The sequence below is a fragment of the Streptomyces daghestanicus genome, from assembly GCF_020521275.1.
GTDB classification, from domain to species: Bacteria; Actinomycetota; Actinomycetes; order Streptomycetales; family Streptomycetaceae; genus Streptomyces; species Streptomyces griseoviridis.
Genome location: NZ_BNDX01000016.1, coordinates 115344 through 173014 on the forward strand (window position 1 = coordinate 115344; position 57671 = coordinate 173014).

The 57671-nt window shown below is 72.1% G+C and carries 48 protein-coding genes and 2 rRNA genes (2 of these 50 cut by a window edge); 28 read left to right on the top strand and 22 right to left on the bottom strand.

The features are described 5' to 3' along the window. On the top strand, positions 1–686 hold the 3' portion of the coding sequence (locus tag Sdagh_RS27375) for a sensor histidine kinase (protein WP_189414753.1). The gene continues 589 nt to the left of window position 1, outside the view; only the last 686 of its 1275 coding nucleotides appear in the window; its start codon lies off the left edge, out of view; it ends in the stop codon at positions 684–686. A 22-nt stretch (positions 687–708) separates the two neighbouring features. Here Sdagh_RS27375 and Sdagh_RS27380 read toward each other — a convergent pair whose 3' ends face one another. After that, positions 709–1257, bottom strand: a complete 549-nt coding sequence (locus tag Sdagh_RS27380; protein ID WP_189414754.1) for a GtrA family protein — start codon at positions 1255–1257, stop codon at positions 709–711. A 166-nt stretch (positions 1258–1423) separates the two neighbouring features. Here Sdagh_RS27380 and Sdagh_RS27385 point away from each other — a divergent pair, with 166 nt between their 5' ends. The 4 genes from Sdagh_RS27385 (at position 1424) to Sdagh_RS27400 (ending at position 5518) form a co-directional block, all read left to right on the top strand. Beyond that, positions 1424–2563: a 5-(carboxyamino)imidazole ribonucleotide synthase gene (locus tag Sdagh_RS27385; RefSeq protein WP_189414755.1), complete on the top strand. Its 1140-nt coding sequence runs from the start codon at positions 1424–1426 to the stop codon at positions 2561–2563. Then, a complete protein-coding gene (gene purE, locus Sdagh_RS27390) occupies positions 2560–3081 on the top strand; it encodes a 5-(carboxyamino)imidazole ribonucleotide mutase (protein WP_190076578.1) in 522 nt (173 codons plus the stop codon). The genes Sdagh_RS27385 and purE overlap by 4 nt, the downstream gene beginning before the upstream one ends. 6 nt (positions 3082–3087) lie before the next feature. Continuing rightward, positions 3088–4266 carry a dipeptidase gene (locus tag Sdagh_RS27395; protein WP_189414757.1) on the top strand — a complete coding sequence of 393 codons (1179 nt, stop codon included), beginning with the start codon at positions 3088–3090 and terminating at the stop codon, positions 4264–4266. Between the two features lie 121 nt (positions 4267–4387). After that, complete coding sequence (locus Sdagh_RS27400; RefSeq protein WP_190076577.1) at positions 4388–5518, top strand: dipeptidase; 1131 nt, start codon at positions 4388–4390, stop codon at positions 5516–5518. A gap of 21 nt (positions 5519–5539) precedes the next feature. Here the strand turns inward: Sdagh_RS27400 and Sdagh_RS27405 are convergent, their stop codons facing one another. Together Sdagh_RS27405 and Sdagh_RS27410 are read right to left on the bottom strand one after the other, a co-directional pair. Then, entirely contained in the window at positions 5540–5932 is a 393-nt protein-coding gene (locus Sdagh_RS27405) for a VOC family protein (protein ID WP_189414759.1), read from the bottom strand. 17 nt (positions 5933–5949) lie between these two features. Beyond that, a complete protein-coding gene (locus Sdagh_RS27410) occupies positions 5950–6309 on the bottom strand; it encodes a VOC family protein (protein WP_189414760.1) in 360 nt (119 codons plus the stop codon). 92 nt (positions 6310–6401) lie between these two features. Here Sdagh_RS27410 and Sdagh_RS27415 point away from each other — a divergent pair, with 92 nt between their 5' ends. Beyond that, positions 6402–6908, top strand: a complete 507-nt coding sequence (locus tag Sdagh_RS27415; protein ID WP_189414761.1) for a CGNR zinc finger domain-containing protein — start codon at positions 6402–6404, stop codon at positions 6906–6908. A gap of 103 nt (positions 6909–7011) precedes the next feature. Here the strand turns inward: Sdagh_RS27415 and Sdagh_RS27420 are convergent, their stop codons facing one another. After that, positions 7012–8355: a UDP-glucose dehydrogenase family protein gene (locus Sdagh_RS27420; RefSeq protein ID WP_189414762.1), complete on the bottom strand. Its 1344-nt coding sequence runs from the start codon at positions 8353–8355 to the stop codon at positions 7012–7014. 188 nt (positions 8356–8543) lie between these two features. Here Sdagh_RS27420 and Sdagh_RS27425 point away from each other — a divergent pair, with 188 nt between their 5' ends. Both Sdagh_RS27425 and Sdagh_RS27430 read left to right on the top strand, forming a co-directional pair. After that, complete coding sequence (locus Sdagh_RS27425; protein WP_189414763.1) at positions 8544–9716, top strand: acyl-CoA dehydrogenase family protein; 1173 nt, start codon at positions 8544–8546, stop codon at positions 9714–9716. 434 nt (positions 9717–10150) lie between these two features. Continuing rightward, the gene (locus Sdagh_RS27430) at positions 10151–10492 is read left to right on the top strand and encodes a hypothetical protein (RefSeq protein ID WP_226535882.1); all 342 of its coding nucleotides are present in this window, start codon (positions 10151–10153) and stop codon (positions 10490–10492) included. A gap of 51 nt (positions 10493–10543) precedes the next feature. On the opposite strand, the gene Sdagh_RS27435 is transcribed toward Sdagh_RS27430, so the two are convergent. From Sdagh_RS27435 to Sdagh_RS27455, 5 genes are all read right to left on the bottom strand, one after another. Continuing rightward, positions 10544–11014: a hypothetical protein gene (locus tag Sdagh_RS27435; RefSeq protein WP_189414764.1), complete on the bottom strand. Its 471-nt coding sequence runs from the start codon at positions 11012–11014 to the stop codon at positions 10544–10546. A 91-nt stretch (positions 11015–11105) separates the two neighbouring features. Next, complete coding sequence (locus Sdagh_RS27440; RefSeq protein WP_190076576.1) at positions 11106–11330, bottom strand: DUF397 domain-containing protein; 225 nt, start codon at positions 11328–11330, stop codon at positions 11106–11108. Positions 11331–11853: 523 nt separating this feature from the next. After that, positions 11854–12684: a helix-turn-helix domain-containing protein gene (locus tag Sdagh_RS27445; RefSeq protein ID WP_189414766.1), complete on the bottom strand. Its 831-nt coding sequence runs from the start codon at positions 12682–12684 to the stop codon at positions 11854–11856. Then, entirely contained in the window at positions 12681–13205 is a 525-nt protein-coding gene (locus Sdagh_RS27450) for a DUF6879 family protein (RefSeq protein WP_189414767.1), read from the bottom strand. Before Sdagh_RS27450 ends, Sdagh_RS27445 begins: the two co-directional genes overlap by 4 nt. Next, entirely contained in the window at positions 13189–13380 is a 192-nt protein-coding gene (locus tag Sdagh_RS27455; protein WP_189414768.1) for a hypothetical protein, read from the bottom strand. The genes Sdagh_RS27450 and Sdagh_RS27455 overlap by 17 nt, the downstream gene beginning before the upstream one ends. A 364-nt stretch (positions 13381–13744) precedes the next feature. Here Sdagh_RS27455 and Sdagh_RS27460 point away from each other — a divergent pair, with 364 nt between their 5' ends. Then, positions 13745–14662 carry an SMI1/KNR4 family protein gene (locus Sdagh_RS27460; RefSeq protein ID WP_190076575.1) on the top strand — a complete coding sequence of 306 codons (918 nt, stop codon included), beginning with the start codon at positions 13745–13747 and terminating at the stop codon, positions 14660–14662. 31 nt (positions 14663–14693) lie between these two features. Here Sdagh_RS27460 and Sdagh_RS27465 read toward each other — a convergent pair whose 3' ends face one another. Then, positions 14694–15260: an acyl-CoA thioesterase gene (locus tag Sdagh_RS27465; protein WP_190009221.1), complete on the bottom strand. Its 567-nt coding sequence runs from the start codon at positions 15258–15260 to the stop codon at positions 14694–14696. Positions 15261–15379: 119 nt separating this feature from the next. On the opposite strand from Sdagh_RS27465, the gene Sdagh_RS27470 reads away from it, so the two are divergent. Then, complete coding sequence (locus tag Sdagh_RS27470) at positions 15380–16663, top strand: LCP family protein (RefSeq protein ID WP_189414771.1); 1284 nt, start codon at positions 15380–15382, stop codon at positions 16661–16663. A gap of 4 nt (positions 16664–16667) precedes the next feature. Here the strand turns inward: Sdagh_RS27470 and Sdagh_RS27475 are convergent, their stop codons facing one another. Then, positions 16668–18134 carry an LCP family protein gene (locus tag Sdagh_RS27475; RefSeq protein ID WP_435844043.1) on the bottom strand — a complete coding sequence of 489 codons (1467 nt, stop codon included), beginning with the start codon at positions 18132–18134 and terminating at the stop codon, positions 16668–16670. Between the two features lie 162 nt (positions 18135–18296). Between Sdagh_RS27475 and Sdagh_RS27480 the strand changes: the two genes are divergently transcribed. After that, positions 18297–19349: a glycosyltransferase family 2 protein gene (locus Sdagh_RS27480; protein ID WP_189414772.1), complete on the top strand. Its 1053-nt coding sequence runs from the start codon at positions 18297–18299 to the stop codon at positions 19347–19349. Between the two features lie 6 nt (positions 19350–19355). On the opposite strand, the gene Sdagh_RS27485 is transcribed toward Sdagh_RS27480, so the two are convergent. From Sdagh_RS27485 to Sdagh_RS27505, 5 genes are all read right to left on the bottom strand, one after another. Then, positions 19356–20933 (bottom strand): LCP family protein, encoded by a 1578-nt coding sequence (locus tag Sdagh_RS27485; protein WP_190076574.1) that lies wholly within the window; start codon positions 20931–20933, stop codon positions 19356–19358. 31 nt (positions 20934–20964) lie between these two features. Then, on the bottom strand, positions 20965–22725 hold the full coding sequence (locus tag Sdagh_RS27490; protein ID WP_226535885.1) for an LCP family protein: 1761 nt from the start codon (positions 22723–22725) through the stop codon (positions 20965–20967). A 423-nt stretch (positions 22726–23148) separates the two neighbouring features. Continuing rightward, complete coding sequence (locus Sdagh_RS27495) at positions 23149–24912, bottom strand: LCP family protein (protein ID WP_226535887.1); 1764 nt, start codon at positions 24910–24912, stop codon at positions 23149–23151. A 250-nt stretch (positions 24913–25162) separates the two neighbouring features. Next, a complete protein-coding gene (locus tag Sdagh_RS27500) occupies positions 25163–26437 on the bottom strand; it encodes an LCP family protein (protein ID WP_189414776.1) in 1275 nt (424 codons plus the stop codon). A 152-nt stretch (positions 26438–26589) separates the two neighbouring features. Continuing rightward, positions 26590–27345, bottom strand: a complete 756-nt coding sequence (locus Sdagh_RS27505) for a TIGR03089 family protein (RefSeq protein ID WP_190009235.1) — start codon at positions 27343–27345, stop codon at positions 26590–26592. A gap of 138 nt (positions 27346–27483) precedes the next feature. On the opposite strand from Sdagh_RS27505, the gene Sdagh_RS27510 reads away from it, so the two are divergent. Beyond that, entirely contained in the window at positions 27484–28716 is a 1233-nt protein-coding gene (locus tag Sdagh_RS27510) for a peptidoglycan recognition protein family protein (RefSeq protein WP_190078572.1), read from the top strand. 75 nt (positions 28717–28791) lie between these two features. Next, complete coding sequence (gene manB / locus Sdagh_RS27515; RefSeq protein ID WP_189414779.1) at positions 28792–29874, top strand: mannose-1-phosphate guanylyltransferase; 1083 nt, start codon at positions 28792–28794, stop codon at positions 29872–29874. Between the two features lie 748 nt (positions 29875–30622). Here manB and Sdagh_RS27520 read toward each other — a convergent pair. From Sdagh_RS27520 to Sdagh_RS27535, 4 genes are all read right to left on the bottom strand, one after another. After that, positions 30623–31621: a DNA-3-methyladenine glycosylase family protein gene (locus Sdagh_RS27520; protein WP_189414780.1), complete on the bottom strand. Its 999-nt coding sequence runs from the start codon at positions 31619–31621 to the stop codon at positions 30623–30625. Between the two features lie 77 nt (positions 31622–31698). Next, a complete protein-coding gene (locus Sdagh_RS27525; RefSeq protein ID WP_189414781.1) occupies positions 31699–33000 on the bottom strand; it encodes a coenzyme F420-0:L-glutamate ligase in 1302 nt (433 codons plus the stop codon). Continuing rightward, entirely contained in the window at positions 32997–33956 is a 960-nt protein-coding gene (gene cofD / locus Sdagh_RS27530) for a 2-phospho-L-lactate transferase (RefSeq protein ID WP_189414782.1), read from the bottom strand. Before cofD ends, Sdagh_RS27525 begins: the two co-directional genes overlap by 4 nt. A 33-nt stretch (positions 33957–33989) precedes the next feature. Then, the gene (locus Sdagh_RS27535) at positions 33990–34481 is read right to left on the bottom strand and encodes a cysteine dioxygenase (protein ID WP_189414783.1); all 492 of its coding nucleotides are present in this window, start codon (positions 34479–34481) and stop codon (positions 33990–33992) included. 700 nt (positions 34482–35181) lie between these two features. Between Sdagh_RS27535 and Sdagh_RS27540 the strand changes: the two genes are divergently transcribed. The 3 genes from Sdagh_RS27540 (at position 35182) to Sdagh_RS27550 (ending at position 40905) form a co-directional block, all read left to right on the top strand. Then, complete coding sequence (locus Sdagh_RS27540; RefSeq protein ID WP_003975777.1) at positions 35182–35445, top strand: WhiB family transcriptional regulator; 264 nt, start codon at positions 35182–35184, stop codon at positions 35443–35445. A gap of 196 nt (positions 35446–35641) precedes the next feature. Then, entirely contained in the window at positions 35642–39445 is a 3804-nt protein-coding gene (locus Sdagh_RS27545) for a glycosyltransferase (RefSeq protein ID WP_190078565.1), read from the top strand. Beyond that, complete coding sequence (locus Sdagh_RS27550) at positions 39442–40905, top strand: DUF5719 family protein (RefSeq protein ID WP_190078566.1); 1464 nt, start codon at positions 39442–39444, stop codon at positions 40903–40905. The genes Sdagh_RS27545 and Sdagh_RS27550 overlap by 4 nt, the downstream gene beginning before the upstream one ends. Positions 40906–40929: 24 nt before the next feature. On the opposite strand, the gene Sdagh_RS27555 is transcribed toward Sdagh_RS27550, so the two are convergent. Further along, on the bottom strand, positions 40930–41379 hold the full coding sequence (locus Sdagh_RS27555; RefSeq protein ID WP_189414825.1) for a metallopeptidase family protein: 450 nt from the start codon (positions 41377–41379) through the stop codon (positions 40930–40932). 281 nt (positions 41380–41660) lie between these two features. Here Sdagh_RS27555 and Sdagh_RS27560 point away from each other — a divergent pair, with 281 nt between their 5' ends. The 9 genes from Sdagh_RS27560 to Sdagh_RS27600 all read left to right on the top strand — a co-directional run bounded on the left by Sdagh_RS27560 (position 41661) and on the right by Sdagh_RS27600 (position 52651). Then, entirely contained in the window at positions 41661–42080 is a 420-nt protein-coding gene (locus Sdagh_RS27560) for a DUF3499 domain-containing protein (RefSeq protein ID WP_189414786.1), read from the top strand. A 137-nt stretch (positions 42081–42217) separates the two neighbouring features. Further along, entirely contained in the window at positions 42218–43834 is a 1617-nt protein-coding gene (locus Sdagh_RS27565) for an L-lactate permease (protein ID WP_190078567.1), read from the top strand. 161 nt (positions 43835–43995) lie between these two features. Next, positions 43996–45348, top strand: coding sequence for a phosphomannomutase/phosphoglucomutase (locus tag Sdagh_RS27570; protein WP_190009291.1), 1353 nt, complete (start codon positions 43996–43998; stop codon positions 45346–45348). A 945-nt stretch (positions 45349–46293) separates the two neighbouring features. After that, complete coding sequence (locus tag Sdagh_RS27575; protein ID WP_190078568.1) at positions 46294–46464, top strand: Trm112 family protein; 171 nt, start codon at positions 46294–46296, stop codon at positions 46462–46464. Positions 46465–46651: 187 nt separating this feature from the next. Then, complete coding sequence (locus Sdagh_RS27580) at positions 46652–47779, top strand: SIS domain-containing protein (protein WP_190078569.1); 1128 nt, start codon at positions 46652–46654, stop codon at positions 47777–47779. A 76-nt stretch (positions 47780–47855) separates the two neighbouring features. Beyond that, positions 47856–49007: a mannose-6-phosphate isomerase, class I gene (gene manA, locus Sdagh_RS27585; RefSeq protein WP_189414790.1), complete on the top strand. Its 1152-nt coding sequence runs from the start codon at positions 47856–47858 to the stop codon at positions 49005–49007. A 161-nt stretch (positions 49008–49168) separates the two neighbouring features. Next, complete coding sequence (locus Sdagh_RS27590) at positions 49169–50149, top strand: cation diffusion facilitator family transporter (RefSeq protein ID WP_190078570.1); 981 nt, start codon at positions 49169–49171, stop codon at positions 50147–50149. A gap of 284 nt (positions 50150–50433) precedes the next feature. Next, complete coding sequence (gene ahcY, locus Sdagh_RS27595) at positions 50434–51891, top strand: adenosylhomocysteinase (protein ID WP_189414792.1); 1458 nt, start codon at positions 50434–50436, stop codon at positions 51889–51891. Positions 51892–52036: 145 nt separating this feature from the next. Further along, positions 52037–52651 (top strand): hypothetical protein, encoded by a 615-nt coding sequence (locus Sdagh_RS27600; protein WP_190009249.1) that lies wholly within the window; start codon positions 52037–52039, stop codon positions 52649–52651. A gap of 29 nt (positions 52652–52680) precedes the next feature. Here Sdagh_RS27600 and Sdagh_RS27605 read toward each other — a convergent pair whose 3' ends face one another. Then, positions 52681–53655 (bottom strand): RDD family protein, encoded by a 975-nt coding sequence (locus Sdagh_RS27605; RefSeq protein WP_189414794.1) that lies wholly within the window; start codon positions 53653–53655, stop codon positions 52681–52683. A gap of 128 nt (positions 53656–53783) precedes the next feature. Between Sdagh_RS27605 and Sdagh_RS27610 the strand changes: the two genes are divergently transcribed. From Sdagh_RS27610 to Sdagh_RS27620, 3 genes are all read left to right on the top strand, one after another. Next, on the top strand, positions 53784–54791 hold the full coding sequence (locus Sdagh_RS27610) for a stage II sporulation protein M (RefSeq protein WP_190078571.1): 1008 nt from the start codon (positions 53784–53786) through the stop codon (positions 54789–54791). A 554-nt stretch (positions 54792–55345) separates the two neighbouring features. Further along, a 16S ribosomal RNA gene (locus Sdagh_RS27615) occupies positions 55346–56870 on the top strand. Positions 56871–57151: 281 nt separating this feature from the next. Beyond that, positions 57152–57671 (top strand): 23S ribosomal RNA (locus Sdagh_RS27620); it runs 2601 nt beyond the window's last position. Together the 16S and 23S rRNA genes form the textbook arrangement of a ribosomal RNA operon.

Genomic DNA, 57671 nt, shown 5'->3' on the forward strand with positions numbered 1-57671 from the left:
CCCGGATGCTCACCGCCGAACGCCGCCTCGCCGCCGACGCCTCCCACCAGCTCCGCACGCCGCTGACCGCGTTGTCGATGCGGCTGGAGGAGATCACCCTCACCGACGAGCCGGAGACGGTGAAGGAGGAGGCGACCATCGCGCTGGCCCAGGTCGAGCGGCTCACCGACGTGGTCGAGCGGCTGCTGACCAACTCGCGCGACCCGCGCAGCGGCTCCGCCGTCACCTTCGAGCTGGACGACGTCATCCAGCAGCAGATCGCCGAGTGGCGCCCCGCCTACCGCAGCGCCGGCCGGGCGATCGTCTCCTCCGGCAAGCGGCACCTGACGGCGGTCGGCACGCCCGGCGCGGTCGCCCAGGTGCTGGCCGCGCTGATCGAGAACTCCCTGATGCACGGCGGCGGCACGGTCGCCCTGCGCACCCGCGTCACCGGCAACCAGGCCGTGGTCGAGGTCACCGACGAGGGGCCGGGCGTCCCCGCCGACCTCGGCGCGCGGATCTTCGAGCGCACCATCAGCGGGCGGAACTCCACCGGCATCGGACTGGCCGTCGCCCGGGACCTGGCCGAGGCGGACGGCGGACGGCTGGAGCTGCTCCAGTCCAACCCGCCGGTCTTCGGGCTGTTCCTCTCCCGCACCCAGCCGCCGGAACCGGACGAGTCCGAGGCGGACCGCACCGTCAGGTGACGTACGGCCCGGCGCGGAAGGGTCAGCGGGAGCGGCCCGGCGCGGGCGCCGCCGTCGGGCTCTCGTGCTCCAGGAAGGACTCGGCGCGGGCCACGGCGTCCCGGGCGGGCAGCGCGCGGAACACCCAGGAGCGGTAGGACCAGAACCGGAACAGCGTGCCGAGGCCGATGCCGAGGAACTTGAAGATGTTGCTCTGCAGCGGGCTGTCCCAGCCGAAGCCGTACGTCGCCGTGAACAGCACGCCGTTCTCGATCACCAGGCCGACCGCGCTGAACAGCAGGAAGAGCGACATCTCCTTGGTACGGCGGCTCTTGTCGCGGTCCCGGTAGGTGAAGTAGCGAAAGCCCAGGTAGTTGAAGACGATCGCGACGACCGTGGCGACGATGCTGGCCCGCACCACCTGGAGGTCGGTGGAGTGCCGGACCAGGTTGAAGACGAGGAGGTTGACCAGGACGCCCGCGCCGCCCACCGCGCCGAACTTCACCACCTCGCGGACGAGCCCGGCCACGCGCTGCCGGAAGGCGCCCGGGGGCGCGGGAGGCGCCGGTGGCACCGAGGAACCATGTCCCATGCTCGTGCAGGCCCCCGTCCGTCGTCGGCGTCAACCCAGCCATGCTAACCACCCGCCCGCGCGAATTTCCTGTGGACGACCGGCCGGGAGCCGGGCGAGCGGGGGCCCGGACCGGCGAAAACGGCCGGGAAGCGGCCTCCCTCCGGGCTGCCGATACGCTAGGGGCGTGACGTTTCCGGTAGTCGGCATGGTCGGCGGGGGCCAGCTCGCGCGTATGACGCACGAAGCGGGCATCCCGTTGGGCATCAGGTTCAAGCTCCTCAGTGACACTCCTCAGGACTCCGCGGCCCAGGTGGTGAGCGATGTCGTCGTCGGCGACTACCGCGACCTGGACACGCTCCGCGAGTTCGCGCGCGGCTGTGACGTGATCACCTTCGATCACGAGCACGTGCCCACCGAGCACCTCCGCGCCCTGGAGGCGGACGGCATCCCCGTCCGCCCCGGCCCGGACGCGCTGGTGCACGCCCAGGACAAGGGCGTGATGCGGGCGAAGCTCATGGAGATCGGGGTGCCGTGCCCGCGGCACCGGATCGTCCGCGATCCGGCCGACGTGGCCGCGTTCGCGGCGGAGGGCGACGGTTTTCCGGTCGTTCTCAAGACGGTCCGCGGCGGGTACGACGGCAAGGGCGTGTGGGTCGTGGACTCCGCCGAGGAGGCCGCCGAGCCGTTCCGCGCGGGCGTTCCCGTCCTCGCCGAGGAGAAGGTCGACTTCGTCCGCGAGCTGGCCGCCAACGTCGTCCGCTCCCCGCACGGCCAGGCCGTCGCCTACCCGGTGGTGGAGTCCCGGCAGGTGAACGGCGTGTGCGACACGGTCATCGCCCCCGCCCCCGGACTGGACGAGGAGCTGGCGCTCAGGGCCGAGGAGATGGCCCTCGGCATCGCCAAGGAACTCGGCGTGGTCGGCCACCTCGCCGTCGAGCTGTTCCAGACCCGCGACGGCCGCGTCCTCGTCAACGAACTGGCGATGCGCCCGCACAACTCCGGCCACTGGTCCATGGACGGCGCGATCACCTCGCAGTTCGCCAACCACGTCCGCGCCGTCCTCGACCTCCCGCTGGGCGACCCGCGCCCCCGCGCGCCCTGGACGGTCATGGTCAACGTCCTCGGCGGCGACTACCCGGACATGTACTCCGCGTACCTGCACTGCATGGCCCGCGACCCCCAGCTGAAGATCCACATGTACGGCAAGGACGTGAAGCCCGGCCGCAAGGTCGGCCACGTCAACACCTACGGCGCCGACCTGGACGACGTACTGGAACGCGCCCGGCACGCGGCCGGCTACCTGAGAGGCACGATCACCGAATGAGCCCTGTTGTCGGCATCGTCATGGGGTCGGACTCCGACTGGCCCGTCATGGAGGCCGCCGCGAAGGCCCTCGACGAGTTCGAGATCGCCTACGAGGTCGACGTCGTCTCCGCCCACCGGATGCCGCGGGAGATGGTCGCGTACGGCGAGCACGCCGCGGACCGGGGGCTGAAGGCGATCATCGCGGGCGCGGGCGGTGCCGCTCACCTGCCCGGCATGCTCGCCTCCGTCACCCCGCTTCCGGTCATCGGCGTGCCCGTGCCGCTGAAGTACCTCGACGGCATGGACTCCCTGCTGTCGATCGTGCAGATGCCGGCCGGGGTGCCCGTCGCGACCGTCTCGGTCGGCGGCGCCCGCAACGCCGGGCTGCTCGCCGCCCGCATCCTCGCCGCGCACGACGAGGAGCTGCTCGGCCGGATGCGCGAGTTCCAGCAGGAGCTGAACGACCAGGCCACCGAGAAGGGCAGGCGGCTGCGGACCAAGGTGGAGGGATCGGCCTCCTTCGGTTTCGGGAAGTAGGTCCCCATGACCTCACTGGAGAAGGCCCGGGAGCTCCTGCGCGAGTTCCCCGTCGTCGACGGCCACAACGACCTGCCCTGGGCGCTGCGCGAGCAGGTCCGTTACGACCTCGACGCCCGTGACATCGCCGCCGACCAGTCCGCGCACCTGCACACCGACCTCGCCCGGCTGCGGGCGGGCGGCGTCGGCGCGCAGTACTGGTCGGTGTACGTCCGCTCCGACCAGCCCGGCGCGCTCGCCGCGACGCTGGAGCAGATCGACTGCGTGACGCAGCTCATCGACCGCCACCCCGGCGAGCTGCGGGCCGCCCTGACCGCCGCCGACATGGAGGCCGCGCGGGCCGAGGGCCGGATCGCGTCGCTGATGGGCGCGGAGGGCGGCCACTCCATCGAGAACTCCCTCGCGGCGCTGCGCGGGCTGTACGCGCTCGGCGTGCGGTACATGACGCTCACCCACAACGACAACGTGGCGTGGGCGGACTCCGCGACCGACGCGCCCGGCGTCGGCGGCCTGTCGGCGTTCGGCCGCGAGGTCGTCCGGGAGATGAACCGGCTGGGCATGCTGGTGGACCTCTCGCACGTCGCCGCGTCGACCATGCGGGACGCGCTGGACACCTCCACCGCGCCGGTGATCTTCTCGCACTCCTCCGCGCGGGCCGTGTGCGACCACCCCCGCAACATCCCCGACGACGTGCTGGAGCGGCTGCCCGCCAACGGCGGCGTGGCGATGGTGACGTTCGTGCCGAAGTTCGTCCTCCAGGCGGCCGTGGACTGGACGGCCGCCGCCGACGAGAACATGCGGGCGCACGGCTTCCACCCGCTGGACTCCGGGCCGGACGCGATGAAGGTGCACCGCGCCTTCGAGGAGAGCCGGCCGCGTCCGGTGGCCACCGTCGCCACGGTCGCCGACCACCTCGACCACATGCGCGAGGTCGCCGGCGTCGACCACCTCGGCATCGGCGGCGACTACGACGGCACGCCGTTCACCCCGGCCGGCCTCGACGACGTCTCCGGGTACCCGAACCTCATCGCGGAGCTGCTCGACCGCGGCTGGTCCAAGGCCGACCTGGCCAAGCTGACCTGGAAGAACGCGGTACGGGTGCTGGGCGCCGCGGAGGACGTGGCCCGTTCGCTGCGGGCCACCCGCGGCCCGTCCAACGCCACGCCGGACGCGCTCGACGGCTGAGCCGGCCGGGACACCGGGGGGTACGCCGGGCGGCGTACCCCCTAACGCCTTACCCACCAGGAAGCGCCCCGTGCCCCGTGCGACGGTGTCGGTATCGCACGACGACCGTACGGAGCCCGCCATGGCAGACCTCCAGGACGACCTGCACCCGAGCACCGAGGCCGGCGAGCTCGACGACCTGCCCGCGTCCTTCCCCGCCGAAGTGCTCGCCCCGGAGCCCTACACACCCGTCTCCGATCCGGACGACACTCCCCTTCGGCGGGCGCAGGCCGTCCTGGCCGCCCATCCGGTCGCCGACGGCTACAGCGGACTGCCCTGGGCGCTCAAGCACCTGCCCTGGTACGACCTGGAGATCGGTGAGAGCGCCGTCGACACCGACATCCCCCGGCTCCGCGAGGGACACGTCGGCGCGCTGTTCGCCTCCCTGCACCTGCCCGACGCCGTCACCGGCGACCGGGCCGTCGGCGCCACCATGGAGCAGCTCGACCTGGTCAAGACGGTCGTCCGGGAGCACCCCGAGGGGCTGCGCCTCGCCCATGACGCGGGGGAGGCCATCGACGCCCGCAACTGCGGCCGGGTCGCCGTGCTGCCGGGACCCGCCGGCGCCGCCGCCCTCGGCGACTCCCTCGGCATCCTGCGCTCGCTGCACCTGCTCGGCCTGCGCGTGCTCACCCTGACCGGCGCGAGCTGGGCGGGCGGGCCCGGACTGACCCGGTTCGGCGAGGAGGTCGTCCGGGAGATGAACCGGCTCGGCGTGATCATCGACCTCTCCGGGGCGTCGCCGGGGACCTTCCGCCGTACCTTCGCCGTCTCCAAGGCGCCCGCGCTGTGCACCCGCTCGGCGGCCCGCGCGCTGCGTCCGCACCCCGCGAACCTCCCCGACGACCTGCTGGCCGAGCTGGGCGCGGCCGGCGGGCTGTGCATGGTGCCGCTGACCGCCGAGCAGACCGGCCCGACCGTCCGCGACGTCGCCGACCACCTCGACCACGTCCGCGAGGTCGCCGGGGCGGGGGGCGTCGGCCTGTCCGGCACGTACGACACCGGCATCGCGCACCCGCAGGAGCTGGGCGACGCCTCCTGCTACCCCCGGCTCGTCGCGGAGCTGCTGCGGCGCGGCTGGGAGGAGGCCGATGTCGCCCTGCTGACCTGGGGGAACGTCCAGCGGGTGCTGCGCGGCGCGGCGTTCACCGCCCGCGCGTTCCAGACCCGGCGGCAGCCGTCGACCGCGTCGATCGCGGACCTGGACGGCTGACGCCGGCGACCGGCCGCCCGGTCAGGGGCGCTCGATCCGGCAGAGGCAGAAGGGGTGTCCCGCCGGGTCGGCGTAGACGACGAAGTCCCTCTTCTCCTTGTCCTCCTTGTCCAGCACCCGCGCGCCGAGGGCGAGGACCTTCTCCTCGGCGGCGTCCATCTCCTCCCAGGTCGCGCCGCCGTCGAGGTCCAGATGGAACTGCTGGGCGTTGCGGTCGGAGCGCGGCCATTCCGGCGGGGTCAGGCCGGGGGCCCGCTGGAAGGAGAGCCGGGGGCCGCCCGGGACCTCCAGGACCACCCAGTCCGGGTCCTCCTCCTCGGGCGTGCCGCCCACCACCTGGGCGTAGAAACGGGCCAGTTCGAGGGGCTCGGGGCAGTCGAGCACGACGGAACGGAAACGTACGGCGGATGCCATGGACGGGACCTCCCGGGTCAGCCGGCGCAGAGACAGAACGGGTGCCCGGCGGGGTCCGCGTAAACGCGGAAGGACCGGGTGCGGTCCTCCGTCTCCAGCGGCGTCGCGCCGAGCGCGAGGACGGCCCGCTCGGCCGCGTCCAGGTCGGGCACGTCCAGGTCGAGGTGGAACTGCTGGGAGTGCTCGGGTGAGGGCCACTTCGGCGGGACGAACCCGGGGGCGGCCTGGAAGGCCAGCGTCTGTCCGCCCGCAAGCGTCAGATCCACCCACTCGCCCTGGTCCCGCACCGTCCCGCCGAGCACCTCGGCGTAGAACGCGGCCAGGGCGTGGGGATCGGGGCAGTCCAGGACGACGGCGCCCAGTTCGGCGACAGCCATGACTTCCTCCTCGGAGCCTCGTGGTTACCGGCAGGCCCCGGTAACCGGTAACGGTTACCCCATGGTCCCGTAAAAGCGGTAACGTCGCAAGCATGAGTGAGAGGTCGCCCGCGCCGGGAGGGCTGGCGCTGGTCCAGGCCCTGGTGAACACGCTGGACGTCGAGACGGGCGCCGACTCGCTGGACACGCCCGGGGGGCGCGCGCCGTTCGGCCTCACCGCGGACGAGGTGCCCGCCGCCGTGGAGCTGCGCGAGTCGCTGCGGGCGGCGCTGCTCGCCCACGCCGGCCATCCGCCGCACCGTGCGGTGACCCCGCTGGCCGACCTGCTGGCCGGGGCCCCGCTGCGGGTGGCGGTCGATCCGGCCGACGGCACCGCCGTACTGCTCCCCGCCGGGCCCGACTCCCTGGCCGGACGGGTCGCCGCCGCCGTCGCCGAGGCGCTGGTCGCGGGCACCTGGACCCGGCTGAAGGCGTGCGAGGCGGCCGACTGCCTCTGGGCGTACTACGACCGCAGTCCGGCCGGCCGCGGCCGCTGGTGCTCGATGCGGGTGTGCGGGGCCCGCGCGAAGATGCGCCGATACCGGGCCAAGGGGGCGTGACGCGCCGTCCGTCCCCGTGCGGCAGAATGCGCCCGGACGCCGGTCCGGCCGACTGAGCCCCGGCCGGACCGGCGTGCCCGCCGCGTCCACCAGGGCTGTGCCGTCAGGCGGTCGGGCGGCCCATCGCGCGGTACGTCCAGCCGGCCCGGCGCCAGACCTCGGGGTCCAGGGCGTTGCGCCCGTCCAGGATCACCCGGGCGCCCGCGACCTCGCCGAGCGCCGCCGCGTCCAGCTCGCGGAACTCCCGCCACTCCGTCAGGTGCAGCACCACGTCGGCGCCGCGCACCGCGTCCGTCGCGGTCTCGGCGTACCCGAGGGTCGGGAAGAGCCGCCGCGCGTTCGCCATGCCCTTGGGGTCGTACACCGTGACCTGGCCGCCCTGGAGGTGGATCTGCCCGGCGACGTTTAGCGCGGGCGAGTCCCGTACGTCGTCGGAGTCGGGCTTGAAGGTGGCGCCGAGGACCGCGACCCGCTTGCCGAGGAACGGGCCGCCGCCCAGCGCCTCCCGGGTCAGCTCGACCATCCGGCCGCGCTGGCGCATGTTGATGGAGTCGATCTCGCGCAGGAAGGTCAGCGCCTGGTCGGCGCCCAGCTCCCCGGCGCGCGCCATGAACGCCCGGATGTCCTTGGGCAGGCACCCGCCGCCGAAGCCGATCCCGGCCCGCAGGAACTTCTTGCCGATCCGGTCGTCGTACCCGATCGCCTCCGCCAGCTTGGCGACGTCGCCGTCGGCGGCCTCGCACACCTCCGCCATGGCGTTGATGAAGGAGATCTTGGTGGCGAGGAAGGAGTTCGCGGAGGTCTTCACCAGCTCGGCGGTCGGGAAGTCGGTCACCACGAACGGCGAGCCCTCCCCGACCGGCGTCGCGTACACCTCGCGCAGCAGCTTCTCCGCCCGGTCGCTGCGCACGCCGACCACGATCCGGTCCGGGTGCAGGGTGTCCTGGACGGCGAAGCCCTCGCGGAGGAACTCCGGGTTCCAGGCCAGCTCGGCGTCGCCGCCCGCCGGGGCGTGCTCGGCGAGGTAGGCGGCCAGCCGGTCGGCCGACCCGACCGGCACCGTCGACTTGCCGACGACCAGCGCGGAGCCGCGCAGGTGCGGGGCGAGGGAGGCCAGCGCCGACTCCACGTAGCTCATGTCGCAGGCGTACTCGCCGTGCTTCTGCGGGGTGTTGACGCACAGGAAGTGCACGTCACCGAAGGCGGCGACCTCCGCGAAGTCGGTGGTGAAGCGCAGCCGCCCGCTGGAGCCCTCGATCCCGGCGACGTGCCGGCGCAGCAGCTCCTCCAGGCCCGGCTCGTACATCGGGACCTCGCCGCGCCGCAGCATCTCGATCTTCTCCGGCACCACGTCCAGGCCCATGACCTCGAAGCCCAGCTCCGCCATGGCCGCCGCGTGGGTCGCGCCGAGGTAGCCGGTGCCGATCACGGTGATCTTGAGGGCCATGGGTGCTCCAGGGATGTACGGCGGGCGTGCGGGAGCGAGCATAACCGGGGGCGTGGCGCCGGCCTCGGACGGGCAGCCTGCCGCTGTCGGCAAGCTCACCTACCCACGACCGGCGACCCCGCCCTAAAATCGGGGTTACTTAACAGTAGTTAGCGTCATGACCGCATCGTTCTGGAGCGTGAGAGACCTTGGCCGGATCGGCTGACTTCGACCTGTACCGCCCGTCCGAGGAGCACGACATGCTCCGCGACGCCGTCCGCTCGCTGGCCGAGGCGAAGATCGCGCCGTACGCCGCAGCGGTGGACGAGGAGGCCCGCTTCCCGCGCGAGGCGCTGGACGCCCTGACCGCGAACGACCTGCACGCCGTGCACGTCCCCGAGTCCTACGGCGGCGCGGGCGCCGACGCGCTGGCCACCGTGATCGTCATCGAGGAGGTGGCCCGCGTCTGCGCGTCCTCCTCCCTCATCCCGGCGGTGAACAAGCTCGGCTCCCTCCCGGTGATCCTCTCCGGCTCCGAGGAGCTGAAGAAGAAGTACCTGGGCCCGCTCGCCAAGGGCGACGCGATGTTCTCGTACTGCCTCTCCGAGCCGGACGCGGGCTCGGACGCGGCCGGCATGAAGACGAAGGCGGTCCGCGACGGCGACTTCTACGTCCTCAACGGCGTGAAGCGCTGGATCACCAACGCGGGCGAGTCCGAGTTCTACACGGTGATGGCCGTGACCGACCCGGAGAAGCGTTCCAAGGGCATCTCCGCCTTCGTCGTGGAGAAGTCCGACGAGGGCGTATCCTTCGGCGCCCCGGAGAAGAAGCTCGGCATCAAGGGCTCCCCGACCCGCGAGGTCTACCTCGACAACGTCCGCATCCCCGCCGACCGCATGATCGGCGCCGAGGGCACCGGCTTCGCGACGGCGATGAAGACCCTCGACCACACCCGCATCACCATCGCCGCCCAGGCCCTCGGCATCGCGCAGGGCGCGCTGGACTACGCCAAGGGCTACGTGAAGGAGCGCAAGCAGTTCGGCAAGCCGGTCGCGGACTTCCAGGGCATCCAGTTCATGCTCGCCGACATGGCCATGAAGATCGAGGCGGCCCGTCAGCTGACGTACGCGGCGGCGGCCAAGTCCGAGCGCGTCGCCGCCGGAGGCGGAGAAGGTGACCTCACCTTCCAGGGCGCGGCGGCCAAGTGCTTCGCCTCGGACGTGGCGATGGAGGTCACCACGGACGCGGTGCAGCTCCTCGGCGGGTACGGCTACACGCGGGACTACCCGGTGGAGCGGATGATGCGCGACGCGAAGATCACCCAGATTTATGAAGGGACGAACCAGGTTCAGCGGATCGTCATGGCCAGGAACCTTCCGTAGCAGGGTTTTTGCAGGTCAGAGGTGGTTCCGAGGCTCCGGAGGAGCGCTCTCGGCTTTCTGCCCGTTGCGGCCTGATCAGGGCCGTTCATGGGCGTCATGCTGGGGGAGTCCTGGGGAGCTGGCGACTCGAAAACGCCCGCTGACCAGCACGAACGAACACAGCCCCCGGTGAGTTGCCGGGGGCTGTTGTCGTGTGGGGATCAGGCGACCCGACATGGCGGCGGCCCTGATGCCTCTGGCACGGCCAACAGGCCGGGCAGTTCCTAAGTCGTTATGAGGCTCTGCGGACACCTCCCTGTGAGAGGGACAACGTAGAGAAGCACTTCCCTCCTTGCTTCCTACTTGCATCGTTCACAGTGGGGGCAAGGGGGGCAGTCCGGGTCCGGATCGAAATGCACGGCGGCCGGGCCACGTCCTCCCAGGTGCTCCCCTGCGTGGGAGCGACCGCGGCTGAGGTCAAGGCACTGCCCGGAATCGTCATCACCGTGGAACGGGCGGGGAAGACCGGCCGACCGGCCACCGTCTTCTCACTCCGTGACGACACTTCCCGTCACGCTGCGCCGCAGCCGGCCCGCACCTACAGCAACAAGAACCGGGACACTTCTCGTCACGCGGAGGCCCAGCCGGCCAGCGCGGAACGTGAGCAGAACCGTGCCCGGGTCGCCCGCCTGGACGCCTACCGTGTGGAACCCAAGCAGGCCGCCTCTGAGCCCGAGCAGCAACCAAAGGGGCCGGAACCACTCTCGGACTTCAACCCCTTCCGCGCCCTGCTGTGACCAACCACAGAAGCCCCGGCCACGTCGGCCGGGCTTCTTTCGTTGCCTCGACTACGCCAGTGGGCAGGGCAGCTCAGGCATCGAGCGGTTCGGAGAGCACGTCACCACCGCCAGGGACAGATACGAGGGGCGCTCCAGATAGAAGCCATAGGACACATCCGTACCCGAGTGCAGTTGCTCAGCAGCAGCGCTCACCAGTCGGGCCAGGCGGGTTGTGTCCCGGTCACGCTCAGAGGCGAACCGGGGCGCGAGCTCAGTCAGCCGTTCCCCGATCCATCCCGCTGCTTCCTTGGCCTCGTCCCAGGTGCCACGGACTAACGAACAGGGCTTGATGAGCCAGTACGCCGTCTCCAGCGGTGGCAGATCAGACGTGGGGAACTCCGCTGCCACCTCTCGGTAGCGCTGGATCAGTTCGGGCTTGCTTCCGGGCGGTGGCGGCTCGGGGTGCGGGGGCCGCCGTAGGGCTTCCTGGTCGAAGCGTTCTCTCGGGCCGACCCACAGATAGCCGTGATGGTGGTGCACCAGTCGATTACCGTTCGGTGGTGGGGGTTGCGCCACCAACCGGCCCGGCTTGTGTGGAGGGGAGGCCGGGCCGGTTGGCCAGGGAGGAGGGTCAGACGTTCAGACCGAATCGCGCCGGGTCGATCCCGGCCGCGTCCAGTTCCTCCGTGGTGAACCGCAGCGGCTGCGCGTCCGGCCGCTTGCTGTCGCCCAGAGCCCAGGCGTCGTCACCGATCCGGGCCAGGGTCACGCACCCTTCGGTGCAGGGGCCGCCGCACGCCTTCACGAACGAGGCCCCGTCGATGTCGAGCGCGTACAGGTCGGTTCCGTCCAGCATCACTGCACCTTCCTGCTAACTGATCGCGGCCAGGGCTGACCGCCGCCGCCCGTTCGGGCGGGAGTCAAAGGGGAGAGCCGCTCAGCGGTCGGAACGCTTGCCGGACTCGGCGCACCGCGCGCACTTGCACGGCGGCCACGCTGACGTCATCGAAGGTGCCAGATCCTCGCTCGCCGGCACTGCCCGCTCGGGCTCCCACGTTCGCCCGGAGTCACGGGAAACGCGCATCGTCATCAGCGGTCGATCAGTGAACAGCCGCTGCGCCGCTCCCCTGCGCGTCACTCGTGCGCCTCAGCTTGGTGGCGGCGGAGCCTCACGTTGCCGTCTGAAACCCCGCTGTGGTCCCCTGCGAATCGCGCGTTCTCGCGAGCGACCGAGAGTGAGAGGCAGGTACGGCAACCAGGCTTAGGAGATGGCTCACTTCGCCCCTCCATCAGGCTGATTGCCGATGCGGTCGACACTGGATCGGAAGTTCTCTCTTCGCTCCCCATGACGCCATGGTCGGCTGGCCGAGGGCGTTCCTCTAGGGTGTTTCCTGTTCTCGCAAAAAGTCGTTTCGGATGTCTTCGAGCAGGCCCCGCATTCGGTCACCTGACAGAGCTACGGCTGCGAACCCATCAAACTTACCTACGTACAGCCCAACGTCTCTGGGGTCCGTAACGACGATTTCAGCGTGCACGGTCTCTATCGTCACCATGTGGTCATCGCGAATGACGAATGCGTGATTGGCGATGTCCCGTTGTTGAACAGCCAGGGGTACGACTCGAATATCCACGTGAGACAGACGCGATATGGAGGCGATGCGGTCGAGTTGCGCCGCCATCATCTGTGGGGGGATGATTCTCCACCTCAACACGGGTTCTGTGATGACGAACTGAAGTGATTTCGTGCTGTCATAGAGAACCGCTTGCCGTTCAAGTCTTCCGTTGATCGTGCGCGTGACGGCGTCTTCACTCAGGTTGTGCCGTTTCAGAACGGCGCGGATGTACTCGGGGGTTTGAAGCAGGCCGGGGACCAGGGCCGGTTGAAAGAGCCGCAGCGTCGACATCTGGGTTTCCAGGGCCTTGGCGGCTTGCTGCCCTTTGTGGACGCCGATGCGCTTCAGTAGCCGCCACGCTGTCGCTTCCGTCGCCGATGCTCGGGCAGCCTCCGTGTACGCGGCCTTGACCTCATCTGAGACGCCGATGGCGGTCAGGATGCGTTCAACGTCCGTGGCGCTCGGTGCGAGCTTGGCATTCTCGATCTTGGACAGCTTGGACGGAGACATGAGGGCGCTGCGGGCCACTGCCTTGGCTTCCTTTCCGGATGCCATGCGCAGCGCCCGCAGCGCGGCCCCAATCTGTGCTCTGTTCACGCCCCGTACTTGGCCCACCATTCGGTGAATGGTTCCGCGTGCGCAAGTGCCGTGTCACGGTACCTGACGAACTCTGCTGCCCGGTCTGGCTCCAGTACCTGCGAACCCAGGTACTTTCCTGCCCCGTCGTAGTTCATCACGGCCACGGACTTCGAGTCGAAGCACCAGAAGTCCGGCACGCCGGGCAGGGGATTGGGTTTGTCGGTGATGTCGAGGATGAAGAACTCTTCGCCCCCGGTCATGTTTTTCCGGTAGCCCCACCCGAGTTCGAAGCAAAGATAGTCCGTGAGCGGGCGCGACAGAAGGTGCACCCTATAGACCCGCTTTCCCTTTTCGGTGTGCGAGCGCAGTTCCTCCACCCACCCGGCGTTGTAGTCATCCGGCTGCGGCTCTCCGGCCAGGTAGGCGTGGTACGCGTCCACATTCCCGGACTTGCTGTAGTCGTCCAGGGTCTCCAGGCGGAAAGCCTCATACTCGAACGAGTCGAAGAGGTCACCGAGGGTCTTAGATGAGGTTGTCACGGACGGCCTTCTGGAGCAGTTCCATCGGGATCTCGACCAGGGTTTCGTGAGCGGGAATCTGAAGCCCGTGGCCGGTCGGCGTCTCGCCTTGCACCAGGAAGGTGCCACGATCCGTCGCGTAGATCGTCGGGCAGTCCTTGATGTCGCACGTGCTGACCAGCTTGGTGACCTTCATGGTCCGGGTTCCCCTCTCCCACGCTGCTGCCAGTTCCCGGCATCTGGGTTGATGCTCCCGAGGCCGGGACGCGCGGGTCAAGCGATCACGGTTGACGGAACGGGAAACCGCGTAACCTCCCGCATGCCTGCTCGTCCACTGCCCATCCGGTTGTGCCTCTGCTGCGGCTGGTCCCACCTGGACAGACTCTTGACCATCATGGGGAAATGCTGGGGAGCCTCCCTCTGGGAGGGGTGCTCGCCCAGGTCACGGCCGTATGGTCTGTGAAGCACCCAGATTTATGAAGGCACGAATCAGGTTCAGCGGATCGTGATGGCGCGCAACCTGCCGTAGCGATCACCGGGACGGGGGCGGGTGGTCGGCCGTGGAGGTCGAGATCGAGCGGGTCCTGCGGGAGACGGCCGGGAACATCGCGCCCGGTGTGCCCTACGCCCTGAAGGCGACGGCGGCCCGGCTGGCCGGGGAACCGGACCTCGGGGTGCCGTCCGCCCTGCCCGGCATCCTCAGCCTGCGGGTCGACGGCGACCTGTTCGAGGACTGCCCCGACCTGGACATCGGGTACATCCGGGAGCCCGACCGGATCCGGATCCGGTTCGTACGGGCGCTGGACCCGGAGCCGGTCCCCGAGGCCGGCGCGGACGGCGGGAAGCCCGCGACCGCCGGGACCGGCGCGGACCGGCCGGCGCCCCGGCCCGGCCCCGCAGCCGAGGCGGTCGCCGTCCGGCAGGTCGCCGACGCCTGGGGCCGGGTCACCGGCTGGCTGCGGGACCACGCCCCCGGTTCCTACGCGGCCCTCCGCCCCGGCGCGGGACCCGCCGCCCTGGCCGCCCTCGAAGCCGGCCTCGGCCGGCCGGTCCCCGTGGAGCTGCGCGTCCTGTGGCTGCTGACCGCCGGGGACGACGGGGTCGACGGCGGGGGATGCCTGCCCGGCAACGAGGCGCTGATGCCGCTGGAGACCGTGGCCGACCAGTACCGGACGCGGCGCGCGATCCCCGGGTGGCGGGCGTCCTGGATTCCCGTCGTCGCGCGCGGCACGGCCGACACCACCTCGGGCCTGTACCTGGACGCCGAGACCGGCTGCCTGGGCCGCTGGTCCCGCTACGACGAGCCGCCCGCCGAGGAGCCGGACACGCTGGTCACCTATCTGGAGGAGACCGCCGACATGCTCCGGGCGCCGGCCCTGGCCACCCGGGACCGGCCCGGTCTGGCCGGCGGCGTCCTGAGGTGGGCCGGCGGACTCGCCCCCGGGCGGGAAGGGGACTGGCGCCCGCTGACCGGCTGACCGCCCGGTACCCCCGTACCGCCGGTTCCGCTCAGTCCTCGATGCCCTCCGCCGCCCGGCGCTCCCGCAGTTCCATGATCGCGCGGCGGCGGGCCAGGCGGTGGGTGCGGCGGATCTGCGCCTCCTGCCAGCGCCGCTCGTCCCGCTCGGTCTCCGGCAGCACCGGCGGCACCCGGCGCGGCCTGCCGTCGGCGTCCACCGCGGCGAAGACCAGGTAGGCCGAGCCGACCTGGGTGGGCGGCGCGGACTCGTTCCAGCGCTCGGCCAGCACCCGCACCCCGACCTCCATCGAGGTCCGCCCGGTCCAGTTGACCTGGGCCTTCACATGGACGAGGTCACCGACCCTGACCGGTTCGAGGAACGCCATCTCGTCCATCGACGCGGTGACGGCGGGTCCGCCCGAGTGGCGCCCGGCGACCGCGCCGGCCGCGTCGTCCACCAGTTTCATGATCACGCCGCCGTGCACCGTGCCCAGCAGGTTGGTGTCGCTGTGGGTCATGATGTGGCTCAGGGTGGTGCGGGAGGCCGAGGTCGGCTTGCCCGGGATCTCCGGCGCCGCCGGCCCGCCGGCCGAGGCCTGTTCTGCCTGGTCTGTCATGACCTCCACCTTATGCCGCGGCGACAACGGTGTGATTTGTGTCAGCTTCGCAACAGCACCGCCCTGATTTTCCGACGACCCTTGTATGGGGCACAGCCGGGACCTGCACACTGGTCCGCATGAGCGATTGGCCCCAGGGAAGGCCCGGCGACGACGGCGCCCGGTACGGACGCGGCAGCGCGAGCGCGCAGCCCGAGAGCGCCCGCGTGATGCGGCAGGTCCGGCGCGGCCAGACGCCGCCCGGCCAGGGCCCCGCGGCCCCGCCGTACGGCGCCGGGGTGCCGCAGCAGCCGTCGTACGTCGACGGCGGCGGTCACGGCGGCTACGACAGCGGCTACAACACCGGCCAGGTGTACGGCACCCCCGGCGGCCACGGCCCCTCGGGACCCGGCGCCGGGCCCGGTCGCGCCCCGCGCCCCGCGCCGGACTGGGGCCGCCGGATCAAGTGGACCGCGATCACCGTGGCCACCGCGCTCGTCGTCACCTTCGTCGGCACGTACTTCTGGGCCGACTCCAAGCTCAACCGCGAGGTCGACCTCTCCAAGGTCATCGACCGCCCGGACGCCGGCGAGGGCACGAACTACCTGATCGTCGGCTCCGACAGCCGCGCGGGCATGTCCGCCGAGGAGAAGAAGGAACTGCACACCGGCTCCGCCGAGGGCAAGCGGACCGACTCGATGATGATCCTGCACACCGGCGACAACGGCTCCACGCTGGTCTCCCTGCCCCGCGACTCCGACGTCGAGATCCCCACCTTCAAGGGCTCCGACTCCGGCAAGACCTACCAGGGCACCGGCCGCCACGTGAAGCTGAACGCCGCCTACGCGGAGGACGGCCCCGAGCTGCTCGTGCGCACCGTCGAGTACAACACCGGGCTGCGCATCGACCACTACGTCGAGATCGGCTTCGGCGGCTTCGCCAACATCGTCGACGCGGTCGGCGGCGTCACCCTCGACATCCCGCAGGACATCAAGGACACCAAGTCCGGCGCGAACCTCAAGAAGGGCGAACAGACCCTGAACGGCGAGGAGGCCCTCGCCTTCGTCCGCACCCGGTACGCGCTGGCCGGCTCCGACCTGGACCGCACCAAGAACCAGCAGAAGTTCCTCTCCGCCCTGGCGAGCCAGGTCGCCACCCCGTCGACGGTGCTCAACCCGTTCAAGCTCTACCCGACCATGGGCGCCGGCCTGGACTCGCTCGTCGTCGACAAGGACATGGGCCTGTTCGACCTGGCGAGCATGTTCTGGGCGATGAAGGGCGTCAGCGGCGGCGACGGCACCTCGCTGAACATGCCGATCGCGGGCAACGCCGGCAACGGCAACCTCCAGTGGGACAGCGCCAAGGTGAAGACGCTGGTGAACGAGTTGAAGAACGACGAGAAGGTCACCGTCTCCGGCAACTGACCCCTCAGCCGTCCTCCTTCCCGCACACCACCTCGTCCCCCCGGACCACGGTCCCCGTCCGCTCCGGGGGCTCCTCCGGCCGCACCGCGCGGACCTCCTTCCAGTCGGCGCCCGCGATCACCTTCAGCGTGGCGCCCTGGCCCTCGACCGGCCGCAGCTCGGCGCCGGGCAGCGCGGCCGCCAGCGACCTGGCCGAGTTGTCCCAGCGGGGGTCGTAGGCGACGACCGTGCGCCGCACGTCCGGCGCCGGGGCGTTGACCGGGGCGCCGGTGGTGCGGAAGCCGGTCGCCCGCAGCGCCCGGTCGACGCGCCGGCCCAGTCCGGTGGTGCGCGTGCCGTTGGCGACCTGGACGCGGATCCGCCGCGGGTCCACCGGGACCCGGACCGCCGCCGCCTCCTCCGGGGGCTTCGCCGCGGTCAGCGGCCGGTCCTCGCGCAGCGCCGCGAACAGCCGCCCGGCCGCCGCGTCGTCCCACTTCAGGGTCGAGCCGACGCCCTTCACGGCGTACCCCATCCGGCCGACGGGGACGGTGGTGAACTCCGACGAGGACGGCGAGAAGTCCCGCATCGCCCGCCCCAGCGCCAGCAGCTCGTCGGTGCCGAAGCCCTCGTCGGCGCGGACCGAGCCCAGCACCGCCCGGGTCACGTCCCGGAACTTCATCGGGTTGAGCAGGATGCCCGAGGAGGTCGCCCGGTCGATGGTGGCCGCCATGAACCGCTGCTGGCGCCGCATCCGGCTCAGGTCGGAGGCGCCGTCGAGATGGCGGGAGCGGACGTACTGGAGGGCCTGGCCGCCCTTCAGGGTGTGCGTGCCGGCCGGCAGGTCGAGGCCGGTGTACCTGTCCTTGAGCGGCTGGGCGGTGCAGATCCGCACCCCGCCCAGCACGTCGACCGTCTTCATGAAGCTGGTGAAGTCCACCTCCAGGTAGTGGTCGATCTTCACCTTGGTCATCGCCTCGACGGTCCGGACGGTCAGCTGCGGGCCGCCCTCGGCGTACGCCGCGTTCAGCTTCAGCGGGTGCCCCCGGTGCCGCTCACCGGTGGTGCGGTCGGTGTGCGGCGGGGTCTCGGCGTAGGAGTCGCGCGGCAGGCTGACCACGCTGGCTCGCTCCCGGTCCGCCGAGATGTGCACGATCATGACGGTGTCGGTGCAGTGGCAGGGCGCGCCGCCCAGCCGGTACGCGCGGCGCTCCTCCTCGGTGATCCGGTCCCGGCCGTCGGTGCCGACCAGCAGGACGTTCATGCCGTGCCCGCCCCGCGGGCGGTTCTTCATGTCCTTGAAGGCGTCGACCCGGTCGAGGTCGGAGTCCAGGCCGGTCAGCACCGAGTGCCCGATCCCCGCGGCGGCCAGCACCGCCACCGACAGCGCGGACGACATCCGCACGGCCCAGCGCGGTCCGCGCCTGCGGGGCGACCGCCGGGACGGACGCGGCGGGACCCGCCGGGCGGGGGAGCGGGGCGGCGTGGACAAGGGGACACCTCCGCGAGGACGGGCGCTGAGGACGGGAGCCGAGGTACGGGCGGCGGCCGGACGTGGAATCCTGAGCACCGTAGGCCCATACGATCTGCGGACCGGTGCAGCGGCCCCCGCGGCGCGCACCCGTGTCCCCCGTTCGCGGTAACGTGAGCGGCGATGAACGCCAAGTCCGACGTGCGGCTCCCCGCCGTTTCCGTGATCATGCCCGTCCTCGATGAGGAACGTCATCTGCGCGGCGCTGTCCAGGCCATCCTCGCCCAGGAGTATCCGGGCGAGATGGAGGTCGTGATCGCCCTCGGTCCGTCCGCGGACCGCACGGACGAGATCGCCGCCGCGCTGGTCCGCGAGGACCCGCGGGTCCGCACCGTGCCCAACCCCACCGGCCGTACGCCGGCCGCGCTGAACGCCGCGATCAAGGCGTCCCGGCACCCGGTCGTCGTCCGTGTCGACGGCCACGGCATGCTCTCGCCCGGGTACATCGCCACGGCCGTGCGGCTCCTGGAGGAGACCGGCGCGCAGAACGTCGGCGGCATCATGCACGCCGAGGGCGAGAACGACTGGGAGCGGGCCGTCGCCGCCGCCATGACCTCGAAGATCGGCGTCGGCAACGCCGCCTTCCACACCGGCGGCGAGGCCGCCCCGGCCGAGACCGTCTACCTCGGCGTCTTCCGCCGCGAGGCGCTGGAGCGGCAGGGCGGCTACAACGAGGAGTTCATCCGCGCCCAGGACTGGGAGCTGAACTTCCGCATCCGCGAGGCCGGCGGCCTGATCTGGTTCTCGCCCGAGCTGAAGGTCTCCTACCGGCCCCGGCCCAGCGTCAAGGCGCTCGCCAAGCAGTACAAGGACTACGGCCGCTGGCGGCACGTCGTCGCCCGTTACCACTCCGGCTCCATCAACCTGCGCTACCTCGCCCCGCCGGCCGCCGTGTGCGCGATCGCGGCCGGCGTGGTGATCGGCGCGGTGCTGACGCCGTGGGGCTTCGTGGTCCCCGGCGGCTATCTGGCGGCGATCGTCGCCGGGTCGCTGCCCGCCGGGAAGGGGCTGCCGCTCAAGGCCCGGCTCCAGATCCCGGTGGCGCTGGCGACCATGCACATGTCCTGGGGCTGGGGCTTCCTGACCAGCCCGAAGTCGCTGGCCCGCAAGGTCATCGCGTCCCGCCGCCCGGCGGTGCTGCCGGGCGCCGGCGCGGATGCCGCCGGCGCCCGCTGACGTCCGTCAGGACCAGGTGAAGTCCGGGTCCACGTGCATGCACGCGGACGCGTCGGCGCCGTTGAGGGCCTCCGCCGTCTTCGGGAGGCTGTTGTCCACCTTCGGCGCCTCGTAGGCGCCGCCGTCGCGCCAGTCGGCGCCGACGACGACGGTGACGCCGGAGACCGCCGTCGACCGCCGCACCGCGGTCTGCGGGATGCCCAGGGACGCGGCGACCCGTACGGCGTCGCCCTGGAGGTCGGTGCTCGGGTACCGGACGACCGTGGTGGCCTCGCTCGGGTAGGTCCCCGGGTCGGCGACCGCCTTGCCGAAGCCGTCGCCGGTGAGCAGCTCCGCCACCGAGGTCGCGCGTCCGCGGACCGGGGCGAGGGTGTCGGTGCCGCTGCCGTTGCGCACCTGGACGGCGATCTCGTCGTCCGGCGCGGCCGGGTCCGCCGGGGGCGACGGGCTCGCCGTCACCTGGGCCGCGTCCTGGCCGTCCAGCGGGATGTCCTCGCGCACCAGCCGGAACAACTGCTCGGCGTCCTCGGTCGGTTCGACCCGGGCGCCCACATACCGGTTGGGCATGGTGGTCATGGTGATCCTGGCCGGCTCGACCTTGCGCAGCTCGGTGCTCAGGTCGTAGAGCTTCTTGACGGTGTCCAGGCCCTCGTCGACGGTGAGCGCCTCGGTGGCCTCCTCGGCCAGCCGGCGCAGCTTGTTGGGGCTGCTCAGGGTGGCGTTCTCGCGCAGCTCGCGGACCATCGCGTTCATGTACATGTGCTGGGCCTTGGCGCGGGCGAGGTCGCTGCCGTCCTCGAAGCCGTACCGGGTGCGCAGCCACTGGAGGGCCTGCACGCCCTTGATGGAGTGGGTGCCCTTGGTCAGCTTCAGCCCGGAGCCGTGGCCCTGGCTGTCGCGGGAGTGGACGTTGGCGTCCACGCACACCGGTACGCCGCCGATGGCGTCCGCCATCGACACCACGCCGGAGAAGTCGACCATGACGAAGTGGTCGATGTGGATGCCGGTCAGTTCCTGCCAGGTGGCGACCGTGCAGCCGGGGCCGCCGTGGCCGAGGCTCTGGTTGGTCATCGTCCGGCCGTCGCTCGCCGGGTAGACGGTCCCGTCCTCGGGGTCGGTGCACTTGGGGATCTGCACCAGGGTGTCGCGGGGCATGCTGACCACCGACATGTTGCTGCGGTCGGCGGAGAGGTGCACCAGCATCTGCACGTCCGCGAGCGGCGCCGACCCGAACGTCTCCCTGGCGCCGCCGAGTTCCTGGTTCTCCTCGGTGTCCCGCGCGTCGGAGCCGATGACCAGGATGTTCAGCGGGGTCTGCCCGGCGGCGTTCGGCTTCGGCGCGGCGACCTTGCTGTCGCCGATGTTCAGCTCCGCCTGCTGGATGTTGCCGTTCAGATGGCGGTAGTAGAGGTATCCGGCGCCGGCCGTGCCGGCTATCACCACGGCCAGGGTGACCGCCGTCCAGCGCAGCACCCGCCGGCGGCGGCGCGGACGGGGTGACCCGCCCTCCTCCCCGGGCCCGTCGCCGGGCGAGCTGTCTTCCGTCTTCACTGCGTGTCCCTCCCCGCCCACGGGCCGCGGCACCGCGCCGCCGCCCGGACCGCCCCGGCCGCGCTCAGCTCGCGCATGTCACCTGGTCGGCCGTGGTCTTGTCCTTCACCTTCGTCGCGGCGGACGAGGCGTTCAGCTTCACTCCGGCGCCCTTGAAGTCCTTGCCCAGGGTCAGGGTCATCGTCGGCAGTCCCTGGGCGTTGGTGACGCTCTCGCCGGGCTTCATGGCCGAGCCGGAGAGGCCGAGCAGGTCGGCGAGGCGGCGGGCCTGGTCGGCCTGGTCGGGGTCGTATTCGAGCTGGGTCTTGCTCAGTTCGGTGCCGGCGTTGCCGCCGATCTCCGACTTGGTGACGCCGGCCTCGGTCTGGAGCCAGTTGAGTTCCTGCTGGGCGGCGCCGCCGGCCGCGCCGCCGTTGAGGACGCGGACGCGGACCTCGGAGGCGTCGGCCTTGGTGCCCTTCAGCCGGGCGGCGACGGCGGCCTTCTCCTCCTTCTTGTCCCGCTTCCTCTGCTGCTCGACCTCGGTCAGCGAGACGTCGTCGCGGATCAGCCCGAACAGCGCGGGCGCCTCGGCCTCGTTGACGACGACCGTCACCGGGACCTTCTCGGCCGGGTTGTCGAGCACCGGCACCGTGGTGAACGAGATGTTCTTGGTCGGCACCTTCTTCAGCTCCAGGGCGACGTCCTTGAGCGTGCCGACCTTGCCGATCGCGCTGTCCACGGTGAGTGCCTTGGTCGCCGCGTCGGCCAGCTTCAGCAGCTTCGCGGGGTCGGTGAGGGTGTCGCCGGAGGACATCTTGCGCATCAGCGAACCGAGGAACTGCTGCTGCACCCCGATCCGGTCCAGGTCGCCCTTGTTGCCGAAGGAGTGCCGGGTGCGGACGAAGGCGAGGGCCTGCTCGCCCTCGACCTTGGTCCTGCCGGCGTCCAGGTGCAGCTTCGACTCCTTGTCGTCGATGGCGTGCGCCACGCACACCTCGACGCCGTCGACCGCGGTGGTCAGCGTCTTGACCGCGTTGAAGTCCGCCATCATGAAGTGGTCGGGCTTGATGCCGGTCACCGCCTCGACGGTCCGCATGGTGCAGCCCGGGTCCCGGCCGCTCTCGCCGAGGCTCCGGTTGAAGCGGACGCCCTGCTGCCCCGGCACCACCTGCTCGGTGCCGTCCGCCAGCTTGGTCGGGCAGTCGGGGATGTCGACGATCAGGTCGCGGGGGATGCTCATCGCCGTCGCGTTGGAGCGGTCCTCCGCCACGTGCAGCAGGATGTTGGTGTCGGCGTGGCCGACGCTGCCGGCGTCGCCGTAGCCCTCGTTGCCCGTGCCGGTGCGCTTGTCGGTGCCGATGACGAGGATGTTGAACGCCTCGTCCTTGCGGAAGCTGCTCGACCCCGCGTCCCCGACGTCCGCCGTCGCGACGTTGCCCTCCAGGTGCTTGAGGTAGAGGTAGCCGCCGGTGCCGGCCGCGAGGACGAGGAAGGCGGTGGAGCCGCCGGTCCACAGCAGGATTCTGCGGCCCCTGGACCCCTTCTTCTCCGGCCGGTGGCCCCGGCGGCCGGGCGGCGCTCCGCCGGGGCCGTCGCGGTGCCTGCGCGGGGGCGGGACGCCGGGGCCGTCCGGCGCGGGCGCGGTCCGGGGCGCGGGGACGCCGGGGGGCGGGGCGGCGGGCCGGCGCCGGGACGCCGTCCCGGGGGCCCGCGGTGTCTGGGGCGGGCGCGGTGCGGAGTCCGAGTCCGGCAGCCGCAGTTCGTACTCACCGGTCTGCGGGTTGCGTACCCATTGGTCTGCGGGGTCCACGTCGTCCGCCCGCCCACGGCCTTGCGCGTCCACGGTTGTCCGAATCCTCCGTCGGGGGCCACACGGCACCTTCTCCAGAAGGCGCGCGGTAAGAATCAGCGAGTGCGCGACGCCGGGCGGGCCTCACGGCGGTGGGCGCTGAGCGCTCACCCTATCCGCCCGGTGCGGCGTCGAAGGACTGCGGTGACGGGGCCGGGCCCGTCACCCGGGCCTTCCCCGATCGATCACTCGGGTGTCGTGCGAGGTTCCTGCTCGTACAGCGTCATGCCTGTCTTCCGCCCTTACGACGTGTCCACCGGTGAACGGCGGCCCCGCCCGGCGTCGAAGTCCTCGGCCGGGCCACCGTGAAGTGGACGCTCGGCGGCCCCCATGGGTTGTACGGCGGGGCCACCCTGTCAGACGGCGGACACGGCCGCCGGGTTCACTCGGGGCGGCCCACTCGCCGTTCCCGGCGGGTCACTTGGCGCACTTCACCTCGTCGGCCGTGGTCTTGTCGACGTCCACCGACGTGTTCGACGAGGCGTTCAGCTTCACTCCGGCGCCCTTGAAGTCCTTGCCCAGGGTCAGGGTCATCGTCGGCAGTCCCTGGGCGTTGGTGACGCTCTCGCCGGGCTTCATGGCCGAGCCGGAGAGGCCGAGCAGGTCGGCGAGGCGGCGGGCCTGGTCGGCCTGGTCGGGGTCGTATTCGAGCTGGGTCTTGCTCAGTTCGGTGCCGGCGTTGCCGCCGTTCTCCGATTTGGTGACGCCGGCCTCGGTCTGGAGCCAGTTGAGTTCCTGCTGGGCGGCGCCGCCGGCCGCGCCGCCGTTGAGGACGCGGACGCGGACCTCGGAGGCGTCGGCCTTGGTGCCCTTCAGCCGGGCGGCGACGGCGGCCTTCTCCTGCTTCTTCTGCTGCTTGACCTCGGTGAAGGAGACGTCGTTCTTGATCATCTCGAAGATCTCGGGCGCCTTCGAGTCGTTCAGCACGACCGTCGACTTGACCGTCTCCTCCGGGTTGTCGACCACCGGGATCGTGGTGAACGTCAGGTTCTTGGTGTTGAGCTTGCCCAGCTCCAGACCGAGGTCCTTCAGCTTGCCGATGCTGTCGAGCTGGGAGTCGACGGTCAGTGCCTCGGTGCCCGCCTCGGCCAGCTTCAGCATCTTCGAGGGGCTGGTGAGGGTGTCGTTGGACTTCAGCTTGCGCATCAGCGCGCTGAGGAACTGCTGCTGGATCTCGATCCGGCTCAGGTCACCGCCGAAGCCGACCGAGTGCCGGGTGCGCACGAACGCCAGCGCCTGCTCGCCCTGGATGGTGTGGGTGCCCGCCGACAGCTTCAGGTGCGAGTCCGGGTCGTCGATGTCCTTGGCCAGGCACACCTCGACGCCGCCGACCGCCGTGGTCAGCGTCTTGACCGCGTTGAAGTCGGCGACCATGAAGTTGTCCGGCTGCACCCCGGTCAGCTCGGTCACCGTGCGCACGGTGCAGCTCGGGGTACGGCCGTCCTGGCCCAGGCTGGTGTTGAACCGCACGCCCGTGGTGCCGGGGATGACCTTGGTCGAGCCGTCCTCCTGCGTGGTCGGGCAGTCGGGCACGTCGACGATCAGGTCGCGGGGGATGCTCAGCGCGGTCGCGTTGGAGCGGTCCTTCGACACGTGCAGCAGGATCGTGGTGTCGGCGTGGCCGACGCTGCCCGAGTCGCCGTAGCTCTCGTTGCCCGCGCCGGTGCGCTTGTCGGTGCCGATCAGCAGGATGTTGATGGCCTTGTCCTTCTGGAAGCCACCGGTGCTGGCACCGTCGTCGGAGACGGACTGGATGTTTCCGTTGAGGTGTTCGAGGTAGAAGTACGCGGTGGAGGCGGTGCCCAGGACGACGAAGGCCATGGTGCCGCCGCTCCACAGCATCACCTTGCGGGTCTTGGACTTCTTCTTCACCGGGCGGCGTCCGCGCCGGCCGGGCGGCGGCTCCTCGGGGGCGCCACGGCGCCTGCGCTGGGGCGGGACGTCGCGCTCGGGCGCCGGTGCGCCCCGGCGTCCGCGCGGGGCGTCCGTGGTCCCGGCGCCGTCCGGGCCGTCCGCGCCGGGAGCGGCCGGCCGGCGGGGCGCGGATCTGCGCGGCCCCGGTACCGTCGGCTGCGGAGCGGAAGGGCTCAGTCGCAGTTCGTATTCACCAGTGCTCGGGTTGAGTACCCACTGGTCTGCGGGGTCGATGTCGTCCGCCCGCCCACGGCCTTGCGCGTCCACGGTTGTCCGAATCCTCCGTCGGGGCCACGCGGCGCCTTTTCCCCTCCAAGGCGCTCGGGTCTCGGTCGTTCTCGGTCCTCCAGGCCCGACCCGAGAACGGAACTCGCGTAGGGCACACCGGATCGCTCACACTAACCGCCCCGTTCGGCGTACGGCGACGCCGGTGACGCATTCCACGTCGCTTACAACCGGCAATCCGCCCATTCCCCCGGACCGGAACCCAATACTGTGGACGACCTTGGAGTCCGCTTTACTCGCAGCGCTCCTCGGCGGCCGTGTTCCCGCGGAACGTCGGGGTCGGCACGGCGTCGTCCGCGGGCTCGTCGCCCCGTTTCCCGGCGGACGGTACGTGGTCGTTCCCGTACGCACGGTAGTCGTGACCGCCCGTTCCGGAGCCGCCCGTCCCGTCGTCTCCGCCGAAGGGGCGGGAGGCGGATTCCGCGACCGTCACCGGTTCGTCCTTCCGCAGCCGGGTGAAGAGTTTCCGCGCGGCGGGCTCCACGAGCTGGTCGCGATTGGCGTTCTGGTCCCACGACTCCCGTGGCACCGTCAGGAATTGCACCCGTTCGGTGGGGATGTCACGCAGCCCCCGCACGAGTGCGTACAAACCACGCAGATTCGCCAGGTCCGGATCGGTGGTGAGGGCGGACGTGGCCGCGTTCAGCACGGGATACAGCTTCACCGGATTCAGCAGGACCCGATTGCTCTGCACCTTGTTGACCAGCGCCCCGAGGAACCGCTGCTGCCGCTCCATCCGCTCGGTGTCGCTGCCGTCCCCGAGCGACTTGCGGGCCCGTACGTACCCGAGCGCCTGCTCCCCGCTCAGCGTCACCCGGCCCGCGGGCAGCCGCAGCCTGGCCGCCTTGTCGTCGACCGGCCGGGCCAGGCAGACCTCGACGCCGTCGACCGCGTCCACCATCTCCTTGAAGCCGTGGAAGTCGACGACCACGTGGTGGTCGATCCGGATGTGTGTCAGTTTCTCCACCGTCCGGACCGAACAGGCCGAACCGCCCACCTCGAAGGCGTAGTTGAACTGAGCGAAGGCGGGCTGTGACCGCGACCCGTCCGGGCGCCGGCAGCCGGGCACCTCCACCATGAGGTCGCGCGGCAGGGAGACGGCGGTGACGCTGTGCCGGCCCGCGGACAGGTGCAGCAGCATCGCGGTGTCCGACCGCTCGGTCCCGGGGTCGCGCCCGTAGCGGGAGTTGTCCTCACCCGACCGCGAGTCCGAGCCGATCAGCAGGATGTTCTGCGCGCCGCGCACCAGCGCCGTCGGGCGTTCCTTCTCGTACCGGGACAGTTCCGCGGCGGCGGCCTCGTCGGGGGTGATGTTGCCGTTCAGCTTGGTGTAGACGGTCCAGCCGACGCCCCCGGCACCGGCCAGGACGGCCACCCCGGCCAGCGCCGACCCCCCGAGCCACCGCCGCCGACGGCGCCGGCGCAGCCCGCGCCCGGTCGCGGACGCCCCCGCTCCCGGCCCGAGGACCCCCTTGCGGTCCCCGGGGCCCCCTGCGGTGTCGGTCACCTCTGGCCACCCCTCCTGCCGTCCGAGCGTCCTGCGCGCGTGCTGCTCCTACGACCATGGCCCGGCCGCCGGGCCGGGGACGGACGGGAGTACGCCGGGCGGGGGAGCCGACCGGCGAACCGGGTGAACGGGGCCGGTGGCCGGTTTTGGCCTCAGCGGGCCGTCGCCGTCACCCGCTCGCTCTCGATCCGCCGGTCCAGGGCGTCGGCCGCCAGCCGGTCCAGGTTCCGGCACAGCACCACGGAACCGCCCGTCGCGAGCGGCCCGTACAGCCCGGCGTTCAGCCCCTCCCAGGTGTCGTACGGCAGCCCGGACAGCAGCCGCGCCCCCGGCCCGGTCAGCCCCAGCGCCGCCGCCTCCGCGCGGGCCCGCTCCACCACCTCGGCACCGCTGAACTCCCGCCCCGCCACGATCAGCGCGGGCTCCTCCGGGTCCACCGGCGCGTACGGCACGAACCGGTCGCCCTGCCCCGGCACCTCCACCGCGTAGTCCGCGAAGCCCTCGGGCGGCCGGGGGAACCGTCCGCCCAGCGGCCGCAGCGCGAGCGCGATCCGCGCGCCGGAGCACGCGCGGGCCGCCTCCAGGGAGTCCGGGCCGCTCACGACGACGTCCGCCGCGGCCGGGTCGCCGGCCACGTCCGCGACCGCGCCGACCGACGCGCACGCCAGCAGCCACACGGCCGTCTGCCAGTGCGCGGGCAGCAGCAGCGCGACCCGGTCGCCGGGTTCGGCGGAGAGTTCGTCCTGGAGCAGGTTGGCGGTCTTGGCCACCCAATTGGCGAAGGTGGCCACGGACAGTTCGACGCGTTCGCCGGTGGCGTCGTCGTAGAAGGTCACCAGGGGGCGTCCCGGGTCCGCGGCGAGCGCGGAACTCAGCAGGTCGGCAGGGGTGCGGTCGGTCGCGTTCACCCGGGCAAGCGTACGCGGGACGCGCGGCGGGCGAGGCGGCGCGCGGGTCCCCGGGACCACCGGTTCGGCCGAACGCGCCCTGGAGTCCGAGAAGTTCCGAATAGACAGATTTATACGACCATGTCCACGATCAGGGGCATGCATGGATTCCTCGCATCCTCGATCGGTGTCACCTGCGCGGCGGCCCTCGCCCTGCCACTCACCCCGCCCGCGGCGGCGGCCGTCCCCCCGCCCGCCCCGGCAGCCGCCCCGGCGGCGTCCGCGGAGGCGTCCGCGGAGGCGTCCGTGTCCGGCAGCACCCGCTCGCTGCCGCTGCGGCCCCTGGCCCGGGACCGTGCCGCCGGCCCCGCCGAACAGGGCGTCACCCGCCGCGACGTACCGCCCTTCTCCCTGGTCGGCGTCGTATGGGACGACCCGGACAGCGCACTGCACGGCAGCGCCCAGGTCCGCGTCCGGGACACCGGCACCGGCGCCTGGTCCGACTGGCAGGACCTGGATACCCACAACGCCGACCACGGCGCGGATCCCGGCACCACCGAGCGCGGCTCGGACCGGGTGCGCGGGGCGACCGCGCCGCTGTGGGTCGGCGACTCCGACGGCGTCGAACTACGCGTCCGGGCGGACGACGACGACCCGTGGTGGGGCCTGCCCGAGGGCCTGCGCCTCGAACTCGTCGACCCCGGTCTCGGCGCCACCCGGGAGGAGGAGGCCGCCGCCACCGGCCAGGCCACCCCCGAACCGGCCACGTACGCGCAGGCCAAGCCGCACATCGGCCCCCGCCCCGGCATCGTGACGCGCCGCGGCTGGGGTGCGGACGAGGGGCTGCGGGAAAAGGGGTTCAAGTACACGAAGAAGGTCAAGGCGGCCTTCGTGCACCACTCGGCCACCGGCAACAACTACACCTGCGCGCAGGCCCCTTCGGTCATCCGCGGTATCTACCGCTACCACGTCAGGAGCATGGGCTGGCGGGACATCGGCTACAACTTCCTCGTCGACAAGTGCGGGAAGATCTACGAGGGCCGGGCGGGGGGCGTGGCGAAGCCGGTCCTCGGCGCGCACACCCTCGGCTTCAACTCCGACAGCATGGGGATCGCCGTCCTCGGCACGTACAGCACCAAGAAGCCGTCCGCCAAGGCGGTCAAGGGAGTGGCCCGCCTGGCGGCGTGGAAGCTCGGTCTGTACGGCATGAATCCCCGCGGCAAGACATACCTGAAGTCCGGCGGTGGCAATCTCTACCGAAAAGGCAAGAACGTACGACTCAACGTGATCTCGGGGCACCGGGACGGCTTCAACACGAGCTGTCCGGGCGCGCAGCTGTACAAGAAACTCGGCACGGCCCGTTCGACCGCGGCCAAGTACCAGGGCCGCTGAGCGGGGGGAACTCTGCATACACTGACCGGCCGAAAGAACAGTTCGGCCGGTCCCGGCAGGAAGCAGAGACGACAGGTGACAGAAGCGATCCTCCTGGTCGGCGGCAAGGGCACCCGGCTGCGCCCGCTCACGGTGCACACGCCGAAGCCGATGGTCAGGGCGGCGGGGGTGCCGTTCCTCACGCACCAGCTGGCGCGGGCGAAGGCGGCGGGGGTCGAGCACATCGTGCTCGCGACGAGCTATCTGGCGGAGGTCTTCGAACCGTACTTCGGCGACGGCTCGTCGCTCGGCCTGCACATCGAGTACGTCACCGAGAAGGAGCCGCTCGGCACCGGCGGGGCGATCCGCAACGTGGCCGGGCGGCTGCGCTCAGGGCCCGACGACCCGGTGCTGGTCTTCAACGGCGACATCCTCACCGGGCTGGACATCGGGGCGCTGGTCCGCACCCACGAGGCGACGGGCGCGGACGTCTCCCTGCACCTGACCAGGGTCACCGATCCCCGGGCGTACGGGCTGGTGCCCACGGACGCCACGGGCCGGGTCCTGGCGTTCCTGGAGAAGCCGCAGACGCCGGAGGAGATCGTCACCGACCAGATCAACGCGGGGGCGTACGTCTTCCGCCGCTCGGTCATCGACACGATCCCGGCGGGCCGGCCGGTGTCCGTCGAACGCGAGACGTTCCCCGAACTCCTGGCGACGGGCGCCCACCTCCAGGGCATGGTCGACTCCACCTACTGGCTCGACCTCGGCACCCCCGCCGCGTTCGTCCGGGGCTCCGCCGACCTCGTCCTGGGCCGCGCCCCGTCCCCGGCGGTGCCGGGCCGCTGCGGCGACCGTCTCGTCCTGCCCACGGCGACCGTGGCACCCGACGCCAAGCTGTCCGGGGGGACGGTGGTGGGGGAGGGCGCGTTCGTCGCGGAGGGCGCGCGGATCTTCGGCAGCACCATCCTGCCGGGCGCGGTGATCGAACCGGAGGCGGTCGTCACGGACTCCCTCGTCGGCACCCGGGCCCGCGTCGGGACCCGCTCCGTGGTCACGGGCACGGTCATCGGCGACGGCGCGGTCGTCGGCGCCGACAACGAGCTCCGCGAAGGGGTACGCGTGTGGTGCGACGCCCGCATCCCAGCGGGTGCGCTCCGCTTCTCGTCCGACCAGTAGGGGCCCGGTGCCCGGTGCCCGGTGCCCGGTGCCCGGTGTGGGGTGCGGTGTGATGCCTGCGGCGCCTGTGCGGGTGGTGGGGTGCGCCTAGCGCCTTGTGCGGGCGGGGTGGGTCGGGCCGGGGTGGGTCGGGCCGGGGAGGGGGGTGTCCGGGGCGGGGGGTCCGCCCGCAGCGGTCGGCGCGTGCCGTACGCGACCGCGGCTCTCGCCCGGCTCCGGTGCCCGCCGGCCGGCCCACGCGTCGGGCTGCGCGCCGGGTGGGCTGGGTGTGCGTCCGGCTTCGTGAGGCGCGCTGTTACTGCGTCTCAGCGTGTGGCGCGGGTGGCGGCTGTGTCCGGCTGCGCGTCGCGCGGGCGGTGCCCAGGTCTTCTCTGCGCCGGTGCTGGCGTGCCGTGTCCGGCGCAGCCGGGCTGCTGCCCCGCCCCACCGCGGCTGTGACGCGCCGGGCGGAGCGGCCGACTCCACCCCACTGCGGCTGTGACGCGCCCGGTGGGGCGGGCCGGCCCTGCCCCACCGCGGGCAATCGTGCCGCCAAGGGCGATGGGGGCCCCTGCCCGAGCGAAGCCGAGAGCTTGGGGAAGGGCGGGCGCGGCGGCACCCCGCTCGCGTCGGCCCGTGCGACGCCCCCGCCCCAGCCGCGACCCCGGTCACCACATGACGTCGGCCCGCGCCACGCCCCGGCCTCAGCCACCGCGCCGGTCACGAGGCGACGCCGGCCCGCGCCACGCCCCCGTACAACACCCGCCCCCTACAACTCCGCAATCCCCCGCGCAGACATCCGCGGCCCCCGCCGCCCCGGCCCCCTCCCACTCAGCAGGATCAACCGAGCCGCCCGGTGCCGCTGCCCCGCATACGGCTCAAGCAAGCGCAGCATCTCCGCGTCGTCGGCCCCCCGATTCCCCGCCAGTGCGAACCCCACGATTCCCGGCAGATGCAGGTCCCCGACGGTCACCGCGTCCGGCGCCCCATGGCTGCGCTGCACCACCTCGGCCGACGTCCACGGCCCCACCCCCGGCACGGCCTCCAGCCGCGCCCGCGCCGCCGCCGGTTCCATCCCGGCCGCCTCCTCCATCCGTGTGGCGACCCGCACCGCCCGCAGCACCGTGGCCGCCCGCTTGTCCTCGACCCCGGCCCGGTGCCACTCCCAGGAGGGGATCAGCGCCCACGTCCGGGGCGCCGGCATCACGAACATCCCGCCCGGCGCAGGCCCCGGCGCGGGCGACCCGAACCTCCGCACCAGCAGCCGCCACGCCCCGTACGCCTCCAGCGTCGTGACCTTCTGCTCCAGCACCGACGGGATCAACGACTCCAGCACCAGCCCGGTCCGGCCCAGCCGCAACCCCGGCGTCCGCTGCCACGTCACCGCCAGCACCCGGTGCCGCGGCGTGAACGCGGCCGGGTCGTCCCCCGCCCCGAGCAGCTCCGGCATCCGGTCCAGCAGCCACTCCGCCCCCGGCCCCCACGCCTCGCCCCGCACCCGCCCGCCGCGCGCCGCGACCCGCAGCGTCCCCGGCCCGACCGGTGTCAGACTGGCCCGCCACACCGACCCGTCCGGCGTCGCCCGGAACGTCGGATCGCCCGGCCCCCGCCGCAGCGGACCGAGCACCAGCCCCAGGTCGAGCGGCCCGTCCGGGACCCAGACGCGCGCCTTCCCCGGCCTGGGCGCCCCGCCCTGCGCGGGCACGCCGGGGAGCCCGTCGCGCACGGTCGCCGTACGCGCGGGCCGGGGAGCGAAACGTCCTGCCACGAGCGAGGTCCCTGATGAGGAGAGCCGGAAGCCGAGTCCGGAGGGTCCCTACGAGGGTAGGCGCTCGCCCGAGCAGGTCACCGCACCCGGAGGAACGCCCCGGCGTCCCGCTCCGGCCGTGGCCGCGGCTCCCCGGCCGGATGACCCACCGCGACCGCCCCCATCGGATCCCAGCCGGCCGGCAGCTCCAGCACCTCCCGTACGACGTCCCGGCAGAACATCGTCGAGGACACCCACGCCGACCCGAGCCGCTCCCCGGCCAGCGCCACCAGGAAGTTCTGCACCCCGGCCCCGGCGGCGACCACGAACATCTCCCGCTCCGCGGCGTCCCGCCGCGCGTCCCCGTAGGTGTGCGAGCCGTCCATGACCAGGCAGGGCACGACGAGGTACGGCGCGTGGCGCAGGACGTCACCGCGCCGGACGCGCTTGGCGATCGACTCCTCGCTCCTGCCGTCCCGCCGTAGGTCCGCGATCCACGCGTCCCGCATCGCGTCCAGCAGCCGGGTCCGGGACTCCGGCGACTCCAGGAGCACGAACCGCCACGGCGTGGTGTGGTGCGGCGCCGGTGCCGTGACCGCCGCGGCCACCGCCCGGCGCACCGCACCGGGGTCGACGGGCTCGTCCGTGAACTCCCGCACCGTACGGCGCTGGGTGACCGCCTGCCGGACCGCCTCCGAGGTGCCCAGCCGGAACATGTCGTCGCGGGCGCCGCGGACCATCGCGCGGGCGCCCTCCCCGTCGTCCTCGGTCAGGGTGTGCGGCAGGCCGCGGACCACCGCGACGGGCAGCCCGGCCGCCTTGCCCTTCACCAGGTCGCCGGCGGCGGCCAGCTCGTCGGCGGTGGCGACCACGGTGGCGGCGAGCGGATTGCCGTACGCGTCCGTGCCGCCGCGCAGGTCGTCCAGGACCCGCACCCCGGCCGCGCCGATCGCCACGTCGGTCAGCCCCGAGCGCCAGGGCCGGCCAAAGGTGTCGGTGACGACGACGCCGACCGTCACGCCGAGCGCCTCGCGCAGCCCCTGCCGGATCGCCCGCGCCGAGGCGTCCGGGTCCTCGGGCAGGAGCAGGACCGTGCCCGCGGGCGTGTTGGACGCGTCGACGCCCGCCGCGGCCATGACCAGCCCCTGCCGGTTCTCCACGATGCGCAAGGTGCCGCGCCGGGCGACCACCCGGACCGTCTCCGCGTCGATCGCGGCCTCCCGGTCGGCGGCCTCCAGCACCCGGCCCTCGGCCTTGGAGACGATCTTGGACGTGACGAGGAGCACGTCCCCGTCGGCCAGCCCCGGCTCGGCTGCCGCGATCAGCTTGGCCAGGTCGTCGCCCCGCCGCACCTCCGGCAGGCCCGGCACGGCCCAGACCCGGTAACCGTCCCCGCTCAAGCGCCCCGCACCTCTTCCGCCAGCGCCAGGGCCTCGCGCGCCATCTGCGCGGCGGCGTCGAGGTCGGTCATCATCAGCGGAACGGCCTTGCAGAGGATGCCGGCCGCCTTCACTCGCGTGACGGAGCCGGCGTCGACGGTGTCGACCAGCCAGCCGTCGAGCAGCCCGGAGCCGTAGTGCTCGGCGACGGCGGCGGCGCTGGACTCCACCCCGACCGCCGCGAGGACCTTGTCGGCCATGCCGCGCACCGGCGCGTCCCCGACGATGGGGGAGAGGCCCACCACCGGCACGCCCGCCTCGGCGATCGCCTCGCGGATGCCGGGCACGGCGAGGATCGTGCCGACGGAGACCACCGGGTTGGACGGCGGGAAGAGGATGACGTCCGCCTCGGCGATCGCCTCCAGCACCCCCGGCGCCGGCTTGGCCTGCTCGGCGCCGACCGGCACGACCGCCTCGGCGGGCACCGAGGCCCGCAGCCGTACCCAGTACTCCTGGAAGTGGATCGCCTTGCGCTCGCCGTCCACCTCGACGGCGACGTGCGTCTCCACCCGGTCGTCGGTCATCGGCAGCAGCCGTACGCCGGGCTGCCAGCGGTCGCAGAGGGCCTCGGTGACCGCGCTGAGCGGATAGCCCGCGCTGATCATCTGGGTCCGCACGATGTGCGTGGCGAAGTCGCGGTCGCCCAGACCGAACCACTCGGGCCCGACGCCGTACGCCGCCAGCTCCTCCTTGAGGTGGAAGGTCTCGTCGGCGCGCCCCCAGCCCTGCTCCTCGTTGATGCCGCCGCCGAGCGTGTACATCACCGTGTCGAGGTCCGGGCAGACCTTCAGCCCGAAGAGGTGGATGTCGTCGCCGGTGTTGCCGATGACCGTGATCTCCGCGTCCGGCGCGGCCCGCTTCAGACCGCGCAGGAACCGGGCACCACCGATGCCGCCTGCCAGAACCACAATGCGCATGCGTCCAGTCTCGCAGGCGGGTACGACAGTGCGTCAGGCAGTCGCCGGGGTGGGCGTGCAGCGTGCCGCGTGCATCGTCATCTCGGTCAGGCCCGGGTGGTAGACGTGCAGGCTGACCGCCGGTTCCAGGGCGTCGTTGACCACCTCGTGCACGTACCCCGGCGCGAACACCCGCTGGGCGCCGGGCCGCAGCGCGCGCGTGCCGCCCCGGCTGTGCTCGGTCAGCGTGCCGTCCAGGACGGTCAGCACACCCGAGGACGGGCCGTGGTCGTGCCGTCCGCTGCCCTGGCCGGGCACCCAGGACAGCAGCCACACCTCGTAGCCGGGCCCGGTGCGCAGCCGGTGGTACCAGCGCGAGACGGCGTCGTAGCGGACGAGGTGGTCCCACTGGGCGCGGTCCGCGGCGATGGCGCGGGCCAGACCGGCGAACTCGGCCACCGTGGCCGGGTGCTCGCGCGGTGCTTGCAGCAGGTGCGGTACTTCGAGGATGTCGCCGGCGATCTGCAGGTCGCTGTCGCTGTTCATGGGTGCGGTGGTTCCTCGGCGGAAGAGTGCGGGGAAGGCGGAAGCGGGCCCGGACGGGCGGAGGTGCGAGAGGGAGCGGGGTCGTGTGGACCCCTGGAGCAGCCGGAGCGGGATCGGCTCAACAGCTGGAACAGCGACAGCTACAGCGAGCGCGGGCAGCACCGTGGGACCCGGCGGCGCGGGTCGAGGCGAGTGCCGAATTCGCGAGCATGCCCACAAGGACAGCGGCTCACACCTGCACTGTCAACTCGACGCCCGAAATGTGGGACATGGTTCACCTCATCCGGTTCCCCTGAAAGATGAAAGGTTTGCTCAGGGGGCTTCCGGGACACATGCGGCACAAGCCGGGCGCACAACCCCCGTTGCGATCCTGTGATCCGAATGTGATCAAGGCCGCTTCGGAGCGCGTGCCGGAACGAGATCGAACACCGGGACGTCCTCCCCAGTAGAGGGTCCGTACGGGCTCCGTGCGGGTTCCGCGCCGGGGTGCCGCCTCGGTGAGCCCTGTCGGCGTGTCAAGGTTTAGGCCGATTTGAACACTTTCCGCTTGGCCTTGGTTCCGCAGAGTGAATAAGGGGCCCAATAGCAGATCTCGGCTTGACTCGCCCGGAGCAGCACACTTGTAATTTCACTCGTGTCGTTCAGCCGGAATCGGTAACGGCCGCATCACGGGGACGCGAAAGACAGACGAGGGGCGCACATGACCGAGCTGGTGCAGCAACTGCTGGTCGACGACGCGGACGAGGAACTCGGCTGGCAGGAGCGCGCGCTGTGCGCCCAGACCGACCCCGAGTCCTTCTTCCCCGAGAAGGGCGGCTCCACCCGCGAGGCCAAGAAGGTCTGCCTCGCCTGCGAGGTGCGTTCCGAGTGCCTCGAGTACGCCCTCGCCAACGACGAGCGCTTCGGCATCTGGGGCGGCCTGTCCGAGCGGGAGCGCCGCCGGCTGAAGAAGGCCGCGGTCTGACGGGCGGCCGCCCGCCCGCAGGACCGGCCGCGCACAGGGACTTACGGTACGAACGGCCCGTCGCGCACGGGTTGTCCACAGGCGGCGGGCCGCATGTGTGCCCAGCCGATAGTGTGGTCGCTCGTCCGAGACGCCCCGCCCTTCCCATCAGGCACCGGCGTCCACCGCAGTCCACCGAACCGGGGCCCGTACCTCGATGTCCGTGCACAGCCACACGGCAGCCCATCACGACACGGCTGCCACACCTGAGTTCCCGCGTCATGTGGTGACCGCGGTCCTCGTCTCCCATGACGGCGCCCGCTGGCTGCCCGACGCGCTGGCCGGCCTGCTCGGGCAGGAGCGGCCCGCGCAGTACGCCGTCGCCGCCGACACCGGAAGCGCCGACACCTCCGCCCAGTTGGTCGCGGAGGCCCTCGGCGACGACCGGGTGCTGCACCTCGCCCGGCGCACCGGCTTCGGCCAGGCCGTCGAGGAGGCCGCCCGCACCGCACCCCTCCTCACCCCCGAGGACCTGCCGTACCTGAAGCGGCCCAGCGGCTGGGACCCCGTCACCCGCAGCTGGCGCGACGACGCCTACGACCTGCCCGACCTCCCCCACGGGGACCCGGTGCAGTGGCTCTGGCTGCTGCACGACGACTGCGCGCCCGAACCCGACGCCCTCGCCGAACTGCTGCGCGTCGTGGACCACGAGTACGAACTGGGCCGCGAGGACGTCGCCGTCGTCGGCCCCAAGCTCCGCGGCTGGTACGACCGCAGGCAGCTGCTGGAGGTCGGCGTCTCCATCGCCAACTCCGGCCGCCGCTGGACCGGCCTGGACCGCCGCGAACAGGACCAGGGACAGCACGACCACGTCCGTACCGTGCTGTCGGTGTCCACCGCCGGCATGCTGGTGCGCCGCGACGTCTTCGAGGCGCTCGGCGGCTTCGACCGGCTGCTGCCCCTCATGCGCGACGACGTCGACCTGTGCTGGCGCGCCCACGCGGCCGGCTACCGCGTCCTCATCGCCCCCGACGCCGTCGTCCGGCACGCCGAGGCGGCCTCCCGCGAGCGCCGCGCCGTCGACTGCGCGGGCCGCACCACCGCCTCCCCGCACAAGGTCGACAAGGCCGGCGCCGTCCACACCCTGCTCGTCAACACCCGCACCGCCGCCCTGCCCTGGACGCTGTTCCGCATCGTCCTCGGCACCCTGCTGCGCACCCTCGCCTACCTCGTCGGCAAGGTGCCCGGACAGGCCCTCGACGAGATCCGCGGCCTGCTCGGCGTCCTGCTGCGCCCCGAACGTGTCCTGGCCGGCCGGCGCCGGCGCGGCCGCCCCCAGGCCGACAAGGACGAACTGCGCCCGCTCTTCCCGCCGCCCGGCGCCACGATCCGCGCCACCGTCGAGCAGGCCGCCGGCAGCCTCTTCGGCAGTTCCGACGCCGAGGCAGCCTCCGGCGCCGGACGCCACGGCGGCGCCGTCGAGTCCGGTCCCGGCGGTGACGACGCCGACTTCCTGGAGATCGAGCAGTTCGCCCGTCTCAAGCGCATCGCCCGCAAGCCCGGCCCGGTGCTCTTCCTGGTGCTGCTGCTCGTCTCCCTGGCCGCCTGCCGAGCCCTGTTCGGCGGCGGCGCGCTGGCCGGCGGCGCCCTGCTGCCCGTCCCCGACGGCGCCGGCGACCTCTGGTCGCGCTACGGCTCCTCCTGGCACGCGGTCGGCACCGGAGACACCGCCTCCGCACCGCCCTACCTGGCGCTCGTCGCCCTGCTCGCCTCCGTGCTGCTGGGCTCCACCGGACTCGCCGTCACGCTCCTGCTGGTCTGCTCCGTCCCGCTGGCCGGCCTCAGCGCGTACTTCGCCTCCCGGCCGCTGGTCACCTCCCGGCTGCTGCGCGCCTGGGCGGCCGTCGTCTACGCCTTCCTGCCCGCCGCCACCGGCGCCCTGGCCGGCGGCCGCGTCGGCACCGCGGTCCTCGCCGTCCTGCTGCCGCTGCTCGCCCGCGCGGGCGTCGCCGCGGCCGGCCTCACCCGCACCGCGGGCGGTCGCGGCACCTGGCGCGCCACCTGGGCCTACGCCCTCCTGCTGACGGTCACCACCGCCTTCACGCCGGTCGTCTGGCCCGTCGCGCTCCTCCTCGGCCTCGGCGTCCTGGCCCTGCGCCGCGGCGAGATCACCGCCTACGGCCTCCGGTTCCTGGCCCAGCTCGGCACGCCGCTGCTGGTCCTCGCCCCCTGGTCGCTGTCGCTGCTCCCGTTCGGCTTCTTCCAGGAGGCCGGACTGGAGTACGGCTCCTCGGCCGCCTCCGCGCTGGACCTGCTCGGCGCGAGCCCCGGCGGCCCCGGCACGGTCGGCGGACTGCTGCTCATCGGCATCGTGCTGGCCGCGCTGGCCGCCCTGCTCCGCTCCGAGCGGCGGCTGGGCATCCGCACGGCCTGGGTCGCCGCCCTCGCCGGGCTGGTCTTCGCGGTACTGGCCAACCGGTCGGCCTGGGCGGGCCCGGCCACCCTCGTCTACGGCCTCGCCCTGCTGTCCGCCGCCGTCCTCGGCGCCGACGGGGCACGCGCGCGCGTGGCCGAGCAGAGCTTCGGCTGGCGCCAGCCGGTCGCCGTGCTGATCGCGCTGGCCTCGGCCGTCGGACCGCTGATCGCCGCCGGGAGCTGGGTGATCGGCGGCGCCGACGGCCCGCTGGAGCGGCGCGACCCCGTCCAGGTGCCCGCGTTCGTCGCCGAGGAGAGCGGCGGCCGCGACCAGGCCCGCACCCTCGTCCTCGACAGCGACTCCGCCGCCCACGTCCGCTACACCCTGGTCCGCGGCTCCGGCGCCCGCCTCGGCGACGCCGAACTGTCCGCCGCGGGCGGCTCGGACAGCGGCCTGTCGAAGATCGTCGCCAATCTCGTCGCCGGGTCCGGCGCCGACCAGGCCGATCAGCTCGGCGGTTACGCCGTGCGGTACGTCCTCGTCCACAAGGGCGCGCCTCGCGAGGTCACCCGCGTCCTGGACGCCACCCCCGGCCTGAGCCGGCTCAGCCAGCAGGACGGCAGCGGCCTGTGGCGGGTCGACCAGGAGGTCGCGCGGGCCACCGTCGTGACCGGGTCAGGCACCCCCGAGCCGGTCGCCGCCGGACCGGTGGAGATCCACACCACCCTCAAGGCCGGCGCCGAGGGCCGTGTGCTGCGCCTGGCCGACACCGCCGACGAGGGCTGGACCGCCACCCTGGACGGCGAGCCGCTGACCCGCACCACGGTCGACGGCTGGGCGCAGGGCTTCGAACTCCCCGCCTCCGGCGGCCGGCTGGACGTCACCTACGACGCGCCGCTCGCCCACACCGCGTGGCTGTGGGCCCAGGGCCTGCTCGCCGTCGTCCTGGTCGTCCTCGCGCTGCCCGGCCGCCGCCGCGACGTCGACGACGACCTGCCCGAGGAGCCGGCCGTCCCCGCCGAGGCCGTCGCCGGCGAGGGCCGCCGGGCCCGCCGGCTGCGCGCCCAGGCGGAAGCCGAGGCGGAGGCGGGGACGGACGCCGGGACGGACGCCGGGACGGACACCCCGGCCGGGACCGCGCCGGACCGCCCGGAGGAGGAAGCCGCCCCCGGCGCCACCCCCGTGCCGATCCCCCGCCAGCAGTCCTACGACGACTGGCCGGCCACGCCGGACCCCGGCACCTACGACGCCTACGCCGCGCCCCACCAGCAGGAGCAGTACCCGGCGGACGGCTACGAACAGGCCCCGCAGCCCTACCCGGCCGCCCCGTACCAGGACGGCCAGTACGACCCGTACGCCTACGGCGGCGCGGAGACGTACCAGCAGGGCTACGGCCAGGGGTACGACCAGGGCTACGACCAGGCCGGACACGGTCAGCAGCAGTACGCCGAGGGCCACAGCGGCAGCCGGCCGGGCCATGACCAGCCCGGCTACGACCGGTCCGGTTACGACCCGGCCGGCTACGAGACGCCGTACGACCCGGCACAGCCGCCCCCGCACCCGCGCGGCGCGGGCAGCGAGCGTCCCGACGGGAGTCAGCAGTGAACCGCACCACCCTGTCCCTGTTCGCCGCGGTGGCCGCGCTCGCCGCCGTCACCGGCTTCGCGACGGTCGCCACCCCGCAGGACACCGGCGCCGACCCGGCCGGGACGGCCGCCCTGCTGCCCGTCGAGCGCACCGGCCTGGTGTGCCCCGCGCCCAGCGCGTCCGACCTCGCGGAGACGACGTACACCTCCTTCACGCCCGTCACCGAGGGCGCCGAGGGCAAGGGCCGGGCCGAACTGGCCCCGGCCGGGGCGGCGAAGGGCGGCACCGAGCAGGTGCTGGAGCCCGCCGAGCCCGGTACGCCGGCCACCGGTGACGTCTCGGGCGCCGACGCGCCCGCCCTGCTCGGCACGGCGGAGGGCGCCTACGCGCCCGGCTGGACCGTGCAGCAGACCACGGAGGTCGCCGCCGGCACCGGACGCGGCCTGCTCGGCGTCACCTGCGCCGAGGCGGACACGGAGTTCTGGTTCCCGGGCGCCAGCACGGACCCGGGCCGTACCGACTACGTGCACCTGACCAACCCGGACGACTCGGCCGCCGTGGTCGACATCGAGCTGTACGGCAAGGACGGCGCGGTGGAGTCCACAGTGGGGGAGGGCATCACGGTCAAGCCGCACGAGAGCGAGTCGGTGCTGCTGTCCACCCTCAGCGACGCCGCCGAGGCCGACCTCACCGTGCACGTCAACGTGCGCAGCGGCCGGGTCGGCGCCGCCGTGCAGGCGCTCCACGACAAGCTGGGCGGCGACTGGCTCGCCGCGTCCGCCGACCCGGCGGGCGGCCTGGTCCTGCCCGGCATCCCCGCGGACGCCGAGGACGTACGGCTGGTGCTGTTCGCGCCCGGCGACAACGACGCCGACGTCCAGGTGCGGCTGGCCACGCCGTCCGGGCTGATCACCCCGGCCGGGCACGAGACGGTCCGGGTGAAGGGCGGCGCGACGACCGCCGTCGACCTCGCCGACGTCACCCGCGGCGAGGCCGGCTCGCTGGTGCTGGCGCCCACCGGCCGTTCCGTCCCGATCGTCGCGGCGGCCCGCGTGGTGCGGGGCAAGAACTCCGGCCAGGAGACGGCGTTCGTCACCGCCACCGCCCCCGTTCAGACCCGCGCGACGGCCGTGGACAACGCCGCCAAGGCCGCGACGCTCTCCGTCACCGCCCCCGGGAAGGCCGCGAAGGTCGAGGTCACCGCGTCGGCGGGCAGCGAGGGCGGCACCCGGGCGACGAAGACGTACACCATCGAGGGCGGCACCACCCAGGCCGTCGAACTCCCGGTCCCCGAGGGTCTGAAGGGCACGTACGCGCTCACCGTCGAGCCGGTGTCGGGCGGCCCGGTCTACGCGGCGCGCACGCTGACACGCGCGGCGGACGGCGTCTCGGCCTTCACGGTGCAGACCCTCCCCGACGACCGGGGCACGGTGGCCGTGCCGAAGGCGGACGAGGACCTGTCGGTCCTCCAGCGCTGACAGCGGGAGACCGCGGTACGGGAGTCAGTCCTCGCCGTACCGCGGATCGACCGTCTCCGGGGTGAGCCCCAGCAGGTCGGCGACCTGCTCGACCACCACCTCGTGCACGAGCAGGGCCCGTTCGTCCCGCCCCTTGGTGCGGATCTCGACCGGCCGCCGGTACACCACGACCCGCGCCTTGCGGCCGTCCCGGGCGGGCGCCGTGCCGCCCAGCGGCACCGCCTCGTCGCTCCAGACGTCACCCGCCTCGTCCAGCCGGGGCACCTCCAGGACGAGGAAATCGATGTCGGCGAGCTGCGGCCAGCGCCGCTCCAGCCGCTCCACGGAGTCCTGCACCAGGTCCGCGAACAGGTCGGCGCGGCTCGCGGCCAGCGGGACCTGCGGCGGTGCGATCGGGCCGCGCATGCCCCGGCCGTGGCGGTCACGGCGGCGGGGGCCGGGGGCGGCTTCGCGGGGCGTCACGGGGTTGTCCATCACCGGTGAAGGGTAGTCCTCGCGCGCTCCGGGCGCCGGGCTCCACACCGGCCGCGGGGGCCCGTCGCCCCGCCTGGGGCGACCGTTCCGGCCAAGGTCGGGGCTCGATTCCGTATCTCTCGGCCATCGGCGGCCTCGGGACGATTGATGCGGTTTGTGTGGGATCATGCCCTCCCGGTGGGCGCCCCGAGGGGGTACGTGTACGCGTCCGCGCAGGTCAGCGCGGTGCGTCGGAAAGGGAGTGTGGGGCGACTCACACCGCGACACGGGGGAGTGACCCGGTGGGGAGTCGTCGCGGCCCGCTCAAGAGTGCGGTACCGTCCAACATCGTGAGCCCTGTACGTCGCTGTTCGCGCACCGCTTGCGGCCGTCCCGCCGTAGCGACGCTGACGTACGTCTACGCCGACTCGACCGCCGTCCTCGGCCCGCTCGCCACCTACGCCGAACCCCACTGCTACGACCTGTGCGCCGAGCACTCCGAGCGCCTCACCGCGCCGCGCGGCTGGGAGGTCGTCCGGCTCCTCGACGGCTCCGCCCCGGCCCGCCCCAGCGGCGACGACCTGGAGGCGCTCGCCAACGCGGTGCGTGAGGCGGCCCGTCCCCAGGAGCGCGCCGCCGGAGCCGGCGGTACCCGGTCGGCCGACCCGATGGAGGTCGCGCGCCGGGGTCACCTGCGGGTCCTGCGGTCGCCCGACAACTGAGGTTCCGTACGGCGCCGTCACCGCCGCGCACCCTGCGCGCTCATTGACGCGTACTTGTCGCGGACACGACCATTCCCTTCGGTGGTGCCCCGGCGGCGAGAGATCGCTTCCGGGTGGCGGAACACGGGAGGCGTGGCGTGTACGTCCAGGAACTCGAACCCGTCCACGGCTCGCTCGGCCTGTCCGCCCTCGTGGCGGCCCTGCCCCTGGTGATCGTCCTCGTCCTGCTCGGCGGTGTCCGTGTGAAGGCCCATCGGGCGGGTCTCGTCGGCCTCCTGGCGGCCGTCCTGGTGGCCTGGCTCGCCTACGGCATGCCGCTCGGCCAGACGCTCTCCAGCGGCGTCCAGGGCGCCGCCTTCGGCCTCTTCCCCATCCTGTGGATCGTGGTCAACGCCCTGTGGGTGTACCGCATGACCGTCCGCACCCGGCACTTCGACGTCCTCCGCCGGTCCTTCGGCCGCCTCTCCGACGACCCGCGCGTCCAGGCGCTCGTCGTCGCCTTCTGCTTCGGCGCCCTGCTGGAGGCGCTCGCCGGGTTCGGGGCGCCCGTCGCCATCTGCTCGGTCATGCTCGTCGCCCTCGGCTTCGACCCGGTCCGCGCGGCGGTCGTCTCCCTGGTCGCCAACACCGCCCCGGTCGCCTTCGGTGCCATGGGCACCCCGGTGGTGACGCTGGCCCAGGTCACCGGTCTGCCGCTGGACGACGTCGCCTCCGTGGTCGGCCGCCAGACCCCGCTGCTGGCCCTGATCGTGCCGCTGCTGCTGGTCGGCCTGGTGGACGGGCGGCGCGGGCTGCGCGAGACCTGGGTGCCCGCGCTGGTCTGCGGAGCCGCCTTCGCCGCCGCCCAGTTCGCGGCCTCCAACTACGTCTCCGCCCAGCTCGCCGACATCGCCGCCGCCCTCGTCGGAGCGGGCGCCCTGGTCGCCGTACCGCACGCCCGCCGGCCCGCCGGCGAACCCGTACGCGCCTCGGTCCTGACCGGCGTACGCGCCGAGGGACTCGACGCCCGCGATCCCGTGCGGGAGGTCGCCCGCGCCTACGCCCCCTACGCGCTGATCGTCGTCGTCTTCTCGGTCGCGCAGCTCCCGGCGGTGAAGGACCGGCTGGCCGGCGCCACCCGGACGTACGACTGGCCGTTCCTCGACGTGGTGTCCGCGGACGGCGAACGGGTCGGTGGCAACGTCTTCACCTGGCCGGTCGTCGCCACCGGCGGCACGCTGGTGCTCTTCGCGGGGATGGTCACCGCCTTCGCCATCGGCGTGCACGCGCGCGTGGCGGTGAAGGAGTGGCTCGCCACCGTCCGCGAACTGCGCTTCGCCCTCCTCACCGTCACCTCCGTCCTCGCCCTCGCCCACGTCATGAACCTCTCCGGACAGGCCGCCACCATCGGCCACTTCGTCGCGGCGGCCGGCGCGGGCCTCGCCTTCCTCTCCCCGGTGCTCGGCTGGTTCGGCGTCGCCGTCTCCGGCTCCGACACCTCGGCCAACGCCCTCTTCGGCGCCCTCCAGGTGACCGCCGCGCGGGAGTCGGGCCTCTCACCGGAGCTGCTCGCCGCCGCCAACAGTTCCGGTGGTGTCCTCGGCAAGATGATCTCCCCGCAGAACCTCACCATCGCCTGCGCCGCCGTGGGCCTGGCCGGCCGCGAGGGCGACCTGCTCCGCACGGTGCTGCCCTGGAGCCTCGGCCTGCTGCTGGTGATGTGCCTGATCGTGGTCGGCCAGTCCTCGCCGGTCCTGGGCTGGACGCTGCCGTGACGACCGGACCGCCGGTGACTGCGGGTAGTTTGTGGCCGAGGAGCGGGGCCCCCGACCGCCGATGACGACCGACAGCACGTCCAGGAAGGCTGGCAGTGACTACTGACCCGACCGGTCCGACCGACCCGACCGATCCGACCGAGCCGTCAGCGCCCGTCGATCTGTCCCGGATCGTGAAGGCGTACGACGTACGCGGCGTGGTCCCGGACCAGTGGGACGAGTCGACGGCCGAGCTGTTCGGCGCCGCCTTCGTCCGGCTGACCGGCGCGCGCGCCGTGGTGACCGGCCACGACATGCGCCCTTCGTCCCCCGGCCTGTCCGGCGCGTTCGCGCGCGGCGCTGCGGCCCAGGGCGCCGACGTCACCGAGATCGGCCTGTGCTCCACCGACCAGCTGTACTACGCCTCCGGGGCGCTGGACCTGCCGGGCGCCATGTTCACCGCCTCGCACAACCCGGCCCGCTACAACGGCATCAAGCTGTGCCGCGCGGGTGCCGCCCCGGTCGGCCAGGACACCGGCCTCACCGAGATCCGCGCCCTGGTGGAGGGCTGGCTCACGACCGGCGCCCCCGCCCCGGCCGCCCGCCCCGGCACCCTCACCCGGCGCGACACGCTCGCCGACTACGCGGCCCACCTGCGCGGCCTGGTCGACCTGACCGCCATCCGCCCGCTGAAGGTCGTCGTCGACGCGGGCAACGGCATGGGCGGCCACACCGTCCCGTCGGTCTTCGCCGGCCTCCCCCTCGACCTGGTGCCGATGTACTTCGAACTGGACGGCACCTTCCCCAACCACGAGGCCAACCCCCTCGACCCGGACAACCTCGTCGACCTCCAGAAGCGCGTCCGCGAGGAGGGCGCCGACCTCGGCCTCGCCTTCGACGGCGACGCCGACCGCTGCTTCGTCGTCGACGAGAACGGCGACCCGGTCCCCCCGTCCGCCATCACCGCCCTGGTCGCCGCCCGCGAGCTGGCCCGCAACGGCGGCAGCGGCACGGTCATCCACAACCTGATCACCTCGTGGTCCGTCCCCGAGGTCGTCCGGGAGCACGGCGGCAGCCCGGTCCGCACCCGTGTCGGCCACTCCTTCATCAAGGCCGAGATGGCCCGCACCGGCGCCATCTTCGGCGGCGAGCACTCCGCCCACTACTACTTCCGCGACTTCTGGAACGCCGACACGGGCATGCTCGCCGCCCTGCACGTCCTCGCCGCCCTCGGCGGCCAGCAGGGCCCCCTCTCCGCCCTGGTCTCCTCCTACGACCGCTACGCCGGCTCCGGCGAGATCAACTCCACCGTCGCCGACCAGCAGGCCCGCCTCGCCGCGCTCCGCGCCGCCTACGAGGGCCGCCCCGGCATCACCCTGGACGACCTCGACGGCCTCACCGTCACCGCCGCCGACTGGTGGTTCAACGTCCGCCCGTCCAACACCGAACCCCTCCTCCGCCTGAACGCGGAGGCCCGCGACGAGGCGACGATGACCCGAATCCGCGACGAGGCCCTGACCCTGATCCGCACCTGACCGGGGGCCCTCGCCATCCCTCACGCCGCGGCAGGGGCCGGGCCGGCGCCCGTCCGGGCCGCCTGTCCTCGGCCGTGGGGCGGGCGGCCCGTTGCCCGTTCGGGAGCTGTCCGAGGCGCTCGTCCGGGCTGTGGGGCGGGTGGCCGAGACCCGTCCGGGAGCCGACCGTGCCGTCCTCCCCTCATGCCATGGCAGGGGCCGGGCCGGCGCCCGTCCGGGCCGCCTGTCCTCGGCCGTGGGGCGGGTGGCCGAGACCCGTCCGGGAGTTGCCCCCGGTCGCTCGTCCGGGCTGTGGGGTGGGGAGGGCCGGGGGTGTGCTGGGAGCCGACCGTGTCGTCCTCCCCTCATGCCGTGGCAGGGGTCGGGCCGGTGTCTGTCCGGGTCGTCTGTGCTCGGCCGTGGGGCGGGGGTGGCCGAGACCTGTCCGGGAGTTGCCCCCGGTCGCTCGTCCGGGCTGTGGGGTGGGAGGGCCGGGGGCGTGCTGGGAGCCGACCGTCCTCGCCGGGGCGCATGAGGGCCCCGGACCCGTCTGAGTGCCGACCGAGTCGACCGTCCCGGCCGCGGCCCGGGGCCTCGGCCTGCCGAGGAGCCGACCGGGTCCCCTGTCTTCGCCGTGACGAGGGAGAGCCTGAGCCCATCTGAGCCGGCCGAGCCGCCTACCCTCGCCGTGACGCGTGAAGGTCCTGGGGCCCCGCCCGCGGGCCGACCGAGCCGGCTCCCACGCCGTGACCCGGGAGGACCCGGGGCCGCCCACCTTCCGGCCGACCGAGTCGGGCGGTGTGTGGGCACAGGCCCGGGGGTCCGGGGGGGCGGAGCCCCCGGTACGGCCGGGACAACGCCCGCACCTCGGTCACCGCCCCCACCGGCGGTACCCTGACCAGCAGATCCACTCACCCTCACAGCCCCACCGAGCCCCGTACAACACCACCCCCGAAAGGACCCGCCATGCCCCTCGAAGCCGGCCTCCTGGACATCCTCGCCTGCCCGGCCTGCCACGCTCCCCTGGAGGAACAGTCCGAGGAACTCGTCTGCACCGGTCAGGACTGCGGCCTCGTCTACCCCGTCCGCGACGGCATCCCCGTCCTCCTCATCGACGAGGCCCGCCGCCCCGAGTAGCCCAGCCCCGCCGGATACGCAGCCCGGCCCCACCCGGGCCATGAGCCACCAGGCCGGCGCGGCCACCACGCGCCACCCAAGCCACGAGCCACCAGGCGGGCGCAGCCACCGGCACCGGCGCCCAGCCGAGGACCGAACCGGAAGGACCGGCCCCGCGCCCCGCCCCGGCGATCGGAGACCGCCGCACATGCTCGACGAAACCCTGCTCGACAACCCCGGGGGACTCACCGCCGCCGACCACCGCGGCCTCCTCCGCGGCGCCGCCGAATCCGGCGCCCGCGTCCGCACCGCCGCCCGCCTCGCCGCCGAGGCCGGCGTCCCCCAACTCCAACCCGACGGCCGCCCCCGCGCCGTCCTCATCGCCGGCCCCGGCGCCGCCGCCACCCACACCGCCGACCTCCTCGGCACCCTGGCCGGCCCCGGCAGCCCCGTCACCCGCCTCGCCCCCAGCGGCGTCGCCCCCGCCGCGGGCGCCCTGCGCTGGGACCTGCCCGGCTGGGCCGGCTCCGTGGACCTGCTCCTCGTCGCCACCCCCGACGGCACCGAGCCCGGCCTGTCCCTGCTCGCCGAAGCCGCCTACCGGCGCGGCTGCACCGTCGTAGCCGTAGCACCACCCGGCACGCCCCTCAGCGAGACCGTCGCCGGTTCCCACGGCCTGTTCCTCCCGATGGCCACGGCCTCCTACGACCACGAGGAACCCCTCGCCGCCTCCGCCCCCGGCGTCCTGTGGGCCCTGCTCACCCCCCTCCTCGCCCTCCTGGACCGCGTCGGCCTGCTCACCGCCCCGCCCGAGGCCCTGGAGAAGGTCGCCGACCGCCTCGACCAGGTCGCCGAACGCTGCGGCCCCGCCATCGCGACGTACAGCAACCCGGCCAAGACCCTCGCCGCCGAACTCGCCGACGCCCTCCCGGTCGTCTGGACCGAGGGGACCTCCGCGGGCCCCGCCGGCCGCCGTTTCGCCTCCGCGCTCGCCGAACTCTCCGGCACCCCGGCCGTCGTCGCCGAACTCCCCGAGGCCCTCGCCGCGCACAGCGTCCTGCTCGCGGGCCCGCTCGCCGCCGGCGCCGACCCCGACGACTTCTTCCGCGACCGCGTCGAAGAACCGTCCGCCCTGCACGCCCGCGTCGTCCTGCTGCGCGACCGCCCCCTCGGCGGCCTCACCGCCGCCCCCGCCGCCCGCGACCTCGCCCTCGGCCACGACACCCCGATCAGCGAACTCGAACCGGAGGAGGGCGGCGAACTGGAGACCCTCGCGGAACTGATCGCCATCACGGATTTCACCGCCGTTTACCTGGCGCTCGCCTCCGGCGCCTGATCTCGTAGGCACACCTCCCGCACGCAGCAAGCACACCGGCAGCAAGCACACCGGCAGAGAGAGCCCACGCAACGCCATGGACCGCCTCGACAACACCGTCCGCCCCTACGCCTGGGGCTCCACCACCGCGATCCCCGCCCTCCTCGGCACCGAGCCGACCGGCGAACCCCAGGCAGAGATGTGGATGGGCGCCCACCCAGGCGCCCCCTCGCGCACCGCCCGCGGCACCCTCGACGCGGTCATCGCGGCGGCCCCCGAACAGGAACTGGGCACCGCCACGGTCACCAGGTTCGGCCCCCGCCTGCCCTTCCTCCTCAAGATCCTCGCGGCCGGCGCCCCGCTCTCCCTCCAGGTCCACCCCGACCTGGAGCAGGCCCGCGAGGGCTACGACGACGAGGAACGCCGCGGCGTCCCCGCCGACGCCCCCCACCGCAACTACAAGGACGCCAACCACAAGCCCGAACTGATCTGCGCCCTCACCGAGTTCGACGGCCTGTGCGGCTTCCGCGCCCCCGCCGGGACGGCCGCCCTCCTCGACGGCCTGGGCGTCCCCTCCCTCAAGCCGTACGCCGACCTGCTGCGCGCCCACCCCGAGGACGCCGCCCTGCGCGAGGTCCTCACCGCCGTCCTCACGGCCGACCCCGACGGGATGTCCCGTACGGTCACCGAGACCGCCGCCGCCTGCGCCCGCCTCGGCGGCGTCTACGCCCCCTACGCCGACATCGCCCACCACTACCCGGGCGACCCCGGCGTCCTCGCCGCCCTGCTCCTCAACCACGTCCGGCTCCAGCCCGGCGAGGCCCTCTACCTCGGCGCCGGCGTCCCGCACGCCTACCTGAACGGCCTCGGTGTCGAGATCATGGCCAACTCCGACAACGTCCTGCGCTGCGGCCTGACCCCCAAGCACGTCGACGTCCCCGAACTGCTGCGCGTCGTCCGCTTCCGGCCCGCCGGCCCCGGCGTCCTGCGCCCCGAGGCGGCCCCCGACGGCGAGGAGGTCTACGAGACACCCATCGACGAGTTCCGCCTCTCCCGCCACGTCCTCCCCGAAGGCGCCCCCGCCCGCGACCTGACCCGCCCCGCCCCGCAGATCCTCCTCTGCACGGCCGGCACCGTCCGCGCGGGCGGCCAGGAACTGACCCCGGGCGCGTCCGTCTTCGTACCCGCCGGTGAAAAGACCGAACTGTCCGGAACCGGCACGGTCTTCCGGGCCACCGTCCGAGTCTGACGCGAACACGGCAGCCCGGTCCCGCACACCCCGCGCGACCGGGCTGCAACAATGGCCCACCGCAAAGGAAGGGCAAAGCCGGTCACCGGCCGAGCCCCCGGGCGGCTTACGCGGGCACCCGGCACGCGTAGGCAGACGAAGGCGAAGGGACAACGCGGCACATGAGCGCGTCAGGCGGAACCAAGGCGATCGTGGCGGCACTGGGCGCCAACCTCGCCATCGCGGTATCGAAATTCGTGGCGTTCCTCTTCAGCGGCTCGTCCTCGATGCTCGCCGAGTCGGTGCACTCACTCGCGGACTCGGGCAACCAGGCGCTGCTCCTCCTCGGCGGCAAGCGCGCCCAGCGCGAGGCCACCCCGCAACACCCCTTCGGCTACGGCCGCGAGCGCTACATCTACGCCTTCCTCGTCTCCATCGTCCTCTTCTCGGTCGGCGGCATGTTCGCCCTGTACGAGGGCTACGAGAAGATCAAGCACCCGCACGAGCTGGAGCACTGGTACTGGCCGGTGGGCGTCCTGGTCTTCGCGATCATCGCCGAGGGCTTCTCCTTCCGGACGGCCATCAAGGAGTCCAACACCCTGCGCGGCAAGCAGTCCTGGACGGAGTTCGTCCGCCGCGCCAAGGCCCCCGAGCTGCCGGTCGTCCTCCTGGAGGACTTCGGCGCGCTCGTCGGCCTGGTCCTCGCCCTGGGCGGCGTCGGCCTCGCCCTGCTCACCGGCGACGGCGTCTGGGACGGCGTCGGCACCCTCTGCATCGGCATCCTGCTCATCCTGATCGCGCTCGTCCTGGCCGCCGAGACCAAGTCCCTGCTGCTCGGCGAGTCCGCCGGCACCGAGGCGGTCGAGCGGATCGAGTCCGCGATCGTCGCCGGCGACACGGTCACCGGCGTCATCCACATGCGCACCCTCCACCTCGGCCCCGAGGAACTCCTCGTAGCCGCCAAGATCGCTGTCCGCCACGACGGCGGCGCCACCGAGATCGCCTCCGCCATTGACGCCGCCGAGGCCCGCATCCGCGACGCCGTACCGATCGCCCGCGTGATCTACCTGGAGCCGGACATCTACAGCGAGGCGGAAGCGGCCAAGGGCCCTGACCGCGAGGCCACCCCCGGCGGCCCGGTCACCCCTCCCGCCGGACACTGACCCGCCCCGCCGTCACCCACCACCGCCTTCGAACACGGATGTGTCCGAATGTGTTCGGAGGCGGACTGGGGACGACGGCGGCACCGGTGTAGCTTGGGACGGAGCCAGACGTCGCTGCTGATGGCGGTCGGGCGGCCCCCACGGGCCGGCCGAGGGAGAGAGGGCCTCCGACGGACTGCGCTGCGCACGCGGGCATGCCTGTGTCCTCTTCGGGGCACCCCTGTGTCCGCCGCCGCGCAGATCAGCCGTACCCACCTCGACCCGATCCCGAGGAGCAGCTCGTAATGACGACTGTCGACAACCGGCAGGACTTCAAGGTCGCCGACCTCTCCCTGGCCGCCTTCGGCCGCAAGGAGATCACCCTCGCCGAGCACGAGATGCCCGGCCTGATGGCGATCCGCAAGGAGTACGCCGAGGCGCAGCCCCTCGCCGGCGCCCGCGTCACCGGCTCCCTGCACATGACCGTGCAGACCGCCGTCCTCATCGAGACCCTGGTCGCCCTGGGCGCCCAGGTCCGCTGGGCCTCCTGCAACATCTTCTCCACCCAGGACCACGCCGCCGCGGCCATCGCCGTCGGCCCGAACGGCACCCCGGAGAACCCCCAGGGCGTCCCGGTCTTCGCCTGGAAGGGCGAGACCCTGGAGGAGTACTGGTGGTGCACGGAGCAGGCCCTGACCTGGCCGGACAGCCCCACCGGCGGCCCGAACATGATCCTGGACGACGGCGGCGACGCCACCCTCCTCGTCCACCAGGGCGTCGAGTACGAGAAGGCCGGCAAGGTCCCCTCGCCCGACACCGCCGAGAACGAGGAGCACCGGGTCATCCTGGAACTCCTGAACCGCACCATCACCGACGGCTCCCAGAAGTGGACCCAGCTCGCCTCGGAGATCCGCGGCGTGACCGAGGAGACCACGACCGGTGTCCACCGCCTGTACGAGATGCAGCGCGACGGCACCCTCCTGTTCCCGGCGATCAACGTCAATGACGCCGTCACCAAGTCGAAGTTCGACAACAAGTACGGCTGCCGCCACTCCCTGATCGACGGCATCAACCGCGCCACCGACGTCCTCATCGGCGGCAAGACCGCGGTCGTCTGCGGCTACGGCGACGTGGGCAAGGGCTGCGCGGAGTCCCTGCGCGGCCAGGGCGCCCGCGTCATCGTCACCGAGATCGACCCGATCTGCGCCCTCCAGGCGGCGATGGACGGCTACCAGGTCACCACGCTGGACGAGGTGGTCGACAAGGCCGACATCTTCATCACCACGACCGGCAACAAGGACATCATCATGGCCTCGGACATGGCCAAGATGAAGCACCAGGCCATCGTCGGCAACATCGGCCACTTCGACAACGAGATCGACATGGCCGGCCTCGCCAAGATCCCCGGCATCGTCAAGGACGAGGTCAAGCCGCAGGTCCACACCTGGACCTTCCCCGACGGCAAGGTCCTCATCGTGCTCTCCGAGGGCCGCCTGCTCAACCTGGGCAACGCCACCGGCCACCCGTCGTTCGTGATGTCCAACTCCTTCGCGGACCAGACGCTGGCCCAGATCGAGCTGTTCACCAAGCCCGACGAGTACCCGACCGGTGTCTACGTGCTGCCCAAGCACCTCGACGAGAAGGTCGCCCGGCTCCACCTCGACGCCCTCGGCGTCAAGCTGACCACGCTCCGCCCGGAGCAGGCCGAGTACATCGGCGTGCAGGTCGAAGGCCCGTACAAGCCGGACCACTACCGCTACTGAGCCCGGCCCGCCGGGCGCGTATCCGTGCACGGACACGCGCCCGGCGCCGGATCCTCCGAGAACAGGCCCCCGCACCCCCGTGCCGGGGGCCTGCCCCGTCGGTGGACCGGCAGCACCGGCCAGCCCGTCACGACCCAGGACCCCCATGCCCCGCGGCCGTTATTCGCTCCACGACCCGCACGATCACACCCCCTTCGCCGAAGAACACTTCCAGTGCGCCCCCGGCCCGTCCGGCTGGCGCTACGTCTCCCAGCGGGTCACGGCCGCCGGCCACCCCGGCGGCTCCGTCGACCTCACCCTCGACGAGCTCGGCCGCCCGCTCCGCCTCGAACTCCACACCGCCGACTGGCAGGTCCGCGGCGCGGCCCTCGACGGCGTCACCTGGGTCCGCTCCGACACCACCGGAACCCACGCCACCGAAGGCAATGTGCGCGCCCACGCCTTCACCGGCACCAGCCCGGCCTTCCTCGTCGCCACCGCCCGTCTCCTGCGCCTCACCCCCTCCCCCTCAGCAACCCGCGTACGCCTCGTGGACCTCACGGAACCGGTCCTCGCCCCCCGCACCGTGGACCAGTCCTGGGCCTTGCTGAAAAGAGAAGCACACGCCACTGACAGTGGCCCCCTCACCGTCGACGAATACCAGGTCACAGCCCTGGACACGGGCGAGCAGCACACCGTCCACCTGGCCGGCGACGTGGTCCTCGCGGCCCCCGGCGTCGAACTCGAGGACCTGGAAACCCCGCCGTCCGTCTTCCCCTGACCCGGTTTCCGTCGACCGCCCTGAGACGCCTACGCCGGCGGCACGAAGCCGGTGGCCGACCGGCTCTCGGCCGCCCCCGCTTCCGACGCCTCACCCCATGCCGACGAACGGCGCACCCCGCCTTCCGCCGGCTTCTCGACCCGCGACGGCGGCTCCGGCGGCTCCGGCGAGGACGGCGAGAGCGGCACCGGAGCACCCCCCACCGGGGACCAGGCACCCCCGCCCGCGGCGACCGCCCCGCCCGGCACGACCGACCCGGCCCCGAAGGCCCGCCGCGCCTCCCGCGCCTGCCGTTCCTGCAGCACCGCCGCCAGGTACGCGGCTGCTGCGACACCCTGCGGCACCGGAGCCCCCGTACGCGCCGCGACGTCGGCGGCGAGCCGACCCGCCATGGCCTGGCCGACCTGCGCGTCCAACTGCCCCACCCGCGTCAGGTACTGCCGTACCGCCAGCCACAGATCGTCCGGCACCGCCGACAGATCCAGCTCCGAGAACCGCCCCGCCAGCCACGGCGGAGGCGGCGGCACGAACCCGCCGGGACCCGCCGGCACCCGTTCCCGCACCACCAGCGTCCCGGCGAACACGTCGCCGATCCGCCGCCCCCGCGCGGACACCAGCGAGGCGATACAGGCGGCGACCCCGAAGGTCATCAGGATCTCGATCACCCCGATCAGCCCCCGCACCAGCGCGTGCCGGAACCGGATCGGTCCCCCGTCGTCCCGCACCACCCGCAGGCCGCACACCATCTTCCCGAGCGACCGTCCGTGGCTGAGCGTCTCGACCGCGATCGGCGCACCCACCAGCAGCAGGGCGAAAGCCGCCACCGACAGCGCCGTCTGCGCCGCCGTGTCCAGGGACGACGTGGCCGCGACGAGGGCGATGGTCACCGCCACATAGACCGCCACGGCCACCGCCAGGTCGAGCAGCACGGCCAACGCCCTGCTGGGCAGTTTCGCGGGGCGCAGTTCCAACGCCACCGCCTCGCCGGTCACCAGCTCACTCACGCCTGCCGCCCTTCCCCTGACCTGCCCCCGACACCGCCAGTCTGCCAAGCTGAGCACGCATCGCGCCGCAGTACGACAAGCTGATCCATGACGGTCCCCCGACGAACAGCCGAGGAGCAGACACACCGATGGACCTCGACGTCTTCGTCGCCGCCCACCGAGCGGAGTGGGACCGTCTCGACACCCTGCTCAAGCGGCAGCGCCACCTCACCGGTGCCGAGGTGGACGAGCTCGTCACCCTCTACCAGCGCACGGCCACCCATCTCTCCCTGATCCAGTCCAGTGCCCCGGACCCCCGGCTGACCGGCCGGCTCAGCCAGCTCGTGGCACGCGCGCGTGCCGCCGTCACTGGCGCCCGTCGCGCCTCATGGCGCGACGTCACCCGCTTCCTCACCCACGTCTTCCCGGCCGCCGTCTACAAGGCACGCCACTGGTGGGTCCCCACGGCGCTGCTCTCCACGGCCGTGGCCGCCCTCCTCGGCTGGTGGATCGGCACCCACCCGGAAGTCCGGTCGACCCTCGCGGCCCCGAGCGAACTACGTGACCTCACCCGCCCCGGCGGCCAGTACGAGGCGTACTACTCCACCCATCCGGCGACCTCCTTTGCCGCCCAGGTCTGGACGAACAACGCCTGGGCCGCCGCGCTCTGCCTGATCCTCGGCGTCTTCCTGGGCTTGCCGGTCCTCTGGATCCTCTTCCAGAACATGCTCAACCTCGGCATCGGCTTCGGTCTGATGTCCTCGGCCGGCCGCCTCGACACCTTTCTCGGCCTCGTCCTCCCGCACGGCCTCCTCGAACTGACCGCGGTCTTCGTCGCCGCCGGCACCGGCATGCGCCTCGGCTGGACCGTGATCGACCCCGGCCCCCGCACCCGCCGCACGGCGCTCGCCGAGGAAGGCCGAGCAGCCCTCGGCATGGCGATCGGTCTGGCCCTCGTCCTGTTCGTCTCCGGCGCCATCGAAGGCTTCGTCACCCCCTCCGGCCTCCCCACCTGGGCCCGTCTGACCATCGGGATCCTGGCGGAACTGGCCTTCCTGGCCTACGTGTACGTCCTCGGCGGCCGAGCCGTCCGCGCCGGAGAAACCGGCGACGTCGACGCCACCGAGCGCAGCGCGACCGTGCCGACAGCCGCCTGATGTGCGCGCACGGCCGACGAGCTGCTAATCTCCTCTTCGCCCCGCAAGAGCCGTTGACACGGCTGGCGCGAGGAGGTAGATTCGAACAGTTGCCTGCTGGAGGCTGAGCCCCGGGGTAACCGAACGTAACTATCAGCTTCTCGAACTCTCCATACGAGTTCCGAGGAAGCGCCCCCGATGAAATCGGAAACGGAACGCCGGTTCAGACCGGCCGAAAGCTTCTGATAAAGTCGGAACCGCCGGAAAGGGAAACGCGGAAGCGGGAACCTGGAAAGCACCGAGGAAATCGGGTCGGAAAGATCTGATAGAGTCGGAAACGCAAGACCGAAGGGAAGCGCCCGGAGGAAAGCCTGAGAGAGTCTCTCGGGTGAGTACAAAGGAAGCGTCCGTTCCTTGAGAACTCAACAGCGTGCCAAAAGTCAACGCCAGATATGTTGATACCCCGTCTCCAGCTTCTGCTGGGGCGAGGTTCCTTTGAAGAAAAATACAGCGAGGACGCTGTGAACGGTCGGATTATTCCTCCGGCTGTTCCGCTCCCGTGAGCTGTTGAAGCATTCACGGAGAGTTTGATCCTGGCTCAGGACGAACGCTGGCGGCGTGCTTAACACATGCAAGTCGAACGATGAACCACTTCGGTGGGGATTAGTGGCGAACGGGTGAGTAACACGTGGGCAATCTGCCCTGCACTCTGGGACAAGCCCTGGAAACGGGGTCTAATACCGGATAATACTTCTCCTCGCATGGGGAGGGGTTGAAAGCTCCGGCGGTGCAGGATGAGCCCGCGGCCTATCAGCTTGTTGGTGAGGTAGTGGCTCACCAAGGCGACGACGGGTAGCCGGCCTGAGAGGGCGACCGGCCACACTGGGACTGAGACACGGCCCAGACTCCTACGGGAGGCAGCAGTGGGGAATATTGCACAATGGGCGAAAGCCTGATGCAGCGACGCCGCGTGAGGGATGACGGCCTTCGGGTTGTAAACCTCTTTCAGCAGGGAAGAAGCGAAAGTGACGGTACCTGCAGAAGAAGCGCCGGCTAACTACGTGCCAGCAGCCGCGGTAATACGTAGGGCGCAAGCGTTGTCCGGAATTATTGGGCGTAAAGAGCTCGTAGGCGGCTTGTCGCGTCGGTTGTGAAAGCCCGGGGCTTAACCCCGGGTCTGCAGTCGATACGGGCAGGCTAGAGTTCGGTAGGGGAGATCGGAATTCCTGGTGTAGCGGTGAAATGCGCAGATATCAGGAGGAACACCGGTGGCGAAGGCGGATCTCTGGGCCGATACTGACGCTGAGGAGCGAAAGCGTGGGGAGCGAACAGGATTAGATACCCTGGTAGTCCACGCCGTAAACGGTGGGCACTAGGTGTGGGCAACATTCCACGTTGTCCGTGCCGCAGCTAACGCATTAAGTGCCCCGCCTGGGGAGTACGGCCGCAAGGCTAAAACTCAAAGGAATTGACGGGGGCCCGCACAAGCGGCGGAGCATGTGGCTTAATTCGACGCAACGCGAAGAACCTTACCAAGGCTTGACATACACCGGAAAACCCTGGAGACAGGGTCCCCCTTGTGGTCGGTGTACAGGTGGTGCATGGCTGTCGTCAGCTCGTGTCGTGAGATGTTGGGTTAAGTCCCGCAACGAGCGCAACCCTTGTCCCGTGTTGCCAGCAGGCCCTTGTGGTGCTGGGGACTCACGGGAGACCGCCGGGGTCAACTCGGAGGAAGGTGGGGACGACGTCAAGTCATCATGCCCCTTATGTCTTGGGCTGCACACGTGCTACAATGGCCGGTACAATGAGCTGCGATACCGTGAGGTGGAGCGAATCTCAAAAAGCCGGTCTCAGTTCGGATTGGGGTCTGCAACTCGACCCCATGAAGTCGGAGTCGCTAGTAATCGCAGATCAGCATTGCTGCGGTGAATACGTTCCCGGGCCTTGTACACACCGCCCGTCACGTCACGAAAGTCGGTAACACCCGAAGCCGGTGGCCCAACCCCTTGTGGGAGGGAGCTGTCGAAGGTGGGACTGGCGATTGGGACGAAGTCGTAACAAGGTAGCCGTACCGGAAGGTGCGGCTGGATCACCTCCTTTCTAAGGAGCACATGGCCGACTGCAAGCAAATGTCTTGCACGGTTGCTCATGGGTGGAACGTTGACTATTCGGCACTCTTGACCGGCTTCTGGTTCCTAGTACTGCTTCGGCGTGGAACGGGACGAGGAGAGGGCGGGAGTGTCGGGCACGCTGTTGGGTGTCTGAGGGTACGGCCGTGAGGTCGCCTTCAGTTGCCGGCCCCAGTGAACTCGGGTTGTTGTCCCGGGGTGGTGGGTGGTTGGTCGTTGTTTGAGAACTGCACAGTGGACGCGAGCATCTGTGGCCAAGTTTTTAAGGGCGCACGGTGGATGCCTTGGCACCAGGAACCGATGAAGGACGTGGGAGGCCACGATAGGCCCCGGGGAGTCGTCAACCAGGCTTTGATCCGGGGGTGTCCGAATGGGGAAACCCGGCAGTCGTCATGGGCTGTCACCCTTGCCTGAACACATAGGGCAAGTGGAGGGAACGCGGGGAAGTGAAACATCTCAGTACCCGCAGGAAGAGAAAACAACCGTGATTCCGGGAGTAGTGGCGAGCGAAACCGGATGAGGCCAAACCGTATGCGTGTGAGACCCGGCAGGGGTTGCGTATACGGGGTTGTGGGATCTCTCTTTCACAGTCTGCCGGCTGTGAGGCGAGTCAGAAACCGTTGATGTAGGCGAAGGACATGCGAAAGGTCCGGCGTAGAGGGTAAGACCCCCGTAGTCGAAACGTCAGCGGCTCGTTTGAGAGACACCCAAGTAGCACGGGGCCCGAGAAATCCCGTGTGAATCTGGCGGGACCACCCGCTAAGCCTAAATA

What these genes read in the sequence shown, in the direction of transcription:
- Sdagh_RS27380 (WP_189414754.1), bottom strand. Translation starts at nt 1,257, where the DNA reads ATGGGACATGGTTCCTCGGTGCCACCGGCGCCTCCCGCGCCCCCGGGC.
- purE (WP_190076578.1), top strand. Translation starts at nt 2,560, where the DNA reads ATGAGCCCTGTTGTCGGCATCGTCATGGGGTCGGACTCCGACTGGCCC.
- Sdagh_RS27395 (WP_189414757.1), top strand. Translation starts at nt 3,088, where the DNA reads ATGACCTCACTGGAGAAGGCCCGGGAGCTCCTGCGCGAGTTCCCCGTC.
- Sdagh_RS27400 (WP_190076577.1), top strand. Translation starts at nt 4,388, where the DNA reads ATGGCAGACCTCCAGGACGACCTGCACCCGAGCACCGAGGCCGGCGAG.
- Sdagh_RS27405 (WP_189414759.1), bottom strand. Translation starts at nt 5,932, where the DNA reads ATGGCATCCGCCGTACGTTTCCGTTCCGTCGTGCTCGACTGCCCCGAG.
- Sdagh_RS27410 (WP_189414760.1), bottom strand. Translation starts at nt 6,309, where the DNA reads ATGGCTGTCGCCGAACTGGGCGCCGTCGTCCTGGACTGCCCCGATCCC.
- Sdagh_RS27415 (WP_189414761.1), top strand. Translation starts at nt 6,402, where the DNA reads ATGAGTGAGAGGTCGCCCGCGCCGGGAGGGCTGGCGCTGGTCCAGGCC.
- Sdagh_RS27420 (WP_189414762.1), bottom strand. Translation starts at nt 8,355, where the DNA reads ATGGCCCTCAAGATCACCGTGATCGGCACCGGCTACCTCGGCGCGACC.
- Sdagh_RS27440 (WP_190076576.1), bottom strand. Translation starts at nt 11,330, where the DNA reads ATGCTGGACGGAACCGACCTGTACGCGCTCGACATCGACGGGGCCTCG.
- Sdagh_RS27455 (WP_189414768.1), bottom strand. Translation starts at nt 13,380, where the DNA reads ATGAAGGTCACCAAGCTGGTCAGCACGTGCGACATCAAGGACTGCCCG.
- Sdagh_RS27465 (WP_190009221.1), bottom strand. Translation starts at nt 15,260, where the DNA reads ATGACAGACCAGGCAGAACAGGCCTCGGCCGGCGGGCCGGCGGCGCCG.
- Sdagh_RS27470 (WP_189414771.1), top strand. Translation starts at nt 15,380, where the DNA reads ATGAGCGATTGGCCCCAGGGAAGGCCCGGCGACGACGGCGCCCGGTAC.
- Sdagh_RS27480 (WP_189414772.1), top strand. Translation starts at nt 18,297, where the DNA reads ATGAACGCCAAGTCCGACGTGCGGCTCCCCGCCGTTTCCGTGATCATG.
- Sdagh_RS27510 (WP_190078572.1), top strand. Translation starts at nt 27,484, where the DNA reads ATGCATGGATTCCTCGCATCCTCGATCGGTGTCACCTGCGCGGCGGCC.
- cofD (WP_189414782.1), bottom strand. Translation starts at nt 33,956, where the DNA reads ATGCGCATTGTGGTTCTGGCAGGCGGCATCGGTGGTGCCCGGTTCCTG.
- Sdagh_RS27535 (WP_189414783.1), bottom strand. Translation starts at nt 34,481, where the DNA reads ATGAACAGCGACAGCGACCTGCAGATCGCCGGCGACATCCTCGAAGTA.
- Sdagh_RS27540 (WP_003975777.1), top strand. Translation starts at nt 35,182, where the DNA reads ATGACCGAGCTGGTGCAGCAACTGCTGGTCGACGACGCGGACGAGGAA.
- Sdagh_RS27545 (WP_190078565.1), top strand. Translation starts at nt 35,642, where the DNA reads ATGTCCGTGCACAGCCACACGGCAGCCCATCACGACACGGCTGCCACA.
- Sdagh_RS27555 (WP_189414825.1), bottom strand. Translation starts at nt 41,379, where the DNA reads ATGGACAACCCCGTGACGCCCCGCGAAGCCGCCCCCGGCCCCCGCCGC.
- Sdagh_RS27575 (WP_190078568.1), top strand. Translation starts at nt 46,294, where the DNA reads ATGCCCCTCGAAGCCGGCCTCCTGGACATCCTCGCCTGCCCGGCCTGC.
- Sdagh_RS27580 (WP_190078569.1), top strand. Translation starts at nt 46,652, where the DNA reads ATGCTCGACGAAACCCTGCTCGACAACCCCGGGGGACTCACCGCCGCC.
- manA (WP_189414790.1), top strand. Translation starts at nt 47,856, where the DNA reads ATGGACCGCCTCGACAACACCGTCCGCCCCTACGCCTGGGGCTCCACC.
- Sdagh_RS27590 (WP_190078570.1), top strand. Translation starts at nt 49,169, where the DNA reads ATGAGCGCGTCAGGCGGAACCAAGGCGATCGTGGCGGCACTGGGCGCC.
- ahcY (WP_189414792.1), top strand. Translation starts at nt 50,434, where the DNA reads ATGACGACTGTCGACAACCGGCAGGACTTCAAGGTCGCCGACCTCTCC.
- Sdagh_RS27600 (WP_190009249.1), top strand. Translation starts at nt 52,037, where the DNA reads ATGCCCCGCGGCCGTTATTCGCTCCACGACCCGCACGATCACACCCCC.
- Sdagh_RS27610 (WP_190078571.1), top strand. Translation starts at nt 53,784, where the DNA reads ATGGACCTCGACGTCTTCGTCGCCGCCCACCGAGCGGAGTGGGACCGT.